General features: G+C 67.0%; 53 protein-coding genes and 1 pseudogene (2 of these 54 running past the window's edge). 30 read left to right on the forward strand and 24 right to left on the reverse strand.

What is annotated here, in order from left to right:
- The 7 genes and pseudogenes from KS03_RS04215 to KS03_RS04245 form a co-directional block, all read right to left on the reverse strand.
- Positions 1–336, reverse strand: the 5' portion of a protein-coding gene (locus KS03_RS04215; RefSeq protein WP_015878027.1) for a response regulator. Its footprint begins 309 nt before the window's first position; only the first 336 of its 645 coding nucleotides appear in the window; it begins with the start codon at positions 334–336; its stop codon lies beyond the left edge, outside the window.
- Positions 333–2,396 (reverse strand): ATP-binding protein, encoded by a 2,064-nt coding sequence (locus KS03_RS04220; protein ID WP_015878026.1) that lies wholly within the window; start codon positions 2,394–2,396, stop codon positions 333–335. Before KS03_RS04220 ends, KS03_RS04215 begins: the two co-directional genes overlap by 4 nt.
- Before the next feature lie 121 nt (positions 2,397–2,517).
- On the reverse strand, positions 2,518–3,357 hold the full coding sequence (locus tag KS03_RS04225) for a universal stress protein (protein WP_015878025.1): 840 nt from the start codon (positions 3,355–3,357) through the stop codon (positions 2,518–2,520).
- The gene (locus tag KS03_RS04230) at positions 3,354–3,914 is read right to left on the reverse strand and encodes a universal stress protein (protein ID WP_015878024.1); all 561 of its coding nucleotides are present in this window, start codon (positions 3,912–3,914) and stop codon (positions 3,354–3,356) included. The genes KS03_RS04225 and KS03_RS04230 overlap by 4 nt, the downstream gene beginning before the upstream one ends.
- A 63-nt stretch (positions 3,915–3,977) precedes the next feature.
- Positions 3,978–4,817 carry a universal stress protein gene (locus tag KS03_RS04235; RefSeq protein ID WP_017424209.1) on the reverse strand — a complete coding sequence of 280 codons (840 nt, stop codon included), beginning with the start codon at positions 4,815–4,817 and terminating at the stop codon, positions 3,978–3,980.
- A 136-nt stretch (positions 4,818–4,953) separates the two neighbouring features.
- On the reverse strand, positions 4,954–5,157 hold the full coding sequence (locus tag KS03_RS04240; protein WP_015878022.1) for a cold-shock protein: 204 nt from the start codon (positions 5,155–5,157) through the stop codon (positions 4,954–4,956).
- A gap of 265 nt (positions 5,158–5,422) precedes the next feature.
- Positions 5,423–5,638: pseudogene (locus KS03_RS04245) on the reverse strand (IS6 family transposase); the annotation flags it as partial.
- A gap of 381 nt (positions 5,639–6,019) precedes the next feature.
- Here KS03_RS04245 and KS03_RS04250 point away from each other — a divergent pair.
- The 4 genes from KS03_RS04250 (at position 6,020) to KS03_RS29540 (ending at position 10,361) form a co-directional block, all read left to right on the forward strand.
- Entirely contained in the window at positions 6,020–6,760 is a 741-nt protein-coding gene (locus KS03_RS04250) for a hypothetical protein (protein WP_127913889.1), read from the forward strand.
- Between the two features lie 529 nt (positions 6,761–7,289).
- Entirely contained in the window at positions 7,290–7,841 is a 552-nt protein-coding gene (locus KS03_RS32625; protein ID WP_230674516.1) for a hypothetical protein, read from the forward strand.
- Between the two features lie 677 nt (positions 7,842–8,518).
- On the forward strand, positions 8,519–9,454 hold the full coding sequence (locus KS03_RS04260) for a LysR substrate-binding domain-containing protein (protein WP_015878021.1): 936 nt from the start codon (positions 8,519–8,521) through the stop codon (positions 9,452–9,454).
- A gap of 667 nt (positions 9,455–10,121) precedes the next feature.
- Positions 10,122–10,361: a helix-turn-helix domain-containing protein gene (locus KS03_RS29540; RefSeq protein WP_232252134.1), complete on the forward strand. Its 240-nt coding sequence runs from the start codon at positions 10,122–10,124 to the stop codon at positions 10,359–10,361.
- Positions 10,362–10,397: 36 nt separating this feature from the next.
- Here KS03_RS29540 and KS03_RS04265 read toward each other — a convergent pair whose 3' ends face one another.
- On the reverse strand, positions 10,398–10,823 hold the full coding sequence (locus tag KS03_RS04265; protein WP_026051552.1) for an acyl-CoA thioesterase: 426 nt from the start codon (positions 10,821–10,823) through the stop codon (positions 10,398–10,400).
- A 203-nt stretch (positions 10,824–11,026) separates the two neighbouring features.
- Between KS03_RS04265 and KS03_RS04270 the strand changes: the two genes are divergently transcribed.
- The 7 genes from KS03_RS04270 to KS03_RS04300 are packed head-to-tail and all read left to right on the forward strand — an operon-like array spanning position 11,027 to position 16,217.
- Positions 11,027–12,127, forward strand: coding sequence for a 3-deoxy-7-phosphoheptulonate synthase (locus tag KS03_RS04270; protein WP_015878019.1), 1,101 nt, complete (start codon positions 11,027–11,029; stop codon positions 12,125–12,127).
- An 11-nt stretch (positions 12,128–12,138) separates the two neighbouring features.
- Positions 12,139–13,398 (forward strand): Rieske 2Fe-2S domain-containing protein, encoded by a 1,260-nt coding sequence (locus KS03_RS04275; RefSeq protein ID WP_015878018.1) that lies wholly within the window; start codon positions 12,139–12,141, stop codon positions 13,396–13,398.
- On the forward strand, positions 13,399–13,932 hold the full coding sequence (locus KS03_RS04280) for an aromatic-ring-hydroxylating dioxygenase subunit beta (RefSeq protein WP_015878017.1): 534 nt from the start codon (positions 13,399–13,401) through the stop codon (positions 13,930–13,932).
- Positions 13,933–13,941: 9 nt separating this feature from the next.
- The gene (locus KS03_RS04285; protein ID WP_015878016.1) at positions 13,942–14,304 is read left to right on the forward strand and encodes a non-heme iron oxygenase ferredoxin subunit; all 363 of its coding nucleotides are present in this window, start codon (positions 13,942–13,944) and stop codon (positions 14,302–14,304) included.
- A complete protein-coding gene (locus KS03_RS04290; protein ID WP_015878015.1) occupies positions 14,301–14,588 on the forward strand; it encodes a DUF1330 domain-containing protein in 288 nt (95 codons plus the stop codon). The genes KS03_RS04285 and KS03_RS04290 overlap by 4 nt, the downstream gene beginning before the upstream one ends.
- A gap of 40 nt (positions 14,589–14,628) precedes the next feature.
- A complete protein-coding gene (locus KS03_RS04295) occupies positions 14,629–14,946 on the forward strand; it encodes a DUF1330 domain-containing protein (protein ID WP_015878014.1) in 318 nt (105 codons plus the stop codon).
- Complete coding sequence (locus KS03_RS04300) at positions 14,943–16,217, forward strand: FAD-dependent monooxygenase (protein WP_015878013.1); 1,275 nt, start codon at positions 14,943–14,945, stop codon at positions 16,215–16,217. Before KS03_RS04295 ends, KS03_RS04300 begins: the two co-directional genes overlap by 4 nt.
- A 432-nt stretch (positions 16,218–16,649) precedes the next feature.
- On the opposite strand, the gene KS03_RS04305 is transcribed toward KS03_RS04300, so the two are convergent.
- The 13 genes from KS03_RS04305 to KS03_RS04365 form a co-directional block, all read right to left on the reverse strand.
- The gene (locus tag KS03_RS04305; RefSeq protein WP_015878012.1) at positions 16,650–17,846 is read right to left on the reverse strand and encodes an arabinose transporter; all 1,197 of its coding nucleotides are present in this window, start codon (positions 17,844–17,846) and stop codon (positions 16,650–16,652) included.
- Positions 17,847–17,869: 23 nt separating this feature from the next.
- Positions 17,870–19,408, reverse strand: coding sequence for a DHA2 family efflux MFS transporter permease subunit (locus KS03_RS04310; protein ID WP_015878011.1), 1,539 nt, complete (start codon positions 19,406–19,408; stop codon positions 17,870–17,872).
- Between the two features lie 2 nt (positions 19,409–19,410).
- Entirely contained in the window at positions 19,411–20,646 is a 1,236-nt protein-coding gene (locus KS03_RS04315) for an HlyD/EmrA/EmrK family protein (protein WP_015878010.1), read from the reverse strand.
- A complete protein-coding gene (locus tag KS03_RS04320) occupies positions 20,643–22,091 on the reverse strand; it encodes an efflux transporter outer membrane subunit (protein WP_015878009.1) in 1,449 nt (482 codons plus the stop codon). The genes KS03_RS04315 and KS03_RS04320 overlap by 4 nt, the downstream gene beginning before the upstream one ends.
- 158 nt (positions 22,092–22,249) lie before the next feature.
- Complete coding sequence (locus KS03_RS04325) at positions 22,250–22,726, reverse strand: shikimate kinase (protein ID WP_045678788.1); 477 nt, start codon at positions 22,724–22,726, stop codon at positions 22,250–22,252.
- 35 nt (positions 22,727–22,761) lie between these two features.
- Positions 22,762–23,442: a hypothetical protein gene (locus KS03_RS04330; RefSeq protein ID WP_017433221.1), complete on the reverse strand. Its 681-nt coding sequence runs from the start codon at positions 23,440–23,442 to the stop codon at positions 22,762–22,764.
- Entirely contained in the window at positions 23,439–24,575 is a 1,137-nt protein-coding gene (pheA, locus tag KS03_RS04335) for a prephenate dehydratase (RefSeq protein ID WP_015878007.1), read from the reverse strand. Before pheA ends, KS03_RS04330 begins: the two co-directional genes overlap by 4 nt.
- A 41-nt stretch (positions 24,576–24,616) precedes the next feature.
- Entirely contained in the window at positions 24,617–25,606 is a 990-nt protein-coding gene (locus KS03_RS04340) for an NAD(P)H-dependent flavin oxidoreductase (RefSeq protein WP_015878006.1), read from the reverse strand.
- 23 nt (positions 25,607–25,629) lie between these two features.
- On the reverse strand, positions 25,630–26,034 hold the full coding sequence (locus tag KS03_RS04345; protein WP_015878005.1) for a thioesterase family protein: 405 nt from the start codon (positions 26,032–26,034) through the stop codon (positions 25,630–25,632).
- Positions 26,035–26,070: 36 nt separating this feature from the next.
- Positions 26,071–27,222: an acyl-CoA dehydrogenase family protein gene (locus KS03_RS04350; RefSeq protein ID WP_015878004.1), complete on the reverse strand. Its 1,152-nt coding sequence runs from the start codon at positions 27,220–27,222 to the stop codon at positions 26,071–26,073.
- 316 nt (positions 27,223–27,538) lie between these two features.
- The gene (locus KS03_RS04355; protein WP_015878003.1) at positions 27,539–29,728 is read right to left on the reverse strand and encodes a phosphocholine-specific phospholipase C; all 2,190 of its coding nucleotides are present in this window, start codon (positions 29,726–29,728) and stop codon (positions 27,539–27,541) included.
- Between the two features lie 80 nt (positions 29,729–29,808).
- Positions 29,809–30,198, reverse strand: coding sequence for a hypothetical protein (locus KS03_RS04360; protein ID WP_035980915.1), 390 nt, complete (start codon positions 30,196–30,198; stop codon positions 29,809–29,811).
- 617 nt (positions 30,199–30,815) lie between these two features.
- A complete protein-coding gene (locus tag KS03_RS04365) occupies positions 30,816–31,406 on the reverse strand; it encodes a dimethylsulfoniopropionate lyase (protein ID WP_015878002.1) in 591 nt (196 codons plus the stop codon).
- Between the two features lie 636 nt (positions 31,407–32,042).
- On the opposite strand from KS03_RS04365, the gene KS03_RS04370 reads away from it, so the two are divergent.
- From KS03_RS04370 to KS03_RS04425, 12 genes are all read left to right on the forward strand, one after another.
- Positions 32,043–33,956 (forward strand): methyl-accepting chemotaxis protein, encoded by a 1,914-nt coding sequence (locus tag KS03_RS04370; protein ID WP_015878001.1) that lies wholly within the window; start codon positions 32,043–32,045, stop codon positions 33,954–33,956.
- A gap of 16 nt (positions 33,957–33,972) precedes the next feature.
- Entirely contained in the window at positions 33,973–35,532 is a 1,560-nt protein-coding gene (locus KS03_RS04375) for a chemotaxis protein CheW (protein ID WP_015878000.1), read from the forward strand.
- Positions 35,529–36,578, forward strand: a complete 1,050-nt coding sequence (cheB, locus tag KS03_RS04380) for a chemotaxis-specific protein-glutamate methyltransferase CheB (protein ID WP_015877999.1) — start codon at positions 35,529–35,531, stop codon at positions 36,576–36,578. The genes KS03_RS04375 and cheB overlap by 4 nt, the downstream gene beginning before the upstream one ends.
- A 13-nt stretch (positions 36,579–36,591) precedes the next feature.
- The gene (locus KS03_RS04385) at positions 36,592–37,200 is read left to right on the forward strand and encodes a HEAT repeat domain-containing protein (RefSeq protein ID WP_015877998.1); all 609 of its coding nucleotides are present in this window, start codon (positions 36,592–36,594) and stop codon (positions 37,198–37,200) included.
- Complete coding sequence (locus KS03_RS04390) at positions 37,193–38,041, forward strand: CheR family methyltransferase (RefSeq protein ID WP_015877997.1); 849 nt, start codon at positions 37,193–37,195, stop codon at positions 38,039–38,041. Before KS03_RS04385 ends, KS03_RS04390 begins: the two co-directional genes overlap by 8 nt.
- Positions 38,038–38,409: a response regulator gene (locus tag KS03_RS04395; RefSeq protein ID WP_015877996.1), complete on the forward strand. Its 372-nt coding sequence runs from the start codon at positions 38,038–38,040 to the stop codon at positions 38,407–38,409. The genes KS03_RS04390 and KS03_RS04395 overlap by 4 nt, the downstream gene beginning before the upstream one ends.
- Entirely contained in the window at positions 38,406–41,033 is a 2,628-nt protein-coding gene (locus tag KS03_RS04400) for a chemotaxis protein CheA (protein ID WP_015877995.1), read from the forward strand. The genes KS03_RS04395 and KS03_RS04400 overlap by 4 nt, the downstream gene beginning before the upstream one ends.
- Positions 41,033–41,269, forward strand: a complete 237-nt coding sequence (locus KS03_RS04405; RefSeq protein WP_015877994.1) for a hypothetical protein — start codon at positions 41,033–41,035, stop codon at positions 41,267–41,269. The genes KS03_RS04400 and KS03_RS04405 overlap by 1 nt, the downstream gene beginning before the upstream one ends.
- Before the next feature lie 26 nt (positions 41,270–41,295).
- Positions 41,296–41,673: a response regulator gene (locus KS03_RS04410; protein WP_015877993.1), complete on the forward strand. Its 378-nt coding sequence runs from the start codon at positions 41,296–41,298 to the stop codon at positions 41,671–41,673.
- A 17-nt stretch (positions 41,674–41,690) separates the two neighbouring features.
- Complete coding sequence (locus tag KS03_RS33040) at positions 41,691–42,839, forward strand: methyl-accepting chemotaxis protein (RefSeq protein WP_015877992.1); 1,149 nt, start codon at positions 41,691–41,693, stop codon at positions 42,837–42,839.
- A gap of 581 nt (positions 42,840–43,420) precedes the next feature.
- Positions 43,421–44,575 carry a flagellin gene (locus KS03_RS04420; protein ID WP_015877991.1) on the forward strand — a complete coding sequence of 385 codons (1,155 nt, stop codon included), beginning with the start codon at positions 43,421–43,423 and terminating at the stop codon, positions 44,573–44,575.
- Between the two features lie 905 nt (positions 44,576–45,480).
- Positions 45,481–47,439: a S53 family peptidase gene (locus tag KS03_RS04425; RefSeq protein ID WP_015877990.1), complete on the forward strand. Its 1,959-nt coding sequence runs from the start codon at positions 45,481–45,483 to the stop codon at positions 47,437–47,439.
- A gap of 319 nt (positions 47,440–47,758) precedes the next feature.
- Here KS03_RS04425 and KS03_RS04430 read toward each other — a convergent pair whose 3' ends face one another.
- Together KS03_RS04430 and KS03_RS04435 are read right to left on the reverse strand one after the other, a co-directional pair.
- Positions 47,759–48,586, reverse strand: coding sequence for a hypothetical protein (locus tag KS03_RS04430; protein ID WP_015877989.1), 828 nt, complete (start codon positions 48,584–48,586; stop codon positions 47,759–47,761).
- A 123-nt stretch (positions 48,587–48,709) separates the two neighbouring features.
- Entirely contained in the window at positions 48,710–49,297 is a 588-nt protein-coding gene (locus KS03_RS04435) for a tetratricopeptide repeat protein (protein ID WP_015877988.1), read from the reverse strand.
- A 357-nt stretch (positions 49,298–49,654) separates the two neighbouring features.
- Here KS03_RS04435 and KS03_RS04440 point away from each other — a divergent pair, with 357 nt between their 5' ends.
- Positions 49,655–50,527 (forward strand): response regulator, encoded by an 873-nt coding sequence (locus tag KS03_RS04440; RefSeq protein ID WP_015877987.1) that lies wholly within the window; start codon positions 49,655–49,657, stop codon positions 50,525–50,527.
- Positions 50,528–51,090: 563 nt separating this feature from the next.
- Here the strand turns inward: KS03_RS04440 and KS03_RS04445 are convergent.
- Entirely contained in the window at positions 51,091–51,726 is a 636-nt protein-coding gene (locus tag KS03_RS04445; RefSeq protein WP_015877986.1) for a glutathione S-transferase family protein, read from the reverse strand.
- 164 nt (positions 51,727–51,890) lie between these two features.
- On the opposite strand from KS03_RS04445, the gene KS03_RS04450 reads away from it, so the two are divergent.
- The 6 genes from KS03_RS04450 to ilvD all read left to right on the forward strand — a co-directional run.
- Complete coding sequence (locus KS03_RS04450) at positions 51,891–52,172, forward strand: acyl carrier protein (protein ID WP_157384085.1); 282 nt, start codon at positions 51,891–51,893, stop codon at positions 52,170–52,172.
- A gap of 46 nt (positions 52,173–52,218) precedes the next feature.
- Complete coding sequence (locus KS03_RS04455; protein WP_015877985.1) at positions 52,219–52,734, forward strand: gamma-glutamylcyclotransferase family protein; 516 nt, start codon at positions 52,219–52,221, stop codon at positions 52,732–52,734.
- A gap of 497 nt (positions 52,735–53,231) precedes the next feature.
- A complete protein-coding gene (locus KS03_RS04460) occupies positions 53,232–54,524 on the forward strand; it encodes an MFS transporter (RefSeq protein ID WP_015877984.1) in 1,293 nt (430 codons plus the stop codon).
- Between the two features lie 40 nt (positions 54,525–54,564).
- The gene (locus KS03_RS04465) at positions 54,565–55,089 is read left to right on the forward strand and encodes a flavin reductase (protein ID WP_015877983.1); all 525 of its coding nucleotides are present in this window, start codon (positions 54,565–54,567) and stop codon (positions 55,087–55,089) included.
- 26 nt (positions 55,090–55,115) lie between these two features.
- A complete protein-coding gene (locus KS03_RS04470) occupies positions 55,116–56,186 on the forward strand; it encodes a DUF6421 family protein (RefSeq protein WP_230674462.1) in 1,071 nt (356 codons plus the stop codon).
- A gap of 45 nt (positions 56,187–56,231) precedes the next feature.
- On the forward strand, positions 56,232–57,671 hold the 5' portion of the coding sequence (gene ilvD / locus KS03_RS04475; RefSeq protein WP_015877981.1) for a dihydroxy-acid dehydratase. It continues 402 nt past the right edge of the window; only the first 1,440 of its 1,842 coding nucleotides appear in the window; the start codon lies at positions 56,232–56,234; its stop codon lies beyond the right edge, outside the window.

A 57,671-nucleotide genomic window follows, 5' to 3' on the forward strand; every position in this document is an offset into this window, starting at 1 on the left:
ATCGACCAGTTCGGTGCTGGCGCTTTCCTTGGTCATGTATCCCGACGCGCCGGCGCGGAACACCCGCACCGCGTATTGCTGCTCGGCATGCATGGTCAGCACCAGGATGCGCAGCGCCGGCGCTTCCTGCCTGATCTTGCCGATCAGCTCGACGCCGCCGCCCGGCATGGAGAGGTCGAGCACCAGCAGCTGCGCGCCGGTGCCGCGCACCAGCGCGAGCGTGGCGGGGCCGTCCGCCGCCTCGCCCGCCACCTGGAAGCCGCTGGTGTTCTGCAGGATGTAGCGCAAGCCGTCGCGCACCATGGCGTGGTCGTCCGCGAGAAGCACCTCGATCATGAGCCTGGCGCTCCCTGCTGCACCACGGCCAGCGGCAGCGTGACGGTGATCGAAAAGCCCTGACCCGGCGGGCCGGCGATCGTCAGCCGGCCGCCGAGCGCGTGGGCGCGCTCGCGCACGCCGATCAGCCCGAAGGCCTTGCCTGCGCGCGGCCGCTCGTGCGGCACGCCGCGTCCGTTGTCGGCGACGCGCAGCACGCAGGCGTCCCCGACCGCCTTCAGGCAGATATCGACGCGGCTCGCCTGCGCGTGCTTGGCGACATTGACCAGGGCCTCCTGCACGATACGGAACAGCGCGGTTGCGCCAGCGCCGGTGAGCGTGCGCTCGCCGAGGGCGACATGCCGGACCACCTCGATGCCGTGGCGCTTCGCGAAGTCGCTGGCCAGCCATTCGATGGCGGGCACCACGCCGAGATCGTCGAGCATCAGGGGCCGCAAATTCGCGGCGACGCGGCGCACCGACGCCACCGCCGAATCGGTCAGCCGCCGCATGCCATGGAGCTTGTTGACGGCCGTCTCGATCAGCCCGGGGTCCCGGGCGCCATCGAGCACCCGGTCGAGTGCCTGCGCGGCCGCCGAGGCTTCCATCTCGAGCACGGCGAGCTGCTGGCCGAGGTCGTCGTGCAGTTCGCGGGCGAGGCGGGTCTTTTCCTCTTCGCCGGCCTGCTGCAGGTGCGCGGACCATGCGCGCAGTTCGTCACGCGCGTGTTCCAGCGCGTTGTCGCTGCGCACGCGCTCGGTGACGTCGCGCAGCACGATGGTGCAGATCCGGCCGGCGCCGTCGCCCAGCTGCGAAATCGAGGCCTCGAGCGGGAATTCCTCGCCGTTGGCGCGCAGGCCGTAGAGCCGCTGCTGTCGCCCCATCTGCCGCGGCGAGGCAGCGGCGAGGCCGAACCTTGCGATGTGCCGTTCGTGGGCCGCGCGGCAACGTTCGGGAAGGAAGCGGGCGAGCGGGCCGCCGATGGCGTCGGCCGCCGGGACACCGAAGATCCGCTCGGCGGCCGGATTGAAGATCAGCACGGTTTGCGATTCGTCGATCGTGATGATCGCCTCGGACGAGGCGCGGATGATGCCCATCAGGCGGGTCTCGCCCAACGGCTCGGGCAGCCGCGGGCCGGGCGCGGGGCCGTGATTCGGCAGGCGCAACAGCAGGACGCCGGCGAGCGCCGTGCAGCCCGAGCCGGCAAGCAGGACGAGCGCCGCGAAGGCATCGGCGCGCCGCGCGCCGCGCCGGCCTTCCGCGGAAAAGTCGAGCGTCAGCGCGGTACCGGCGACGCTCGCCGACAGGGTGCGCCGAAGCCTCGGGAAGTCGCCGCCGCCGGGCCGGCCGGCCGCGCGGACCGGCGCTGCGGGGCCGGCGGACACGCGCAGCGCGACGGCGGGCAGATCGCCGTTCGCCATCGCCATGAAGCGGGACAGGTCGATCGCCACCGACAGGAAGCCCGCGACCGGGCGGCCGGCCGGCACGATCGCGCCGTCGGGCCGGCTCATGTCGCGATAGACGGGCAGGTACAACTCGAGCTGGTTGCCTTGGCCATTCGCTGCCGCGGCGCTGTCGGCCGCGAACCATGGCGCCGCGAGCGCGATCTGGTCGCTGGCGATCGCCTGCTGCAGGCTGGCGCGCAGGCGCTGGCCGGACCACGCGGGGCGTCGCGCGGCCGCGGCCGGGGCAGCCTGCAGCGCCAGCCGGGCAAACACGGTGGCGGCGTCGAGATAGCGCAACTGGCGGATCGGCGAATGCGCGCGCTCGAGATCGGAGAAGTCCAGCTCCTCCGATTGCCAGGGCCGCGGCAACATGGCGTGCGCCGTCGTCCATTGCCGCACACCGAGCAGCATTGCCGTGGCCGCCTGTATCTGCTGGCGCAGCGAGGTGCGGATCGCGTCGGTGCGTTGCTCGAAGGCGCTCGACTGGGCCGCGAGCACGAGCCGGTGGATCTGGGTGGCGGCCTCGAACGACACCGCCAGGCCGGCGAGCAGCAGCAGCGAGACGGCCGCGCGTTTTCGTGCGTCGCAGCCGCGCGGGTATCGGGACAGGAAAGACGAGAGCCGGTAGGGGGTCATGGGGCGATCGGGCCGGCCGCAGGCGGCGTCGAGGTCGGGCGGAAGGCGCGGCGGGCGGCACGGCCCTGCGCAGCATGGGCCGGCCTCGCCGCGGACCACCGGATGGCTGCCGATGTCACGATCAGTGCGACATCAGCACCGGCACCGTCATCGTCTGGAGCAGGCTGCGCGTGACGCCTCCCAGCAGCAGCTCCGTCACCCGGGCATGCCCATACGCGCCCATCACGAGCAGATCGGCGTGCAGGTCGCTGATGCGGTTGAGCAGCGTGCCGCCCGTGCCCCAGCCCGGATCGGCTCGCGTGGTGGCGAAGGCGGCGCGGATGCCGTGGCGCTCGAGGAAGCCGGCGATCGACACGTTGTCGGCGGGCATCTCGGCGGGCCAGACGTGGCGTGCCCGGTGCACGGTCTCGACGGTCACGAAGCGGGCGCGTTTCAGCAGCGGAAGGGCGTCGCTCACCGCGCGCGCCGCCTCGCGGCTTTGGTCCCAGGCAACCAGCACGTTCTCGCCGCAGGGACCGGGGCGGCCCGCGTGCGGCAGGATCAGCACCGGCCGGCCGCAGCGCATCAGCAGGTCGGTGCAGAAGTGCCGCGCGGGCTCTGTCTCGGGGGCGTTGGGGTCGTGCTGGCCGAGCACCACCAGGTCCGCGTGGCGAGCATGCAGCACCGCGGCATCGACCGGCCGCGTCAGCGGCGCGAGCCACTCGCCTCGGCATCCGGCGCGCGCCAGGGCGTTGTCGAAGACCTCGCGGGCATGCTGTCGGCGGTGGTTCAGCCGCCGCTCGGCGTCGGCCGCTTCCTGCGCTTCGTACGATTCGAACAAGGGCAGGGGTTTGCCGGGCGGCGGCAGATACAGTCCGCTCAAGTGCGCGTCGTGGCGCTGCGCCAGTTCGACGGCGCATGCCAGACGTACCTCGCAGGGCGCGCTGTCGTCGAGGTGAACCAGCACGGTCTTGTATTTCATGAGGAAGCCTTTGCGGTATCGGGGAGGTCGGCGGCCGGCGGCGCGGCGCGGTGGGACGAGCCAGCCGCTTCAGCCGGGTCGGCCGGCGCCTCGCCGGGTTGGGCGAGGCTCGTGTGGGTCGGGATCAGCAGCACGGGGCAGGTCGCGAGCCGCAGCGTGCGTTCCGCCACGCTGCCGAGCATCAGGTGCCGCCAGCCGCGCCGCCCGTGGGTGCCCATCACCAGCAGGTCGGCCGGCCAGGCGCGGGCCGCGCGCGCGATGGTGTCGGCGACGTCCTCGCCGATCGATCCGGCTTCGACCACGCGCTGCGTGCCCTTCACGTCGCGGGACGCCATCCGCCCCGCGGCATCGGTGCAAAGCTGCCGCCCCTGCTCGCGTGCCGCGTCGAGGAAGTTCGAGAGGTAGGCGCCTGATAGATCGAGCGCGGCCACTGGAAAATCGATCACGTACAGCGTATCGAGCGTCGCCGCGTGTTCCGCCGCAATCGCGAGCGCGGCGTCGAGCGCGTGCCAAGCGGTCCGACTGCCGTCGAGCGCGACGAGTATGCGTGAAAACATGCTGCTCTCCCGAGTGCCGCCCGTCAGCCGGGCAAGGAAGCGGCGCTGGCCTGCGCGCGCCGCTCAATGCGATATCAGCACCGGCAGCGTCATGGACGCGAAAACGGTGCGCGTGGTGCCGCCGAGCACGAGTTCGCGCCACCGCGCATGACCATAGGCGCCCATCACCAGCAGGTCGGCGCCGACCTCGCTCGCCTGCGACAGCAAGACGTCGCCGATCGACGCCGGGCGCTCGCACGCGAGTTCCCGCGCCTCCACGCGTGCGCCGTGGCGTGCCAGGGCGCAGGCGATGTCGGCACCGGGCATCAGCGAGGCGGCCGGCTCGTCGGCGGGGCCGTTGACGGTGACGAGCAGGGTCTGCTGCGCGCGCTCGAGAAAGGGCAGCGCGTCGTGCGCGGCACGGGTCGCTTCGCGGCCGCCGTCCCAGGCAACCAGCACGCGCTTGCCGAGGGTCGTGAACTCGCCACGAAAGGGAATCAGCAGGACCGGGCGGCCGGCGGACATCACCACGGTTTCCGGAAAGCGGCTGTCGACGAAGGTTTCGGGATCTTGCGGGTCATCCTGGCCCGCGATCACGAGATCGGCGTAATGGGCGTGGTTCACCACGCTGCGGTTGGCGGAGTCGGTGGCGTCGATCCATGCGCCCTCCACGTGGGCGCGGTTCAACTCGGCGTGGAAAAGGCGCTTGAGCGCGTCGCGCCGTTCCTTTCGTTCGTGCGCGCGCTCGATGTAATACTCCGCGGAGCCCGCCATCACGGTGAACGTGTCGGGGTCCGGCGTGTATACCGCGTAGAGCGCAACCACCCAGGCATCGAACTGGCTTGCCAGACGCAGCGCGATATCCAGCCGTGCATGGGCTCGGGCGCTGCTGTCCAGATGGACCAGAATGGTCTGATAGCTCATTGCGACGGCTCCCCGAGCGGCGTGGACGGCGGTTCATGCGGCCCAGTCTAGGAGGCGGCGGCGCTCCGCGATTGACTCAGGTCAATCGCCGGCTGCGCCAAGCCCTTACCCGGGCTCACCAAGGGGGCGGGCCTGCTCAAATCGGCTGCACGTCGGCCGCCTGTTTGCCCTTCGGGCCGGTACGCACCTCGTATCGCACACGTTGGCTGTCCTGCAGCGATTTGAAGCCGCTCACCTGGATTTCGGAAAAATGGACAAACACGTCCTCGCTTCCGTCGTCGGGCGTGATGAACCCAAAGCCTTTCGCGTCGTTGAACCACTTGACCGTGCCGGTATACATCGCTGCCTCGTCGAGTCGGGAAGGGACGAGCCCATGCTCGCTTGCGGACGCGCTTGCGCAACTGACTTGAATCAAGACCGAATAATTGTCCCGCCGTCGGAGCCGCTTTCATGGGAGGCCGGCATCGGAATGCTGCCCTGGCCCGGCGGCGCACCGGCCGTCCAGATCATCGGGGGCCAGCCGGCACCGACGCGCAGCCGGCGTCGGACGGATTTGGGGCAAGGCCGGTGAGCAAGCATCAAGCCTCGAAGCGGGCTGCCGCCTGCTCGTCGAGATGCCAGGTGCCGCCCGGCTTGCGCCGGGCAGCCTTGAGGCGACAGGCAAAGGCCGCACCGAACCCGTCGCGCCAGCGGCGAATCGTTGCCCAGCTGACCACGACGCCGCGCTCGAACAGCGGTTCCTCGATCTCGCGCGGGCGCACGGCATGGTTGATGACGGCCGCCGTGAATCGATGTCCACGATCGGGCGAGGTCGTCTTCATTCCCTGATCCTGGGCCAACGTGACAAGGCCCGCGCAGATGCCGATGCCGCCGTTCCGGCCCGCAACGGTCGCCCGAGCGGGACGACCGAGTGCCCGTTCACGGCTGCGGACAGCAAGCCACGCCCGGACCGCAGGGCTCAGTCGGCCATCCCGCCCCCTACTGTCCGCCACAGCGTCTTGCTGCATCGCCGCCTTCGCACTCAGCATCCTTTGCTTCATCCGCGCGTGCCGTGATGTGCCGTTAGCGCACTGGAATCGCGTTACGATCAACCCAGCGGGACGGCGGCCCTGCAAACCTTCACAGCCGCGACGTGACTTACACCGGCTGGTCCATCCTTGCCGTCGGCAGCGACGTGCCGGTATGCCCGCTGCAGCACTGGCTTGGAAGATTTTCCAGTACGCCCCAAACTGCTCGGCGAAGTTGGCGTGTCAAACCGTGAGTACATGAGGACTTCAATGCGATCAGTTGCCGTAGAGGCTCGAAAGCTCCGGCGGGGTATCTGGATCACCACGTTGTTGATCCTGGGGCTACATGTCGGTGGTTATGGCGCCGGCTGGTACTCCTACCAGCAGATTCTCGCGAAGGGCTTTCTCCCCTGGCCGCCGGGCGGCGCCGCGGAATCTGGCCTTTACGCGCGCGGTGCGATGGCAGCCGATTATTCGCTGGTCAAAGCGCCCGCCGTTATGGACTGGCCAATCATCGTCGGATATACCGTGGTCCTGGCCTTGCTGCTTTGGGGTATGTGGCGCTCAGCTTTCGCGCCGTTCCGTTGGGCCCTGGGAGGCACCGCAACGTTTTTTGGCGCCGTGGTTTTCATCAGTTGGGCTATCTATCCGGTCAGCACTTATCTGACCATCAGCGGTTCGAATCATGTGATCGTACCGGGCACGCCCCAGGCCCACTCTGGCCAGCCGGTCGAACTCTGTTCGCTACAAAATATCTCGATAAAGTCATCTCGCCCTGGCAAGTCCACCTACTACCTCGTCGAGGGCAGCGCGTTCCCCGCCGAACCGACCGCGCGGGCGCAGGCAAACGAGCTGGTCATTTTCAACAGCGAGATCCTGGCCCGGGCCTTTGCCAACGAACTTGACGAAGCGCGTCGGGAAAATTGCCGCAATTAGAAGCTTCTTGACCAGTCCGCCCACGCGCCGACCGACGCGTCCGGTTATTCAGCCGTCGTCTGTACCGTGCCCTCGACAAGGCGCTGTCACGTTAGCCGGCGGCTGAAATGCCGAACGGACTGACGCATTTATCTCCCCCCCGGCGGCCCGCGGGCGCCACGCCGCCGGCGTTCTCGAGCCTGCCAGTTTGTAGGCGGCCATGCTCGGCCTCGGCAACCGAGCAATGTTCTCCCGGCCCTGCACGGTCACCTGTGGCAGCGGGCCAAGCGACTTGCCCCAGCCGAAGCATGGTTCCGGCGAGCAACGGATTCGTCATATTCATGCGGATGGTCGGTGGCACGTCGGGGTGAGAGCAGGCCCGCTGCCCGGATGCTCCACGGCGGACCGGACGAGTATTGAAAGAAAATCGAAAGAAAATGCGCACCGTAACGGCGTAGACGGTTTAATAAAATCAAAATGAATCTTTCTCCATTAATGCCCGGCGGAAGCGATTATTAATTTTCAGGCCGCTGCCGGAGGATGAATCTCCATGGAAGCGCTTGACATGCTGTCATTTCTTAATCAATCGGAATCAACGAAGGATTTATATGATAGAAAAAAACTATATAACTGCGCCCCGTTTGCATGTCGCATTTTCTCAAGAAATCTCTCTATAATTCAGCAAACCAAAACACGTCATCGAGGGCCAAAAGTTGATCGTCCCCAGCACCGTGAAATCGAGGCGGGCAGCGCAGGCGCGCTGCCGATTGCGCGCAACGTGCCGCCGCGCCTTCCTCCGGCGCGCGTTGATGACACCGTCTTCAGCGGCGGAATCGGCCCGTTCCTCGACCACTATTTGAGGAGCCGGCGCGACGAGATCGGCACGCTGTTGCAGGCGCAAGCGCTGCACGCCAAGCAGCCAGTGCCGAGTCCGGCCGCTCGCGGCACCTCGAATGCGCGCAACGGTTTGCTGTCGATCCGGTACCGGAAAATCCGCGAGCCCATCCGGCGCAGCCTCGAATCGCCCGGCCTGATGCCGGATCGGAGCTGCAAGGAAATCGGCATGTCTCGCTCGAAACGACCGATCGCCGGAGATGCTTGAGAGACGCCTTTGCCGACTGCCGACGTGGTCCGCTATCGCGCGGCATCCGGCCGTCCATCGCGCGTCGTTGCGGCGGAGCTGGCGAGCCGCCGGCACGGCGGCCTCGGGATTCGGCTCGCTCTGCTCGACCCGGTTGCCGCTGTCGGCGGCTCGCGATGGGCAGGCGACTCGTGCCGGTTGGGATTAAACGCCATCGGCAGCGGCATGGCGCAATCTGCCGAGCGAATTAAAAAAGCCAGCTTATCCAGTGGGATTCCCGGACGGCCGGGTAGGCCGCTTGCCGGTGCCGGCCGGCAACGATGGCGCGCCGGGAAGTGCCGACGGCACGTGCGCGCGCGAGCGGGAGGGAAATCGGCGCCGGCTGAACGCAGGAGAGCCGCTGACTCGCAACGGCGGGCTGGTGCTCGCCGTCGCCCGGCGCCTGCGGCCGATGGGGGGAGCCGCGTCGAAAGCGAGGCTGGGATCGAACCACGTGCAATGCGCCGTCCGGCACCGGAAATACGGAGTGCAAACCGGCCGTTTCCCCTTTATTGATGCCAGCGCACGATGACGGACTCCCATGCCGCCCGATCGCCGGGCTGGCGTTCCCGTCCATCGTCGGGCGCTGCATGGCTATCACGCTGACTGCGTGGTACGCGTCAATCGCAAGTCCAAGCGGTATCCCGGAGCGACACCAATTGAACAAGACGAATGCCCCTGATCTCAATCTTCTGATTGTGCTAGACGCCTTGCTGTCCGAGAACAGTGTCGCGCGGGCAGCGAAGGCGCTCGGCCTAAGCTCCTCGGCGTTGAGCCGGTCCCTGGCCCGTCTGAGGGCGACTACGGGAGATCAACTGCTCGTCAGGGCCGGACGCGATCTGGTGCCGACGCCTCGTGCGCTCGAACTGCGTGCGCAGGTTCGCGCGCTGGTGGACGGGGCCCACGCCGTGCTGTGTCCGTGCAACAGCGCGGACCTCGGCGAGCTCGAGCGCACGTTCTCGATTCGTGCCAACGAAGGGTTCGTCGATACCTTCGGGGCCGAACTGATAGCGCTGGTCACGGCAACCGCGCCGAACGTCCGGCTGCGTTTCGCGCCGAAGCCGGATAAGAACGTCGAGGCCTTGCGCACGGGGGCGGTCGATCTCGAAGTCGGCGTGGTGGGCCATACCGGCCCCGAACTGCGCGTACAGGCGCTATTCCGCGACCGCTTCATCGGCGTCGTGCGGGCGGATCACCCGCTTGCGGGGGAGCACGTGACGCCACACCGATATGCCTCTTTCGGCCATATCAGCGTGTCGCGGCGGGGGCAGGTCAGCGGTCCCATCGACAACCTGCTCGAGACCCTAAGACTGCAACGAACCGTTGCGGCGGTCGTGTCCAGCTTTCCCGCCGCATTGTCGCTGGCGCGCGATTCGAATTTGATCGCCAATGTTCCGGAGCGGCAGACCAGGAAATCGCGGGGGGGGATGCTCAGCTTCACGTTGCCGGTGTTGACCACCACGCTGACGATTTCACAGATCTGGCATCCGCGCTTCGATAACGACCCCGCGCATCGCTGGCTGCGCAGTTGCCTGCGACTTGTTTGTGCAAATCAGGAATCGTCGTTGTACGATGTTGGCGCGGCTGAACCATGACGGTGCACACGCCGCGGCACGCGCGTCAACTGCACGAATAAATTGAGCGTGACGCATCTTCCGGGGGGGAGGGCAACTCGGTATGCTCGGCCTTATCCGCCTGATGCTTTCGATGTAGTTAGTGAACCTGATCAAGCGGAAAACGCTCGCATGCGCGATGCCGGAGGGCGCGTCGCCCGGTCAGCCGTGGATTTCGATACGACCGTGACGGAGCGGGCGATCGCCTGCCCGGCGGATGCCGAGCTGCCCGAGCAGTTGTCCAAGAGGAAAACCGGGTGGGGCATTTCACGCGATTGTAGTGCGACGCCAACTACAATCGGCGGACGGTTCCACGCAAGCTGCGTATCGACGGGCCGTTCAATGCAGCCCGACCCGAGCGCGGGAATGTTTCGCCAGCCACCGCATGCAGCCGCCGCCGAAAATCAATTGTCCAGTGCGGTATCGGCGGCGTGTTTGATATGAATAATACGATGAGGCTTTGATCTCGATGGGTTGGGATGGAGCGTCTTTGAATCGCCTAAATCGGGATTCCAATAAATAAAACGGGCTTGCGCTTTCGCGCCAGGCCCTGTCGTTGAGCTTTCGAGGGCTGCACAGGATGATTCACGTCTTGCAGGAATGGCGTGCGCCGAGTCGGCCAGCTTGGTTTATTGTTCTGGAGGTTTGGATGAATCAATTGGCATCGAACATGGCCCCCCCCGTTGCAGAGGTTTTGAGCACGAGAGAGTGTGAGGTATTGAGATGGGCGGCGGAAGGAAAGACCGCCTATGAGATCGGCATAATCCTCGGGTTGACCGAACGCACGATCAATTTTCACATTTCCCGTTCGATCATCAAGCTGAACGCCTCGAACCGGACAAATGCGGTCGTGAAGGCCGTGCTGATGGGCTTGATCGTATTCGCATAGGAGGGATCCGGGGCGCCCGCCCCGGCAATCCGCTTGTCAGATGGCGCCCTGGAACGCCAGAACCCGCGCCTTGAATTCTTCGGGAACCTGCATCGTCGCATTGCGCGCGTAGTCGAACATCACATGGGTCGACAGCGCGCGGGCAACGATCGCGTCGTCTCCGGCCGAGCCGTTGTCCCGCGTCATCAGGTGTTCGAGCTCGAAGCTTTTCGATCCGAACCGGGTGATGCTGCTGCGCACCGTAATGGTATCCCCGTAATGAGCGGGCTTCAGATACTCGCACGACGTCTTGACCATGACGTGCGGTAACTTCTCCGAATAAGGCAATTCCAGCAAATCATGCATGAACGTCAGATAGGCATGCTGCAGGTAGTCGTAATAAACCGGGCTGCTGACGTGCCCGAGTCCGTCGGTTTCCCGGTATTTAACCGTAATTACCGTCGAGTAGCATTTCTTGGTCATCGGGATCTCCATGTGCGAGGCGCCGGCGGCGCATTTTCTCCAGGTGAAAATATATTGAATTAATAATTCCGGCTACTGTAAAAACTGGCAGATCGGCGGGCCGGGGCGGCGGCTGATATAAATGACAGTATCAAATCTGATTTAGGGAAGTTTTAATTGGCTCCCGTGAGTTTCGTATTGTCGGATCCAACTCGGAGAGTCAAGTGGAGCAGCCTCATCTGAAAGGCTCGGCGCCGGTCATCGGGGCGGTGCAGCTGCGCGGCGAGTTGCATGCCGACGCCGCCGTTACCAGCGTGGTACGCGGTACCCGGCGCGCGCTCGCCGGCATCCTCGCGGGCAGGGACGATCGCCTCGCGCTGATCGTCGGGCCATGCTCGATTCACGACACTGTCGCCGCGCTGGAATTCGCGCGTCGGCTCGCGCCGTTGCGGGCGCGTTACGCCGATAGGCTCGAGATCGTGATGCGCACGTACTTCGAAAAGCCGCGCACCACGGTGGGCTGGAAGGGATTGATCAACGATCCGCTGCTCGACGGCAGCTATCGCGTCGACGACGGGCTGCGTCTTGCGCGCCGCCTGCTGCTCGACATCAACCTGCTGGGCATGCCGGTCGCGACCGAGTTTCTCGATCCGCTCACGGTGCCTTACCTCGACGATCTGGTGTCCTGGGGCGCGATTGGCGCACGCACGACCGAGTCGCAGATACACCGGCAGATCGCATCCGGTCTCGAGGCGCCGATCGGCTTCAAGAACGGTACCGACGGCAACGTGAAGATCGCGATCGATGCGGTTCGCACCGCGCGGGCGGCGCATCGCTATCTACGGCCGCGCGACGAAGGCGGCCTCGAGCTCGCGTCCACGCCGGGCAATCCGAATACGCACATCGTGCTGCGCGGAGGGCGCACGCCGAACTATGACGACCTCAGCGTGACGGCTGCCTGTGCGGCGCTGCGCGACGCGCAATTGCCGCCGCACCTCGTGATCGATGCGAGCCACGGCAACAGCGGCAAGCAGACCCGTGCGCAGATCGGCGTATGCGAGAACCTGGCAGGGCAGCTGCGCAACGGGCAGCGCGCGATTGCCGGCGTGATGATCGAGTCGTTCCTCGTCGAGGGACGCCAGGACATCGTACCCGGCGCCGCGCCGACCTTCGGGCAGAGCGTGACCGACGCCTGTCTCGGTTGGGAGGACACGGCGGCGCTGATCGAGCTGTTTGCCGCCGCGATTGCGTCGCGGCGGCACTCCCGAGTCGGCTTTCCGCTACCCGGCGTTCCGGCCGGCGCCGTGCAAGCCATTTCTTACTGAAAGGAGCTTTCTTGAACTCACCCATCGATATCGCACACGCGCTCGACTGGAAGGGGGACGGCGCGAGCCGGACACCGTTCGAGGCCTATACGAGCGATGCGCTTTACCAGCGCGAACTGGAGCGCTTGTTCTATTCGAAACACTGGTGCTACATCGGCCTGGAGGCGGAGGTGGCGTCTCCCGGCGATTTCCAGCGCACCGAGGTCGGCGAGCGGTCGGTCGTGATGACGCGCACCGAGGACGGCGAGGTGGTCGTGTTCGAGAACGCCTGCGCGCATCGCGGCATGCAGTTCTGCCGCGAGCGCGCGGGCAAAGCGAAGGACTTCCACTGCCCGTATCACCAGTGGAACTACGACCTGAAGGGCAATCTGATCGGCGTGCCGTTTCGCCGTGGGGTACGGCAGAGCGGCAAGATCAACGGCGGCATGCCGCCGGATTTCGATCCCAGGCATCACGCGTTGCGCCGGCTGCGGGTGTCGACGCGTGGCGGTGCGGTGTTCGCGTCGTTCGACCAGGACGTCGAGTCCTTCGAGGATTTCCTCGGCCCCGACATCCTGCGCTATTACGACCGCCTGTTCCACGGGCCGAAGCTGACCGTGCTCGGCTACACGCGCCAGCGAGTGCCGAGCAACTGGAAGCTGATGGTGGAGAACATCAAGGACCCGTATCACGCGGGACTGCTGCACACCTGGTTCGTCAACTTCGGGCTGTGGCGCGCGGACAACCCGGCCCAGCTCGTCACCGACGCGCATCACCGCCACGGCGCGATGATCTCGATCCGCAGCGGCGGGGGCGGAGGCGAGGTCACGCACAACGTGACGAGCTTCAAGGAGCGCATGACGCTGAACGACGACCGCTTCCTCGACGTCGTGCACGAGCCGTGGTGGGGGGAGCCGACCGTCGTGATGCTGACCCTGATGCCGAGCGTGATTATCCAGCAGCAGGTGAATGCGCTGTCGACGCGGCGCATCCGCCCGGTCAGCCCGGGCGTGTTCGATTACGTATGGACGCATTTCGGCTTCGAGACCGACGACGATGACATGACGCGCCGGCGGCTGCGCCAGGCAAACCTGTTCGGTCCTGCCGGCTTCGTCTCCGCGGACGACGGCGAGGTGATCGAATGCGTGCAGCAGAGCTTCGAGCAGATCCGGCACGGCAACGTGTACAACGAGCTCGGCGGCCGCCAGGTCGACGAGCGCACCGACCATATGGTCAGCGAAACGCTCGTGCGCGGCATGTACCAGTACTGGCGCCACGTGATGGAGGCATGAATGACGATTTCATCCGTATTGGCCGACGCGCGGGTCGCGAGGCGCGGCACCGCAGCGGTGGCGGCGAGCTTCGCCGACTTCTACGGCATCGTGGAGCTGAACGTGCGCTACGCGTCCGTCCTGGACAGCGGCGACTGGGATGCCTGGCCGGAATTTTTCGAGGACGATTGCACCTATCAGGTGCTGCCGCGCGAGAACCATGAGCGTGACTTTCCGCTCGCGCTGCTCGCATTCGAGAGCAAGGGGATGCTGAAAGATCGCGTCTACGGCATCAAGGAGACCTTGTTCTACGACCCGTACTACCAGCGCCACCTGATCGGCATGCCGCTCATCACGCATCTCGACGAATCGGTCATCGAGACCGAGACGAACTACGCGGTGCTGCGCACCAAGTGCGAGCAGATGAGCGACGTGTACAACACCGGCCGCTATCTGGACCGGATACGGCGCACCCCGCACGGGCTGCGCTTCGAGTCGCGCATCTGCGTGTACGACAGCGAGATGGTGCCGAATTCGATCATCTATCCGATCTGAGGAGGCAGCGTGACGACGGAATGGACCTATGCGGCCGAGACGGCCGCGGTGCGTGAGCAGGGGCTGACGGGCGTGATCGTCGGCGGGCGCGATATCGCGTTGTTCGCGATCGACGACGAGATCTTCGCGACCGACAACCAGTGCACGCATGGGGAGGCGCGCCTGAGCGACGGTTTTCTGCTCGACGATGAAGTCGAGTGCCCCCTGCATCAGGGGCGTTTCAGCGTGCGCACCGGGGCCGCGCTGTGCGCGCCGGTCACCGCTTGCGTGAAGACGTTCCCGGTGAGGATCGAGTCGGGCCGGGTGTTCGTCCGCTTCGACGCCGGGCTCGACAATGACGGCCCCGGCGCATCGACGGGAGAGCACGCATGAGTGCCTATGTGGTGGTGGATGTCGACGTCTACGACGAGGCACGATTTGCCGAGTACCGAAAGCTTGGCGTGCCGACGATCGCGGCGCACGGCGGCCGCGTGCTCGCGCGCAGCGACGAGGTGGTCGTGCTAGAGGGGCAGTGGGCGCCGCGGCGCGTGGTCGTGCTGGAATTCGACGACCTCGACGCGGCGCGCCGCTGGCACGGCTCGGAGGCGTATCAGCGCGCAAGGCAGCTGCGGCTCGAGGCAGCCGATACCCACAGTATCGCGCTCGCGAGCCTGTGAGGCCGAGCCTCGGCCCTGCCGGACCCAGTGGAGAGAAGACATGACGGCATATATCGTGTTTGACATCGACGTTCACGACGCAAGCGGCTACGAGCAGTACCGGGAGATCGGCGCGCCGACCGTCGCGCAGTTCGGCGGGCGCTTCCTGGTGCGAGGCGGCGAGGCCGCGACGCTGGAGGGCGGCTGGTCGCCCCGCCGCATCGTGGTGCTCGAATTCGATTCGATCGACCGCGCGAAGGCGTGGTACGAGTCCGATGCTTATCGTCGTGCGCGGGACATTCGCGAGCGCACCGCCCGCACCACGGGCATCATCGTGCAGGGCGCGGCGCAGGTGGCCGCGGCGGGAGAGCGGGGATGAGCAGGACCACTTCGGCGACACGCGTCGCGATCGTCGGCGCGGGTATCGGCGGGTGCGCGCTTGGCGCGATGCTGCAACGGATCGGCTATGCCGTGTGCCTGTTCGAGCAGGCGCCGGCCTTTGCGCGAGTGGGGGCCGGCATTCATCTGAGCCCGAACCTGATGCGGGTGTTGCGGCTGCTCGGCGTGCATCGCCAGGCACTGTGGGCGGCCCAGGAGCCCGACGCGTTCGTCAATCGGCAGGCGGCCGACGGCGCATTGCTGTATCGGCTGCCGCTCGGCGAGAGCGCGATTCGCCGCTTTGGCGCCACGTTCCTGACGCTCAAACGCGGCGACCTGCATGCCGCGCTGCTGTCGGCGGTCGCCCCCGGGACGATCGCCTGGGGCAAGCGTCTCGCCGGGCTCGACACGGCGGGCGAGGCGATCAGGCTGACGTTCGAGGACGGGTCGAGCGACCTCGCCGATCTGGTGATCGGCGCCGACGGCCTGCGCTCGCGCGTGCGTGAGGCGCTGCGCGGTTTCGAGGCGCCCGAGTTCTCCGGACAGGTGGCGTTTCGCGGCGCCTATCCACGCGCGCTGCTCGGCGAGCTGGCGGTCGAGGATCTCACCAAGTGGTGGGGCGACCGGAAGTTCGTGCTGTCGTACTGGCTCGATCGCGCGCGGCGCGAGTTCTATTTCGCCGCCATGACGCCGCAGGCCGAGTGGCCCACGCAAGCCTCGTCAATGGCGGGCGACGTCGACGAGATGCAGGCGATCTTCGCCGATTTTCATCCGGCGGTGCGCCATATGCTGGCGCGCGCGCCACGCGAGTCGGTGATGAAATGGGCGTTGTTCGAACGTTCGCCGCAGTTCGAGTTCGGCAACGAGCGCGTCGTGCTGATCGGCGACGCCTGTCATCCGATGCGCCCGTTCATGTCGCAGGGCGCGGCCATGGCGCTCGAGGACGCGACGGTCCTGCTGCGCTCGCTCATCGGCGCGTCGAGCGCGGCGAGCGCGTTCGCGACCTATGCGCAGTGCCGTGTCGCCCGACTCGGCGACGTGCATCGCGTTTCCGCCGCCAATACCTTCATGCGGGGGCCGACCGAGCCGGACTGGGTGTTCGGCTACGATGCGCTGACCGCGCACGCGTCGGCCGCGCTGCCCTCGTTACCCGTTGAACTGGACTGGCTGGTCGGCCCGTCGCCGCTCGCCGCGCGCAGGCAGGCCGCAGCGCGGCGCGCGGTGGCGTCGCATCCCTCGCCGCCGAGCCCGCACGCGCCGGTCACATACTAGACCGGCGCCACACGGGGGCTCGACGCGGCGTTGATGCCGGTATCGGTAAGGAGGTGGCATCGCGCCGGCAGCGTCGAGTCGCCCGGCCCGTTCGGGTGTCGATGCCCGACTGGCGGCTTGCGCGTCTTCGCGCCGCTCGGCATGTCGGGCACCGATGATGGCGCGCCCGGGCCTGCCGGCGGGCGCCTCGCCGAGCAGCGCTGCGGCGAGGCCGGCCGAGCCGGCGTTCGCGCAGTCGAACATCGAGATGCCGGCGTCGAGCGCCGGAGTGCCGCGACCGGGAACCTCGACCGGGAAGGCGGTTGCGCCGAGGGTTCGGCTTGCCGCGATCGGTACGCCTTGCCGAGCCGGGCAGGACTGCCCGACTGCGCCACCAGGGTGCCGGCCACGGACACATGGACGGCCGGTCCGGCAGCGGGCGCCCGGCGCAACTCACCTCGGCGACCGATCGGCATGCATCAGCCACGCTGTCAGCAGGACCCCGGCGAACGCGGCGCCGGCGCCGATGGCGAAGGCGGACGGGTAATCGGTGCGCGCGACGACCCAGCCCGCGAGCGGGCCGGTGCACGCATAGGCGACGTCCTGGAACGCCGTGAAGCCACCGAGGGCGGTGCCGCGCGCCTGCGCCGGCACGTGCCGCAGGGTGGCGACGCCGAGCGCGGGAAACACCAGCGAGGAGCCGAGGCCGGACACGGCGGCGCCGACGAGCGCGAGGCCGGATACCGGGGCGGCCCAGAGCAGAAGCTGGCCGATCGCCTCGACCAAGAGCGCAGCGAGCGCGACGGGATAACCGCCGAACCGATCGGGCAGATGGCCGAACAGGACACGGACCAGCACGAAGGCGCCGCCGAAGCAGCTGAGGGCGAGGCCCGCGCCGTCCCAGCGACGCGCTTGGAACAGCAGGGTCACGAACGCGCCGATCGCCGCGAAGCCTACCCCCTGCAGCGCGAGGCTGCAGCCGGGCGGCGCGATGAGGCGCAGCACGCGAGCCAGCGGCACCCGCCGGCCCTGCTGCGTCGCGACGCCAGGTAGCGTCGCGACGACCGCGAGTGCCAAGCAGGGCAGTGCGATCGTGGCAGCGGCCACGACCGTCAGCCCGCCGGCACGCGCGAGCGCCATGCCGCATGGCGCGCCGATCGCGATCGCGCCGTAAAGGGCCATGCCGGTCCATGAAAGCACGCGGCCCGCGCGGTTCGCGCCGAGCGTGCCGATGCCCCACGCGAGCGCGCCGGTGGCGAGCTGGCTTTCGCCGAATCCGGACAGCAGCCGCGCCGCAACCAGCAGCGCGAGGCGCGTGCCCGGGCCGGCCGGCGCTGCGGCGCTCGCGACATAGACGCCGCCTGCGATGGCGCACGACACGAGCCCCGCGCACATCGTCGGCTTTGCGCCATGGTGATCGGCGCGGCGGCCCGCGATGCTTCGCGTGAGGACGGTGGCGAGGAACTGCGCGCCGACTGCCGCGCCCACGACGAGTGTGCCGAAGCCGAGCGTGTCGTGGACGTACAGCGGCACGACGGGTAGCAGCAGGCCGAAGGTCAGTGCGCCGAGAAAGACGCCAAAGCAGATCAACCGGGCCGTGCGCGCCGCGGCGGCGTGAGGCGTGGCGAGATCCTGGAGGTCGGTGCTCATCGGAAGGTACCGGGTGATCGGCGTCACGGACGCCGGTAGCGGATGGACCAGACGGTCAACAGGGTCGCGCCGAACAACAGCAGGCAAGCGAACGAGAAATCGTTGAGCGCCAGCATGTGGGCTTGCGTGTCGAGCGAGCGGCTGACCGAGGCGAGCGCGCCGGCGGGCGACATGCCGGCATGTTCCAGCCGGGCGAGCCAGTCGCCGGCGGCCGGATCGTAGGGCGTGATGCGATCGACGAGGTAGGTGTGGTGAATGCGCGAGCGCCGTTCGAAATAGGTCGGCGCGAGCGAGGTGGCGACGCTCGTGCCGATCCGGCGCAGCGCGTTCTGCAGGCCGGAGGCTGCCGGCAGTCTTTCTCGCGGCAGCCCGGCGATCGACAGCGACACGAGCGGCGTGATGAAAAAGGCCGTTGCCGCGCCCATCAGCAGCGAGTTGGCCGCGATGTCGCCGAGCGTCACGTCGGTATTGAAGCCCATGCGCCAGAATGATGCCGCGCCCCAGCCGACCAGCGCCACGGTCGCGAGGTGGCGCGGGTCGCTGCGCCCCTGGATGCGTCCGATCAGCGGCGCGATCACGATGCCCGCGATGCCGAGCGGGGCGGTCGCGATGCCGGCCCAGGTCGCCGTGTAGCCCTGCTCGGTCTGCAGCCAGAGCGGCACGAGAACGAGCGCGCCGTAGTAGACGCCGAAGCCGACCGTCACGGCGATCGTTCCGGTGGTGAATCCGCGATCCGCGAACAGCCGCAGATCGACGATCGGATGCGCATCGGTGAGTTCCCAGAGCACCAGCGCGACGAACGACACGACGCAGATCACGGCGAGCACCCGAATCTCGAGCGCCGCAAACCAGTCGAGGTTCTCGCCGCGGTCGAGCATCAGCTGCAGCGAGCCGAATGCGGCGGCGAGCAGCAGCAGCCCGACGACATCGACGGGAAGGTGGCGGGTCGGGTTGTCGCGCTGACCGAGGAAGCGGGTCAGGACGAGCAGGACCAGCACGCCGGTCGGCACGTTGACGTAGAAGATGTAAGGCCAGCTGAGATTGTCGGTGATCCAGCCGCCGATGATGGGGCCGAGCACGGGCGCGACGAACGTGGTGGTCTGCCAGACCGACAATGCAACGTTGCGGCGCGTGGCCGGAAACACGGCGATCAGCAGTGCTTGCGAGAGTGCGGTGATCGGCCCCGACGCCGCGCCCTGCAGCGCGCGGAACAGCAGCAGCGATTCGAAATTCGGTGCGAGGCCGCACAGGATCGAGGTCAGCACGAACAGCATGACCGACACCCGGAACAGCCGCACCTGGCCGAAGCGCTGGGCGAGCCAGCCGGTCAGCGGCAGCGTGATGGCGAGCGGCGTCGCGAACGAGGTCAGCATCCAGGTGCCCATGTCGGGCGCGACGCCCAGATCGCCGGCGATGGTCGGTACCGCGACGTTGGCGATGGTCAGATCGAGCGTCTGCATGAAGTTGGCGACGCTGATCGCGATCGCGACGAGCACGAGAGCCGGGCCTTGCATCGGCCCCAGCGGCAGTTTCGGCGCCGCCCCCCGAGTGACGTGCGCCATCGTCAGGCTCCCGGCGCGCGCGCGGCGGCCGCACCGTCGTTCGCGCGAATCGTGTCGATGACGAGCGCATCGCCGGACGAGGCATCGTCGTCGAAGATCGAGGTCGCGTCGACCGGGCGCCGAGCAGCGGCCGAGGTGGTCTGCATGGAGGCCGACGCGGTGCCGGGCGCGCCGTCGCCGAGCGCGACCGATGCGTTCATCGACAGCCCGATGCGCAGCGGATGCGCGCGCAGTTCGCCGGGGTCGAGCGCGATTCGCACCGGTACGCGTTGCACCACCTTGATCCAGTTGCCGGTCGCGTTCTGCGCGGGCACCGAGGCAAACGCCGAACCCGTGCCGGCCTCGACGCCTTCGATGCGGCCGTGGAACACGACGCTCGCGCCATACAGGTCGGAGCGCAGCGTCACGGCCTGCCCGGCGTGCATGCCGCGCAACTGCGATTCCTTGAAATTGGCCTCGACCCACACATGCTCGAGCGGCACCAGCGCCATGGCCGGCGTGCCGGGCGCGACGTGCTGCCCGACCTGCACGGCACGGCGTGTCACGAGACCCGCCAGCGGCGCGCGAATCTCGGTGCGGCGCAGCGCGAGGGCCGCACTGCGCACGCGCGCGGCTGCGGCGCGCACCAGCGGATTCGAGTCGATCGAGGTGCCGTCGATGCGGGCGCGCGATGCGTCGTATGCGGCCTGTTGCGCGTCGAGCGCGGCGGACGCGCTGTCCATGGCGTCGCGCGCGTGGCGGAGGTCCTCGCGCGATACGCCGCCGTCCTGCGCCAGGCCGAGCCGTCGCTGCAGGTCGTCGGACGCCTTCGACAGTTCGGCCTTGCGCAGCAGGATCTGTGCTGCCTCGCGGGCGGTGTCGGCCCGCGCGGTGCGGTACTCGCGCACCGCGCGGGCGAGCTGTGCGACGGCGTCGTCGAGCGCGAGCCTCGCATCGGTCGGATCGATGCGGAACAGCGGATCGCCGGCACGCACCCATTCGGCGTTCTGCACCATGATCGCGTCGACCGTGCCGGCGACCTGCGGCGATACCTGTACCACGTCCCCCGTCACGTAGGCGTCGTCGGTCGTCTCGGTGTCGCGCGAGGCGATCCACCAGTAGCCGCCGGCCAGCGCGGCCAGGGCGAGCGCGATGAAGAACCAGCGGAAGTAGCGGCGGCGCCTGTCGGGCAGCGCGGGTTCGGCGGGCGGGGGTGCGGCCGCGCCCGCGGCAGCCTGCGGATTGTCGGTGCGGTTCATGGCTGGGCTCCTGGGTTGGTTGCGCCACCGAGCGCGGCGATCAGCCGGACGTGTTCGACGGCAAGTGAGGTGTCGGCGCGAGCGACCGATCGGCGGTCTTCGAGCAGCCGCGTTTCAGCCAGCAGCACGTCCAGGTAGCCGGAAATGCCTTTTTGGTATCGCCGTGTTTCGATCTCGTAGGTCGACTGCGCGCGCGCCAGTGCCTCGACAGTCAGGTCGCGCTGCCGGGCCAGCGAGTCGAGCTGGACGAGCGAGTCGCTGACTTGCGCGAGTGCATGGACCACGGTGTCGTCGTAGTCGGCGACGGCGGCGTTGTAGGCGTCGGTCTGCGCGCGCAGGCCGGCACGCAGCCGGCCGCCTTCGAAGATCGGCAGCGTGATGGCGGGGCCTGCGCCGAACGCTCCGCTGCTGCCGTGAAGCAGCGCGCGAAAGCCAAAGCTCTGCACGCCGGCAAACGCCAGCAGGTTGATGTCCGGGTAGAACGACGCGCGGGCGGCATCGATGCCGGCCGACTCGGCCTCGACCCGGTAGCGGGCCGCCAGGATGTCGGGCCGGCGGCCGACGAGCGCGGCCGGCAGCGTCGCGGGCAAGGGCGCCAGCGCGCGCAGCACGCCCGGCGCTGGGGTGAGCGTATCCGCATAGCCGGGCCCGCGTCCGACGAGCGCGGCGAGCCGGTGGCGCAGCAGGGCGACGGCCGCGTGCTGCCGCTCGACCTCGGCCGCGGCGAGCGGCAGCGGCTCGCCGGCACGCGCGACCGCTGCCGGCATGTCGAGTCCCGCGGCGGCGCGCTGGCGGGTGAGGCGCAGCAGATAGTCCTGCTGCCGCAGCGTATCCTGCGCAATCTCCAGCAGTTGCAGCTCGAGCGCGAGCTGCAGATAGGTTTCGACCAGCGCGGCCTGCAACGACACGGTGGCCGCGCGTTCGAGCGCCTGCTGCTGGTCGGCGCGCAGTGTGGCGGCGCGGGTCAGGGCGCGCAGGCGCCCGGCAACGTCGAGATCGAACGACGCATTCAGCAGCGCTTGCGCGTTGACTTGCCAGTGGCCGGCGGCGGGCGGCGGCACGTTGTAGCTGCGCGGCAGCCGCTGCGGCAGTGCGCTGGCCGAGGCGCCGAGCCGCGGCAGCGAAGCCGCCGCGCTGACGTCGGCTTGCGCGAGCGCTTCGTCCACGCGGGCGCGCTGCGCCTTCAACGACGGCGCGTCGGCCAGCGCGTCGGCCAGCACGCGGTCGAGCTGCGGGTCGCCGAACGCGCGCCACCAGTGCGCGTCCACGTCGGCCCGGCCCCTGGCCGAGCGCAGCGCGAGGCCCGGATCGAACTGCGCCAGCGGGGTGATCGCCTGCCGCGCCGGCTGCTGGCCGAACGGCGCGCAACCGGCCATGACGGCCGCCGCGACGGTCGCTGAAACAACCGGACCCCATATTCGAATCGAAGCAAGGAACTTGGACATGATCGGTTTCCACGAGTCCGATTGGCGAATGCAACCTATCTAAAAATATATCTTTAGATATTCTTGAACAAGCAGCAACTGGCAGAAATGCCAGTGCCGGGGTTTCGGACGGGGCGGGGCGAAGCCGGGCGCGGCGCGGGGAAGCGCACGCGCGGCCGTCAGGAATGGGCAGGCTCGGTGAGGGCGGCCGCGACGATTTCTTCGATCGATGCGTCGCGCGTGTCGAGCAGGCGGTGCGCGCAGGCCCGATACAGCGGATCGCGGGTCCGCTGCAACTCGCTCAGCATGGCGCGCGGATCGGGCACGTTCAGGAGCGGGCGCGCCGAATGGCGGCGGGTGCGCCGATACAGCGCGTCGATGTCGCTGATCAGATAGATCACGTGGCAGCGCGCCTTGAGGCGCGCGCGGGTGTCGTCGCGCAGCACCGCGCCGCCGCCGGTGGCGAGTACCAGCGTGTCGCGCCGCGACAGGGCGTCGATCACGTCGGCTTCGCGGGCGCGGAACGTCGGCATCGGAAACAGCGTGGAAAGCGGGGCGCCGAAGCGCTGCTCGAGCTCCCGGTCCGAATCCGCGAACGGCCGGCCGAGTGCCGCCGCCAGCGCCGCGCCGACGGTCGTCTTGCCCGCGCCGGGCATGCCGATCAAGGCGATTCTCGGATGGCGCCCTGCCCTCACAGCCGGCTCCGCAGCGAATCGGTCCGGCGCGTCGCCGCCGTGATGCGGCGCAGGCGCACCGTCTTGGCGAGGCGATCCAGGACCTCGGTGATCCTGCCGGGCGAGCCCGGCGCGGCGCCCGCTGGCGTGAAATGATCGTCCAGCGCGATGCCGCCGAACTGCAGGTCGTTCGCCAGCAGGGCGTCGGTCAGCCTGGCGACGCTCGTGCCGATGCCGGCCCATGCCTTGCCGAAATCGGCCAGCACACGGCGCGATGTCACGGGCGGCGCGAGGCACTCCTGCCAGGGCACCAGTATGCCGCCCACGGGCGCCGCGCCGCGCGCGGTTTCCAGCAGCCGCCAGCGCTGCGCGATGGCGCCGTCCTGCCTGCACCAGCGGCCGTCGGTGGCCGCGCAGCTGGCGACGACCGACGCGGTCGGCAGCCCTAGCCTGCCGAGCCGGCGAAGCAGCGCGGCCCGGGCGTCGTCGCCGGCCTCCGGCGTCGCGTCGTGCTGCACCCGCACCAGCAGCTCGAGTTCGTCCTCGTAGTCGGCGCGCAAGGCACGCAGCCAGGCGCCGCTGTCGCGGCGCAGTGACGGCGTTGCGACACCGAGCAGCACCAGCAGGCGATCGTCATGGCCTTCGCAGATGGCCCGTACCCGCCGCGCGACGGCGGCCCGGGTGGCGACTGCGCTCATGCCGCGCCCGGCTCGGCGGCGGCGCGGCAGCCGGCGAGCGGCGCGCGCGGGTAGGAGCCGAAGATTCGCAGGTCGGCGGCGATCGTGCCGATATCGTGCAGGGCGGCGCCGACGTGCGTGTCGTTCTGGTGGCCGTCAATGTCGATGAAGAAGCGGTATGCCCACCCCGCGGTGCGGCCGGGACGCGAATCGAGCCACAGCACCGAGATCCGGTGCCGAGCCAACGCGTCGAACACGCGCGCGAGCGCGCCGATCCTATCGTTGAGCTGCAGCATCAGGCTGGTGCGGTCGTGGCCTGTCGGCTCGGCCGGTGGCCCGCCGAGCACGACGAAGCGAGTGCGATTGCCGGGCTCGTCCTGGATCGCGTTCGCCACGATCCGTAAGCCGTATCGGTCGGCCGCCGGTTCGCCGGCGATGGCGGCGCAATCCGTCATGCTGGCCGCCTCGCGGGCCGCCGCCGCGTTGCTCGCGACCGGGACACGGCGCAACTGCGGGGCGTGCGCGTCGAGCCACGCGCGACACTGCGCCAGCGCTTGCTGGTGACCGAGCACGCAATCGACGCCGTCGAGCGTGCCGGATGCGCTCAGCAGACAGTGGGCGACCGGCAGCACGACCTCGCCGACGATCGGAGCGCTTGCCTCGGCCAGCAGGTCCAGCGTGCGACTGACGGTGCCTTCGGTCGAATTCTCGATCGGCACCACCGCATGTTCGACCTTGGCTGCCGCCAGTGCCGCGAAGGTCGCCTCGAGCGTGTCGCATGCGAGGGGGCGGATCGGATCGCCGAAGTAGCGCTGCATGGCGGTTTCGGTGAAGGTGCCGGACGGGCCCAGGAACGCAATCGACGGCGCTTGCTGCACCTCGCGGCTGACGCGGAACAGCGTTTGCCAGATCGCCGCGACGTGGCGCTCCCGCAGCAAGCCGAGCGGCCGAGTGCACAGCCCCGCGACGATTTCCGTTTCCCTCGCCGGCTGGCGGATGGTCCGGCCGTCACACGCCTTGACGCGGCCGATCTCGGCGGCGTGCTGCATCCGGCGCGCGATCAGCGCGAGCAGTTCGTGGTCGATTGCATCGATCTGCGCGCGCTGCAGGGCGACCGGGTCGTGAGCGGGCGAGGCGGTGTCGGAAAGAGGCATGACGGGACCGTGAAGGTAGCGAAGGGAAGGGCGGTGTGCGCTCAGCGCGCGAGGGCCGGCCGGCCGATGCGCTCGGACGCTTCATGAACGCGTTCGAGCGCGACGGCATACTCGGCCGCGAGTTGGGCGACGATCTGCTCGACGCTCAGCACCGCGTCCATCGAACCGACACCCTGGCCGGCGCCCCAGATATCGCGCCACTGCCTGGCGCCGGACTCGGGCGAGAAATCGAGGCGTGCGTGCTCGGCGCGGGGCAGGTTGCGGACGTCCAGGCCCGCGGCCTCGATGCTTTGGCGCAGATAGTTGCCATGTACGCCGGTGAAGGCGTCGGTGTAGACGATATCGGCGGCGGTGGCCGCGACGATCGTGTCCTTGTAGCGCGGCGCGACGTTGGCTTCGTGGGACGCCAGGAAGCGCGTGCCCATATAGGCGCAGTCGGCGCCCAGGGCAAGCGCCGCGGCGATCGCCGCGCCCGTGGCGATCGCACCTGACAGCGCGACGAAGCCGTCGTGAAAGCGTCGAACCTCCGAGACCAGCGCGAACGGAGACAGGGTGCCGGCATGGCCGCCCGCGCCGGCCGCGACCAGGATCAGGCCGTCGACGCCGGCTTCGAGCGCTTTCTCGGCGTGTCGTACGGTAGTGACGTCATGCAGCACGACGCCGCCGTAGGCGTGCACGGCATCGACGATCTCGCGCGACGGCGCCCGCAGGCTCGTGATCAGGATCGGCGTGCGCCGCTCGATGCAGATCCGCAGGTCGGCCTCGAGCCGCGTATTGCTCTGGTGGCAGATGTGATTGACGGCATACGGCCCCACGCACGCGTCCGGATGGGCGGCGCGATGGGCGGCCAGCGCCTCGTCGATTCGATCGATCCAGTCGCCGAGCTGCGCGCTCGGTCGAGCATTGAGGGCGGGAAAGGCGCCGACGATCCCGCTCTTGCATTGGGCCAGCACCATCTCGGGGTAGCTGGCGATCAACATGGGTGACGCGATGAGCGGCAGGCGCAGACCCTGCAGCGGCAGCGAGCGCATCGGCGTGCCTCCTCCCGCGGCGCTCATGGTGCGACCGGCGCGCTGTCACGGCGTTCGGCAAGCCGCTCGTGAAAACTGTCGCGGCCGACCGCGCAGCGTGTATGGGTGCCTTCGCCGACTACGCCAGCCGCATCGCTAACCGATACCTTGTAGGTCATCATGCGACCATCCACCGAGATCAGCTCGGCGTCGACCGTGACCTCCCAGTCGGGCGGCGTGGGCGCGAGATGCTTGATCTCGAAGTGATAGCCGACCGTCATCAGGTCGGCGCCGAGCAGGTGGTCCGTTGCCTGCATGCAGGTCTGCTCGATGAAGATGATCATGATCGGGCTGGCCAGCGCGTGCGCTTCGCCGCCCCACTGATCGGCAAGCGAGATCGTATCGACGCGATGCGTGGCGCGGGCACAAAGGCCGGGCTGGATGGACACGGCAGACTCCTTCGGGACGAGAGAGAAAATGAGCGCTCAGGCGGCTTGCTTGTGCGCGGCGCTGGCGCGGCGCTGCAACTGGCTGAAGATGTTGCGTGCGTGCATTTCTTCGGTGCCGCCCGCGGTTCCCATCGCGAGCGCGTCGGCAACGAAAGTCGAGAGCGGGCCGCGGCGATAGCCGTCGCTGCCGTAGATCGCAAGCAGGTGCAACGCGGCCTGGATCAGGTCGCGGGCACCGCCCAGTTTCGCCACCGAGCAGCTCGCAAGCGCAGACGGGGTGCCGGCTCGCAACTGGTCGAGCGCGGCGAGTGCCATCCAGCGCGAGCGTTCCGAACCGACGTGGATGTCGACGAGCCGCCGCTGGACGTGCTGATGCGTGTCGAGCGTCACGCCGAGCGCGCCGCGTTCGCGAACGTAGGCGAGCGCGTCGTCGAGGAACGGCCCGACCACGTCCGCGCACAGCAGGCCGAACAGCGCCCGGTTCATCGAAGCGATGTCCATCAGGACAGGCAGCCCGTCCTTCGGGCTGCAAAGCAAGTCGTCGGTTCCGAGCGCGACGCCGTTGAAGTTCATGTCGCCGATCGGCAGATCGGCGACACCGAGGGTGTCCTGAGGATCGCTGCGTGTCACGCCGCTGCGTTGCGGATCGAGAAGAACCAGCGCCGTGCCGGGGCGACCGTCCTGCGTGGTGCTCGCGGCGACGAGGACGAGTGCCGCGTCGGGGGCGTGGCTGATGTTGTACTTGTGGCCGTCCAGCCGCAGCGCCTGGCCGTCCGGCGTGACGCGAGTCTGCAGGGCGCGGATTTCGGTGCCGGTGCCTTTCTCCGAGATCGCCGTGGCGGCCACCGCGCCGGCCATCAGCGCCGGCAGCAGGCGCTCGCGCTGAGCCGGTGTGCCGTGGCGCAGCAGGGCGCGGATCACGGTGGCCTGATTCGCGAGCGCCATCGCAAAACCGATCGATCTCGTCGTTGCAACGATCGCCTCGAACGCGGCGATGAACCCATTCGACGCGGTGTCCGGGCCGGCGTCGCGGTCGGCGCCCAGCGTGCGCCACAAACCTGCCTCGGATAGCGCCCGCCAGCTTGCCCAGTCGAATCCGCGACGCGGTGACGACGCGACGTGACGCAGCGCGATGGCGCGATAGGTCGCGGCAGCAGCGTGTTGATCGGGCGTGAATTCGAAGTTCATGGCGTCCCTGATGCGATGCGGATGGGGTGTGTCCAATCTATCCAAAACATCGGGACGGAGAAACTGTCAGTTTTCGCAATCGTCGCGGTGGGGGCGCCACGCCAAGGCATTCGCGGCCGGCACGAGCCGACTGCGTGGGGCCGCACTGCGCCGCGCGGGTGCAGAGGGTGTCGAGAGATGAGGAAGTGGAGCGCGGAGTGCCGCGCCGCGCGGCACATGGCGCCGGATTCGGCCGGCAAACAGCCCGGGCCCGCGTGCGGGGCCGGCAGGCGCGAGTCGCCGGCCTCCCAGCCCCCTTGCGGCGGGACGCGGCCGCTCAGACCGTCGGCATGTCCGGCAGGGCCGGGTCCTGCAGCGCGATCGCCGTGGGCGAGGTGACGATCGAGCTCGACAGCTCGGTCACCACCTGCGTGGCGGCCGGATCGCTGAAGCTGCTCCTGCCGTTCTCCACGTGGCCGGCGGCGCGCCAGGCGAAGGCCGCGCCGTCGGACACCGTCAGGTCGTACCATTGGTGGCTGTGCCTGAGCGTCCAGACTTCCTCGACGAATCCTTCCGACGGGATCGAGAAGCGGCGCGTCTGCGCCCCGTAGGCGTTATCCGTGACGGACAGCTTCACGGCCTTGCCGCCCTTGTTGCTGATCTTCAGCATGACGTTGCCGTTGGCGGCGTCGTAGCCCACCACCACCGTCGGCCTGGCCGACCTGTGCCGGGTCTTCTGGTCCTGCGGGATGGCACCCACGAAATGGCGCACGAAACCGTTCGGGCCATAGACCAGGAAGTTGTAGACGCCACCCGTGCCGGCCAGATTGAAGGTGTCGGCGATCGACTTGCCGGCTTCCACCGTGTAGCGCCATGGGCCGTCGCTGCGGTTGGTCGAGTACACGTAGAAGCACGCGCCCACCTTGCCCGTGTTCGAGAAGTGGATCTGGAATTCGTTTTCCTTGATCGCTTCGCGGCCGTTGGCGTGCAGTTCGTAGGGCAGGGCGCGCGCGGCACGCACGCCGGCTTCCTGCTCCTTGATCGAGGCGGGGCTCGGCACCGCGGGCACCGCCGCCTTCGGGTTCTGGCAGGACGCGTCGGATTTCGCCTGGTAGTTGCTGGTATCGGGCAGTACCGGGAAGGCCGCGTCCGGCGTGCCGAAGTCGAAGCAGCTCAGCAGGTCGCCCGAGACGGCGCGGCGCCACGGGCTGATGTTGGGCTCCATCACGCCGAAGCGCTGCTCCATGAAGCGGATCACCGAGGTGTGGTCGAAGACCTGCGAGTTCACGTAGCCGCCCTTGGTCCATGGCGAGATCACGATCATCGGCACGCGCGGACCCATGCCGTAGGGCAGGTTGTCGGCCGTGTAGCTGCCGCCGCGCCGCGGGTTCACCACGTTGTGGATCTCGGCGCTGACGTCCACGGTCGACAGGCCCTGGCCGCGATGGGTGGGCGGTTGCGGCGGGGCGAGGTGGTCGAAGAAGCCGTCGTTCTCGTCGTACATCAGAAAGAAGACGGTTTTGCTCCACACCGCCGGGTTCGAGGTCAGCGCGTCGAGGATCTGGGCAATATAGGTCGCGCCATAGGCGGGCGTATAGCGCGGGTGCTCGGAGTAGATCGCCGGCGGGCACAGCCAGCAGACCTGCGGCAGCTGGTTGGCCAGCACGTCGTTCTTGAGGTCGGCCAGGGTGCGCACGGCGTTGCCGCGCGTTTGCAGCGCCGAGCCGGCCGGCGCGTTGATGAAGTTGGCGAAGTTCGGCAGCATGTTGGTGCCGTAGTTGCCGTTCACCGGGTCGTTGCCGTTTACGCCCTGCTGGTAGAGCTGCCACGAGATGCCGGCCGCCTGCAGCCGCTCCGGGTAGGTGGTCCAGGTCAGCAGATCCCACTTCGGCGGCAGGTCGTCGTCGATGGCGTCGTTGTTGTCCAGCAGCGGGCCGCCCTGCTTGCCGGTCGGGTCCACCATGCCGGTCATCAGATAGGTGCGGTTCGGGTGGGTCGGCCCCGGCATCGAGCAGAAGTAGTGATCGCAGATCGTGAACGCATCGGCCAGCGCGTAATGGAACGGGATGTCCTCGCGCACGTGGTAGCCCATCGTCAGGTCGGACTTGTTGGCCGGCCAGGCGTCCATGCGGCCGTTGTTGATCGCGTGGTGGGTCGGGTACCAGCTGTGGTCCAGGTCGCCCAGGCATTCGCTGACCTTGTTGACGTCGTAGCGGAACGGCAGCACCGGCGTGGCCGGATCGGCCTTGGATGGCTGGAACCAGACCGGCCGGCCGCTGGCCAGCGGGATCGGGAAGCGGTCGTTGTAGCCGCGCACGCCGCGCAGGTGGCCGAAGTAATGGTCGAACGAGCGGTTTTCCTGCATCAGCACCACGATGTGCTGCACGTCCCGGATCGAGCCCGTGCCCGACGCCGCCGGAATGGCGAGCGCCTTGCGGATGGCATCGGGGAACACCGTCAGGGCTGCTGCCGCGCCGGCCGTCGAGGCGGCGGTCTGCAGGAAGCGTCGTCGATTGTAGGTAGACATGGTCGGGCCTCTCGTGAGAGATACGGTGAAACGTGGGTGGGCGGCTTTCTATTGGCGGACTGCCGAGGACTGCTTGCCGGTCAGTTGCTGGAATCCGCCGCGGGCTCGGGCGGGTAGTGGACGACCGGGGGGGACTGCTCGAATGCCAGCGGCGAGGGCTCGCCGTCGGTGGGGCGGATCGTTGGCGCCAGCGCACGCGCGGCGCGCGGCGGATCGACGGTCTCGGTCACGCCCGCCGACATCGCGACGGCCGGCGAGGGCGGGTCGATCGGGGACGTGTCGTGCGGCGCCTGGGCGGTGGCTGTGGCAAGGGGAGCGCCGGAATCGAGCGTCGTGCCGAAGCGGCTGGCGCCAGCCGCGTGATCGGCCGGGCGCAGCGAGAGCGCCGCGAAATCCTGCCGGGACGATACGGCGCCGACCGGATTCGCCTTGTCACAGCCGGCCAGCACCGGCATCACGGCCAGCGCCACCAGAAACCTCGATGCTTTCATTTTTCCGACCTGTCACTCGGTTCGAATTCAAGATGGCGATATCTTGATTCAAGTTCGATGTCATATTTATGAAGGGAATTTCGCTATAGATTATTGGATTCGAGACGGATTTTTCGCGATGTGGTTTGGCATGTGATCGAAACGCTGTTGAAAGCAGGGGAATCCGATGGAAATGCTTGATGGTAAAGGGTTTTGGAGGATCTGGCAGGGGCGGCCATGCGGAGCCTGGATTCGATTTTCATTTCGATAAAAGTAAAATTTATCGAATTGTTTTAATAATTAATGGTAATTTGTTCCGTGCTTTTGGCGGAGCGTCGCAGACGCGAGACACGGATCCGGCATGCTCATTTTCCAATTGGATGCCGAGCAGCGGCCGCTGAAGACGAAGCCGTCATGCGAGAAGCGCGGTGCTGTTCACGCGGGCGGCGCCCCTCGCGCTGTCGAGGCCGTCCGGACGCGCGCCGAAGCAGGCGGCCCTAGCTCGGCCGCCGCCGTCGCGCCGAGCAAGCCGGCAGTTGCGCCTGCTGCCGTCGATCCTGATGCTCGGCAGCGCCGGACGGCTGCGACGGCAAGCGGCACGGCATGCCGTGCCGCGACTAGGTCAGCAGGCTCCAGATGGCAAGGAACGGCGTCTTGCCCGAGCGCATCGCATGGACGTGATGCGGCTCGTTGTGAATGCCTCCGCCAATGCCTGGATCGAACCACTCCCCGCCTTGCTGACGAAATTCTCCGGGCGTGAGTAGCACATACGCCTCCTCCGGCGGATGGTGGTGGTCGGGATAGCGGGTATGCGGCGCCATGAGCGAAAAACCGAGTTGAATGTCATAGCGGCTTTCGGCGCCGCCGGGGCCGCAAACCATTCCGTGAACGTGATCCTCGATATACCGCGGGCTGCCGTGCGAACCGGAGGTGCGGCGCGACCATCCCAGTTGCGGCTCCAGGGACTTGATGGCGCGTGCGACCGCGCCCATTTCGGCGCTCTGCGCGGTCACCGTGGCGAGCGCAAGGTCGAGCCAATCGCATGCGGGATATCGCGCGCGATGTCGGACTTGGTCGTCTGACGGCACGCGCAGCCGCTCGAAGACCCGTGCCGCGACATCTCTGCCGGCGCTCGGCAGCGAGGTGGAGCGGAACAGGTGCCGAGCGATCTCGATAAAGGTGGAGATGTCGTCTGATCGATGCGCCATGCAGGCCCTCCAAATGGGTTTGCCCAGGATCAACACCAGCCTAGCGCGGATCGCGATCAAGCAACCAGGTCTCCCGTCCTCGGAAGCGCCGCGCGGCTGGCAGAAAATTTCTGCGTGAATCGATAACAATTTTATTATATGCGCATTATTAAAATCCCGCGTCATCTGAATAATGTGGTTGAGAAATTCAAGCAATCGAATCTTGAACTATTGATGAAAAAGAAATTGAAAAATCATGAATCGGTACACGCCGTCACTCTCGGTAATTCCGAGATTCCCAACCCTGGGTTGCCAATATATTGGTAATAACAATCAAAGGGAGGGAATGCGGAGGGCCGCCAGAGGCCGGCGTCATGGGCTTCTGACAGGCATGGGGCATCAATTGTCCGCGAATCCCAATGCTGAAACCCGGTGCGCGGCGCGATTCAAAATTTCCTTAAAGATTGCTGCCTATCTGTCGTTATTAGAGACGGAGAGTGAACTTCATGTTCGCTTGGTATGAGGAATTCTTTGCGTGACGAATTCAGGCCGCTTGCCTGAGCCCCGCCGCTCTTCTTTTCCCACTTCATGCCTGTCGTGGCTGCGGCCGCGTCGGTCTTCGTCGTACCGGTTCTTCCCGACTAATAAGGACATGCAATGGCACTCGTGAGGCACTCCCAGAAAACAGCTGACGGCGCATCCGACGGCCCTCGCGCGGTGGGCTCCACCCGCGACGCCGAGGCCCAGCGCAAGCGCGCGCGTACTCTGGCCAAGCAGCAGCAGGCGGCCGAACGGATCGCAGCCGCCACGACGCAATTGGCGTCCGGCATCAACGAGGCCGCCTCGGCGGCCGAGGAGCTCAAGCGCGCGGCCGACCAGATCGCCACCGGCGCCGAGGAGGCCAGTGGCGCGGCTCAGGAATCGCTTACCGCGTTCAAGCTGATGGAGGACGCGATCGCGCGCCAACGGCAAAGCGCGGATACGAGCCAGGCGCGGGTGGAAACCACGCAGATCCTGATCGCGCGCACCACTGCCGATGTTGGCGGCCTGGTCACCAACGTCGGCTTCGTCGCGCAACGGCAGGCCGCTTCGGTGCAGCGGGTGCAGGAACTGGAGCAGCAGGCCGCCAACATCGGCGACATCGTCAAGGCGGTCGTGCGCATCGCCGATCAGACCAACCTGCTCGCGCTCAACGCCGCGATCGAGGCGGCGCGCGCCGGCAAGCACGGCAAGGGCTTTGCGGTAGTGGCCGACGAAGTGCGCACGCTGGCCGAGACCTCCGAGAAGAGCGCCAAGCAGATCCAGGATCTGGTCGGACAAATCCAGCAGGAAGTGAAGATCGTTGCCGAAGGCATCAATGCTTCGGCGCGCAGCATTGAAACGGAGGTGGCGAAAGGCGCCGCGATTACGGAACAGCTCGAGCAGATCCGCAAGGACACCATCGAGATCATGACCGGCGCCACGGAGATCGCCAATGGCGCGCAGCAGTCCGCCGCCGCCACGCAGCAGGCGCTCAAGGGCTCGGAAAGCATCGCCGCGGCAGCCGAAGAACAATCGGCGGCCGCCGAGGAGTCGGCCAAGACGGTGAGCGAGCAGGCGCGGGCGCTGAACGAATGCGAGCAGACCACGCAGGCGTTGTCGGAATTGGCCGAAGATCTGAAGAGTTCCACCGACGTGGCCAAGAGCGCGGAGGAAGTGGCCTCGGCTGCCGAGGAACTGTCTTCCGCGGTGCAGGAAATCAACCGCTCCAGCGCTCAGATCCTCGTCGCGATCGACCAGATCCGCAAAGGCGCGCAGGTCCAGGCCCGCGCCATCGAGGACTCCGTGGCGGCCGTGGTGCAGATCGAGTCCGGCCTGCAGATCGCGCAGACACGCGCCCAGGCCAATGGCGAGCGCGTGAGCGCCATCAAGGCGCTGCTGACGGTCAACAAGGACGCGGTCGACGCGCTGATCGCCGGCATCGGCCAGTCGGTGGACGCCGCACGCGTGAGCATTCGCCAGATCGGGGAACTGGAACTGGTCTCGCGGCGTATCGACAAGATCGTCGACGCGATCACCACGGTCTCGATCCAGACCAATATGCTGGCGGTCAACGGCTCGATCGAAGCCGCCCGTGCCGGCGAGTTCGGCAAGGGCTTCGTCGTGGTCGCGACCGACATCCGCAACCTTGCGCACGACTCGGCCGAGAACGCGGATCGCATCAAGGACCTGGTCAAGGCAGTCCAGGACCAAATCGGCGTGGTCGGTCGCGACCTCAGCGATATCGCCGCCATCACCTCGAACGAAACCGAAAAGGCCAAGGCCAGCACCGCCAATCTGATCTCGATCGAAACCGACATCGCCGCCGTGGAGACCGGTGCCGCCGAGGTCTTGGGCGCCGCCAATGACATTGCCAGCGCCATTGCCCAGGTTCGCACCGGCATGAATCAGATTTCGACCGCCGCGCAGGAGGCGGAAAAGGCCGCCGCCGAATCCGCGTCCGCGGCGCAGCAACAGTCGCAAGGCACCGAAGAGCTGGCTGCCGCCATCGAGGAAATCTCCTCGCTGGCCGACGAACTGCAAAGCGCCTGAGCGCTGGCGAGATCCCATGAGCGATCAACTCTCCTCACAAGCATCGCCGCCGGCCGGCGACGCGGTGGACGCGGAACAGGACCACGTATCCAGCGGCCGGCTGTTCGTCACCTTCATGGTCGGCAGCGAGGTGTTTGCCGTGGATATGGCGCCGGTACAGGAAATCATCCGGGTACCGGAGATGGTCCGCGTGCCGCTTGCGCCGCCCGCGCTGGACGGCCTGGCGAACCTGCGCGGCCGCGTGTTGCCGATCATCAGCCTGGCACGGATCTTCGGCTTCCCGGAACGCCCGAGCGACGACAGCTCGCGCGCGGTGGTGATCGACCTGGGGCACCCGCTGGGGTTCGTGGTCGATCGCGTCGCCAGCGTGGTCGAGGTGCAGCCCGAGGCCATCGAAGACATCGGCACGATCAACTGCACCATCGACAGCGCCATGCTGTCCGGGCTGCTCAAGAACGTGGCCGGCCACCCGATGGTGATGGTGCTCGATTTCGCCTACCTGATCTCCAGCCAGTTCAGCGCCGTCGGCGCGCTGGTCAATCAGGCGAGCGGCTCCCGCTACATCGAAGAGGTGCGTACCGAGGAGGACGACGCCAGCAGCGATCAGCTGCAACTGGTGAGTTTCGAGGTGGCCGGACAGGAGTACGCGGTCAGCATCGATCAGGTGCAGGAGATCGTGCAGGTGCCCGAGCACCTGGTGCAGGTGCCGCACGCTCAGCCGCACGTGCTGGGTGTGATGACGCTGCGCCAGCGGCTGTTGCCGCTGGTGTCGCTGCGCAGCCTGTTCAACCTGCCCATGCAGGGGCTCGACGAGCGCAGCCGCATCGTGGTGATGAACAGCGGGCAGCTATCCGTCGGCGTGGTGATGGACAGCGTCAAGGAGGTGCTGCGCGTCCACAAGCACGACGTGGATCCGGTCCCGGCGCTGCTCGCACGCGGCAGCGACATGGCCGATATCACCCAGATCTGCCGGCTCGATCAAGGCAAGCGCCTGGTGTCGGTCATGGAGGCCGGCAAGCTGTTCGACCACTCCAAGGTGAAGGACGCCCTTCGGATCGACACGTCCGAGCAGGCGGCGGGGGCCGGTGAAGTGCTGGACGACGAGCTCGACGACGAAGAGCAGATGGTGGTGTTCCACCTGGACGCCGAGGAATTCGGCGTGCCGATCGCCAGCGTGCAGGAAATCGTGCGCGTGCCTGCCGACCTGACCCGCGTGCCGCGGACGCCCGCCTTCGTCGAGGGCGTGATCAACCTGCGCGGCGCGGTGCTGCCGGTGATCGACCAGCGGCGGCGCCTGGGCCTGGCGCGCGTGGCGCGCGACGACCGGCAACGGATCATGGTGTTCCTGCTTGGCGGCATGCGCACCGGCTTTATCGTCGACGCGGTCACCGAAGTGCTGAAGCTGCCCCGGCAGGCCATCGAGCCGGCGCCGCAGCTGGGCCATCGGCAAGCCCAGCTGATTACCCGCGTGGCCAACCTGGAGCGGCAACGCCGCCTGATCCTGCTGATCGAGCCGGATCGCCTGCTGGAGCACAACGACCTGAGCGCGCTGGAACAACTGGGCGAGGCGGTGTGACGAAGCTTCTCATCGTCGATGACTCGGCGCTGATGCGGCGCAAGCTATCCAGTCTGTTCGAGCAGGCCGGGGGATTCGACATCCGCCTGGCGCGCAATGGCAGGGAAGCCGTGGAGGAAAACCGCGTTTTCCAGCCGGACGTGATGACGCTCGACATCAACATGCCGGAGATGGACGGGCTGACCGCGCTCTCGTTGGTGATGGCCGAGCGTCCGACGCCGGTGGTCATGGTGTCCTCGTTGACGGTGAAAAGCGCGTTGGCCACCTTCGAGGCGCTGGCGCTGGGCGCCGTGGACTACGTGGCCAAGCCCGACGGCACCATTTCGCTGCATCTGGCGCGGATCGAGGCCGAGCTATTGGCCAAGGTCCGGCACGCCGCGCAGGCAAGGCTGCGCCCGGCGCCGCCGGTGCGTGCGGCGCCGGTGCGCGAGCGGGCCCCGCTGCGCTTGGCGCCGGCTGCCGTGCCGAGCCATGAAACCGGCCTGGTGCTGATCGGCGTGTCAACCGGCGGGCCGCGCGCGCTGGAGGATATCCTGCCGCAGCTTCCCGCCAGTTTCCCGTGGCCGGTGCTGATCGCCCAGCATATGCCGGCGGCCTTCACCAGCCTGTTTGCACAACGGCTGGACCGGCTCTGTGCGTTGCAGGTTCAGGAGGTGACCGAACCGATGGCGCTGGCGCCCGGCAAAATCTATGTGGCTCGCGGCGGCGGCGATGTGGTGGTCAGCAAGCGCCGCGATCAACGCGTGGCGCTGCCGCAGCCCGAGCACGCCGAGCACTTGTGGCATCCCTCGGTGGAATTGCTGGGGCGCTCGGCGCTGCAACACTACCCGGCGCAAGAATTGATCGGGGTGATGCTGACCGGCATGGGGCACGACGGGGCCCAGGCGTTCGCCGAGATCCATCGGCGCGGCGGACGCACGATCGCCGAGTCGGCGGAATCGGCGGTCGTTTTCGGCATGCCCGAGCGGCTCATCAACCAAGGCGCGGCCGACCGGGTGCTGCCGGCCGATCGGATCGCAAAGCAACTCGTCGATTGGCTTTCCTGAGTGGACCCATGCCATGCCCCTGATTCCGTCCCGCACCGCCGCGCCTGTCCATGTCGAGACCGACCGCGAACTTCTCCTGGCGAGCCTGGGCTCGGCCTCGCCGGCGCAGCGGCGCGACGCGGCGCGCGCCTTGGCCGCCCATCCCGACACCGCGGCCGTGCTGGTGGCGCAATTGCAACGCGAGAGCAGCGCGAGCGTGCGGGAAACCATCATGCTGAGCCTGGTGCATCTGCGCGATCAGGTTGCGCTGGACGGGCTGGTGGCCTGCCTGCGCAGCGAAGACGCGGCGTTGCGCAACGCCGCCATCGCCGCGATGCAGCAGTTGCCGGAGGAAGTGGCGCCGCTGATGAGCCGGTTGCTGGCCGATCCGGATTCGGACGTCCGCATCTTCGCCGTCAACGTCCTCGAATCGCTGCGCCATCCGAGCGTCGAGGCCTGGCTATTGGAGGTGATCGAGCAGGACCCGCATGTCAACGTTTGCGCCGCGGCCGTCGACCTGCTCGGCGAAGTGGGCAGCGCGCGCGCGCGTGCGCCGCTGCAGCGGCTGCAGCAGCGCTTTCCGGACGAGCCGTTCATCCGCTTCGCAGCGAGCATCGCATTACAAGGCCTGGAAGATGCGTGACACGCCCACGTCGCTGAGCGATGCGGATTTCTGCAAATTCCGCGAATTCTTCTATCGCAAGACCGGCATCCGCTTCGACGACAGCAAGCGCTATTTCGTCGACAAGCGCCTGCTCGAACGCATTCACGAGACCGATAGCGGCGATTTCCGCAGCTACTTCGTCGCCCTGCGCTTCGAGAGCTCGGGGCAGGAACTGCAGACGCTGACCAACCTGATGACGGTCAACGAAACCTATTTCTTCCGCGAGGAATACCAGTTTCGCTGCCTGGTCCGCTCGTTGCTGGAGGAGGTCGTGAGCCGCAAGACCGACCGCAAGCCGATCCGGATCTGGTCTCTGCCGTCCTCCTCCGGTGAGGAGCCTTATTCCATTGCGCTGTATCTGCTCGAGTACTGGAGCGGCATCAATGAATGGGACGTCGAGATCATCGCCTCGGACATCGACACGGCAATCCTGCAACAGGCGCAGCGCGGCCTGTTCAGCGCGCGCTCGATCCAGCATCTGCCGCCGAGCGTGCTGCAGCGCTACTTCAAGAGGCAGGCCGACAGCTTCGAACTCTGCGAAGACATACGCAATTCGGTCAGCTTCACCCGGGTCAACCTGATGGACGCCGCCGACGTGCGTGGCTATCGGGACTTCGACGTGATGTTCTGCCGCAACCTGCTCATTTATTTCGACGACCTGTCGCGGCGGCAGGCGGCGGAGACCTTCTACGACGCGTTGGTTCCCGGCGGCTTCATCTGCTTGGGCCACTCCGAATCGATGAGCCGGATTTCTCCGCTGTTTCGCGTGCGCAAGTTCCCCGAAGCCATTGTCTACCAGAAGCCATTGGAGGATCGATGAAGCGCGTCCTGATCATCGACGACGCATCAACCGTGCGTTTCTATCACCGCAGCATCCTGGAAAGCGCGGGCCATGCGGTGGAGGAGGCCATCAACGGCATCGAGGCGCTCGAAAAGGCCCTGTGCGCGCCGTATGACCTTTACCTGGTCGACGTCAACATGCCCAAGCTCGACGGCTACGGTTTCCTGCGTGAGCTGCGCAACCAGCCGATCGTGCAGGCACCGGCGCTGATGGTCTCCACCGAGGCGGACCCGATCGACGAGCACAAGGCCTATGCCGCCGGCGCCAATTTCTATCTGGTCAAACCGGCCAAGGCCGAAGAATTGCTGGCCTATGTCGGCCTGTTGCTCGGGGAGAATGCAGCGTGACGCCTTTGCTTGCCCAGTTCATCGCCGAATCGCGCGACATTCTGCAGTCGATCGGCCGGCACCTGATCGACATGGAGCTGGCGCCCGACGATGGCGCGCTGATGAACGAGTTGTTCCGCCTGCTGCATACGCTCAAGGGCAATAGCGGCCTGTTCGAGCTACCGGGCATGACCCGGCTCTTGCACACGGCCGAAGACCTGATGGACGCGGTACGCAACGGCCGTGTCGCCTATTCGCGCGAGCTGGCCGACACCCTGCTCGAAGCGATGGACGAGATCGCCGCGCAGCTCGACGCCCTCGAGCAGGGCGCCGAATCCATCGCCGAATCCGCGTCCACCGGGCAACTGGGTGCCGCGCTGCAGGCGTTGAGCGGCGGCCGGGCCGCGGCGGCGCAGCCGCCTGCGCTGGCCGTGCCGGCGGGTGCCGCGGCATTCCCGGCGATCGCGGACGCGCGCGTGCAAGGCGAGCTGGCGCAGCTGCCCGAGGCGCTGCGCATGCGGCTGTTCCGCGAGGCCTGCGCGGGCGCGAGGTTGCGATGGATCGTCTACCAGCCCGAGCCGGACTGCTTCTTCAGGGGCGAGGATCCGCTGCACCTGGTCCGGCAGATCCCCGACACCCGTTGGATGCGCGTGCGGGCGCCGGCGCCGTGGACGCAGCCGGCCGAGCTCGACATCTACCGCTGCCAGATCGTGTTCCATGCACTGAGCGGTGCCGACGGCGATGAACTGGACCACCTGTTCCGCTATGTGGCTGAACAAGTCGTGTGCCATCCGCTGCCGGCGGCGGCGCTGGTGTGGCCGCCGGGCCAGGCCGGAAGCTGGCCCGACGACCGCGATTTTCCGCGCCGGGCGCGGGCATTGCTGGACGGCGGCGACACGGACGGGTTGCGGCAGTACGTGCATGCGCAACTGGCACGCTACCCGGAGCAGGACCCCGTCGCCTCGACGCTGCGCTGGCTGGATCTGGCGCTGGACTGCGCGGCGCACGACACGGCGCTGCTGCGGCATGTCTTGCAGCAGGCCGACGGCGAGACCCAGGCCGAAACCGCGATCGCCGCGACCCCGCTGTCGCCGACCCAGCGCACCGCGTTGCGCAATTTGATCGAGGCGCAGCGTGACATCCTGCGCCGGGTCGAGCCGCTTGCGCAGGGCGCCTTGCAGGCGATCGGCGCCACCTTGTCGGCCTGTTGCGCGGCCAGCGGCGAGGCGGGGCTGCGGGCCTCGCTGGGCGACGCACTGGCCAGCAGTGTGGCCGGTCAATCGGCGCAGCCGCTGCTCGGCTGGCTGCAGCACCATGCCGACCGTTTGCTGCCGGCCGCGGCGGCTCTGCCGTCGTCCACGCCGGCCTCCTGCCCGAGCCAGCCCGGCACGCAGGGCCTGCCGCAACCCCCGGCCGTCGATTCGCCGGATCCGGGCGGCGCCGCCAAGCGCGGCGAGGACGGTGCCGGCGGCGCGCGTGTGCTGAAGGTGGACCAGGCCCGCATCGATCGCCTGATGGACCTGATCGGCGAGATCGTGGTCGCCAAGAACGGTTTGCCGTACCTCGCCAGCCGCGCCGACGAGCACTATGGCGTTCGCGAGCTCGGCCGCGAAATCAAGGCGCAATACGCCGTGATCAATCGCATCGCCGAGGAGCTGCAGGACGCGATCATGCAGGTTCGGATGTTGCCGCTTTCCTTCATCTTCCAACGCTTCCCGCGCCTGGTTCGCGACATCTCGCGCAAGCTCGGCAAGGAAGTCGAGCTGGTGATCGAAGGCGACGAGACGGAGGCGGACAAGAACATCGTCGAGGCGCTGGCCGACCCTTTGATCCATATTCTTCGCAACAGCCTGGACCACGGACTGGAAACCCCGCAGCAGCGCATCGCCGCGGGCAAGCCGGCGGTCGGGCGTTTGCTGATCCGCGCCCAGCACGAGGCCGACCGGGTGCTGATCGACGTCAGCGACGACGGGCGCGGCATCGATCCGCAGGCGGTCAAGCGCAAGGCCTACAGCAAGGGCTTGATCAGCGAGGCGGCGCTGGAGAGCCTCAGCGATGTCGAGGCGCAGCGGCTGGTCTTCACGCCGGGCTTTTCCACGGCGGAGGTCGTCTCCGACCTGTCGGGCCGTGGCGTCGGTATGGACGCGGTGCGATCGGCCGTGGAAAAGGTCAACGGCAGCATCGCGCTGGACAGTACCCCCGGCAGGGGCACGCGCCTGCGTCTGACGTTGCCGCTGTCGATGGCGGTGAGCAATGTGATGATCATCGAGACCGGCGGCCAGATCTTCGGCGTTCCGATGGACCAGGTGGTGGAAACCGTGCGCGTGCCGCAGTCGGTGATACGCACCATCAAGCAGCGGCGCACCGCCGTCCTGCGCGACAGGATCGTGCCGCTCGTGGCGCTCAACGATCTGCTGGCGCTGGACGCCGCGCCGCGCCCGAACGCCGACGATGAGCTGGCTACGCTGGTGGTGCGCCTGGAAGGCGAGCACGTCGGCATTCTGGTCGATGAATTCCGTGTCACCACCGACATTATCCTCAAGCCGATGAGCGGCGTTCTCGCCGGACTGGGCGGCTACGCCGGCTCGGCCCTGCTCGGCGACGGCTCCGTACTGATCGTGCTGAACCCCAAGGAGCTGCTCTGATGCCCATCGAGTACCACGAAGGCGCGGCCACGCTGGCCGGCGTGATCAGCGTGGAAGACGCCGAGCCGCTGCTGGCGTGGCTGCAGGCCAACCCCGGCGCCGCGCTCGACTGCGCCGACTGTGAACACCTGCACGCGGCGGCGCTGCAGGCGCTCATGGCCACGCAAGCGGGTATCTCGGCCTGGCCCAGCAATCCGCAATTGCGGCAATGGCTGCACGCCGCGCTCGATCCATGACCCCAAACCAAGGAAATTCCCTCTCCATGTCGAAATCCATTCTTCTCGTCGACGATTCGGTCACCATGCTGATGAGCTTGCGCGGCAGCCTGGAAATGGCCGGCGGCCTCAGCGTGGAAACCGCCAGCGACGGCGTGCAGGCGCTCAAGCGCCTGCGTAGCGGGCCGCGTCCGGACCTGATCATCACCGACATCAACATGCCCAACATGGACGGACTGGAACTGATACGCCAGGCCCGCCAGCTGCCCGGCCTGCGCTTCACGCCATTGCTGGTGCTCACCACCGAGAGCCAGCAGGCTCGCCGCGATGAAGCCAAGGCGCTGGGCGCCACCGGCTGGCTGGTCAAGCCGGTGGCCACCGCCGCGCTGCTGCAGGTCATCAAGCAGGTGCTGCCCGGCGTATAACCGGAAAGGACGGTCCTATGCCAAATCACTCCCTCCGCTTCGATTCGTCCCGCCGCTTTCGCCGGCACCTGCTGCTCGGCCTCGCGCTGCAATTGCCTTGGCAGTTCCTGGGCATGCGCTTGCTGGGCTCGTCTGTCGGCGGTGGCGCCATCGCGCCGGCAGCGGCCGCCACCGCCGTCGCCGCAGTCGGCCTTGCGCTGCTGGCGGCCTGGCTGTTTCTGCTGTCCGCCGCCGGCTGGCACCCGCTGAAAACGGCGGCTTCGGCCGAGCCACGGCAGGTGCCGCACCCTACCCGGCAGGGCGTTGCCGACGCCAGCGCGCAACTCGACGCGGCGATGTACGACCGACTGCAAGACGTGATTCAGGAAACCGAAGAGTCGGCGCTGAACATCCTGAAAAAAGTCGATACCCTGCGCAATCACTCCAGCGAATTGCTGGACTACCTGCGCGGCTCGGCACACAGCAATGTCAACCTGCAGGATGACATCGTCGCCAGCACCCGACTCATCGAGGAGACCGGGGAGTTCCTGCTGGCGCTGCCGCAGATGCTGAGCAACGAATACGCCAACGTGCGTCGGCTGGTCGAGGAGATCGCGGCGCTTGGTCAGCTGGTCAACCTGGTGCGCGAGATCAGTATGCAGACCAATCTTCTCGCGCTCAACGCATCGATCGAGGCCGCGCACGCGGGCGAGGCGGGGCGCGGCTTCGCAGTCGTGGCCAGCGAGGTGCGCAGCCTTGCCAACCGATTGACCAGCGCGGCGCAGGTCATCCAGAAGAATATCGAGAATGCGCAGCGCCTGGCGATAGACAGCTTCACGCTCGAAAAGGAACTGAAGGAGAGCGCGTCGCTGCGCAATGCATGCCAGCTGGCGGGCACCGTCGTCGAGATGCAGACCAGCTACGCCGAGCTCAAGAAGTTTCACGACACCTTGACCGCCAACGCCACCGATTACAACCAGCAGTTGGCCACCGGCATCGGCGACCTGCTCGGCGACATCCAGTATCAGGACGTGGTGCGGCAGCGCCTGGAGCGGGTCCAATTGGCGCTGCGCCGCCGCGAGGCCGGCACCGACGATCCGGCCGCACTGGTCGTCGAGTACCTGAGCCAGGATTCCCATCATGCACGCCATCGCCAGCCGGACACGCAGCGCATCGAGCTGTTCTGACCGGCGCCCGGCCCTGGCTGGGGCCGCCCGGGGCGTGACCCGGCCGGAACTGACTCCGGTCGGGATGATCGATGCGGCCTCCGGCATCTGGCCGGCAGCAAGGCCGCCCGGGCCAGGCAGGCGGCCGGCTACGGTGCCGGCGCGGCGGGCGAAGGCCCGCAGGGGCAAAGGTGGGTGCCTGCGCCGCTGAACGTGGCGGAAGCGGGCCGCTGCGAGATGTCCCGCCGCCCGGCTCGTCCCGTGCTGCCGGCGTTCGCGCCGCCGCGCGCGAGGCCCGGGCCGGGTGCCTGCCGGGCCGCGCAGCGCGCGCCGAGCCCGCTCGACAGGCCCCCCTCAAGTTTTGGCGAGCCGCGCCGTAAATTGGGTTACAGACACCGCACCAGCATCGCGGCTCCGGCCCCGGCCGGCATGGGCTTGAAACATGTCGATCGGGATCTGCAAAGGGTTTGCGCAGTAGGTTTTATCGGCGGTTGCTGTTTTATTGCATGGGTCGAGTGATGAGTGAAATTTCTGTTGTTGACGGGATTTCGGAATAAACACTCCACGATATTTTTTTTCGATTTGTACATTGGGAAGGCAACATGCTCGGAATCAATACCAACGTCAACTCGCTGGTCGCTCAGCAAAACCTGAACGGCTCGCAGAGCGCCCTGTCGCAAGCCATCACGCGCCTGTCGTCGGGCAACCGCATCAACAGCGCCGCTGACGATGCCGCCGGCCTGGCGATCGCCACGCGCATGCAAACGCAGATCAACGGCCTGAACCAGGGCGTGCAGAACACCAACGACGCCGTCTCGCTGATCCAGACGACGTCGAGCCAGCTCTCGTCGCTGACGAGCAGCCTGCAGCGTATCAGCACGCTGGCGACGCAAGCGGCCACCGGCACGCTGTCGTCGAGCGACCAGGCCGCGGCCGAGAAGGAAGTGGCCCAGCAGATCCAGGAAGTGAACCGGATTGCTGCGCAAACGAATTTCAACGGCAAGAACCTGCTCGACGGTTCGGCCGGGATCGTCACGTTCCAGATCGGCGCGAACGTCGGCCAGACGGTCAGCCTGGACCTGAGCCAAAGCCTGTCGGCGGCGAAGATCGGCGGCGGCCTGGTGCAATCGGGCACCAACGTCGGCACGATCCAGAACCTGAGCCTCGACGCGAACGGCGCGGCCACCACGGCGGCACAACCGGCCATCACCTCGGTCAACGTGCTGTCGGACGGCAAGGGCGGCTTCACGTTCACGGATCAGAACGGCCAGACACTGAGCACGACGGCAGTCGGCGCGATCTTCACGACGGGCACGGCAGCCGGCACGGGTACGGCGGTCACGAACCTGACGCTCGCCACCGGCGCCACCAGCGGCATGACGACGGCCCAGGCCAGCGCGGCGGCCAACATGATCTCGCAGATCAACTCGGTGAACGCACCGCCGACCGTGTCGAACGTGAACATCAGCAACGCGACGAGCGCCAACCAGGCCATCGTCTCGGTCGCCAACGCGCTGTCCACCATCAACAACCTGCAGGCCACGCTCGGCGCGACCCAGAACCGTCTGCAAGGCATCGCGCAGACGCAGCAGGCCAACTCGACGAACCTGTCGTCGGCGCAATCGCAGATCCAGAGCGCGGACTTCGCGCAGGAAACGGCGGCGCTGAGCAAGGCGCAGGTGCTGCAACAGGCCGGTATCTCGGTGCTGGCGCAAGCCAACTCGCTGCCGCAGCAGGTTCTGAAGCTGCTGCAGTAAGCGACGGGCGGGCCGGGCAAGGCTGGCCGACGGCGGTAAGGCGTTGTCTCGGCCAGGATACGGACCGGCAATCGGCAACGATGCCGGTCCGTCGTGGTTTCATGGCGTGTTCCTTTCGGCGGGGGAACCCGCCGGTTCGCCCGGCTGCGCAAACGCGGAACGCATATCGATTAGGCCGAGGCGGGGCGGCAGGAATCATGGCCGGCCCCGCTTCGAGCCATGCGATCGGCGCGGATTGAAAACGGGCCCTCCATCGCGCCGACCGCGCGCGACCTGTTTCAAAGCCATCTCTCATCACCGAAGCGCAGGACATCGACGCGTTGGCCGACACGGTCCGCGCGGCCGGAACCGGGCGCTGCGATCGGGCCTGCCGGACGTCAAGCACGCCCTGGCCTGTTCAGCCATCAGCCGCGCCACGGCCTCTTGCGCGCCGGCATCTGTCGAAAACGGTTCGTAGCGCGACGGCATGACAGCCCGCCGCGACGCTCCCGGCCGTCGCCACGCCCCCTGTCACTGTCGCCGGACGAGCGACACGCTGCGGCGTAGCCGCTTCAATGCCGCCCGGCTTTGCCAAGCCTTACGCCTGCGCTTCCACTTTTCCCACTGTATTAATGGCCGGGAAAAGGTCGGGACATGATTTTCATTATTCACGAATCGGATCGAAATACATTTGCTGAGAATTAATTGATTTTATTCGATTTATAATTGGTCATATTCGTATACCCCGATCGTCTGTATCGTTCCCGCTGACTCCGAGGCCGCGTTGATCGCTTGCTGTCCGTGAAGCGTGGCCAAGTCACACTCCCTCGATGCCCGCATTGAATCAACCCAGCCGGCCTCCTCGTGAGCCGGGGCGGTGCAGCGGGCAGGCGGGGCACTTTTACCAAGCAAGAGGCTCAAAAAATATGCAACAACGACCGCGGTACGATTTCTCATGTCGTCCGGATTTCCTGGCCTGTCTTCCTCTTGTCGTCGCCGCGACACTCTACGCACCATTGGCGCAGGCCGCGAGCGACTGGGTGCCGACGCATACCGCCGCGTTTCTGGTGCCGACAGCACCGGCGGCGAATCCGGCGAGCAGCCTTCTCATGCAGTCGCTGACGGCGTCGGCGGTGTCGGCACCGGCCTATAGGATGAAGATGAACGGTGCTCCCGCGCTTGCCGGTACGCGAATCGCGCCGCTCGAAATCAGCCAGCCGGTGCGCATCGCCGTGACGTTGAAGCTGCGCAATCAAACGCAGCTCGACCAACTCGTCAGTGCCGTCAGCACCCCTGGTAATCGCGATTACGGCCGGTTCATCACCCGGGCCGAATTTCAGCAGCGCTTCGCGCCGCTGGATACGGACGCGGCGGCGGTGGCGTCGTATCTGCGCTCGAACGGCTTTTCGGATATTCAAGTGGCGCCGGGCAACGGCATCGTGACCGCGGTGGGCAACGCCAGCACGGTTCAAGCGGCCTTCCATGCGCGCCTGAAACGTTTCAGCTACGACGGCCGAACCGTCTATGCAAACGATACCGGCGCATTTGTTCCAGCCAAGCTGGGCTCGGTGGTGGACGCGATCGTGGGCTTGCAGGATGTCGTGCGCCCGAAGCATCTGTCGTCGCGGATCGCCAGCGACGTTGCCGCTCAGGCGGCCGATCCGACGAGCCGCACCGAAACCGGCACGCCGGTCGTCCATGCCGTGACGGACTTTGCGAAGATCTACGGTGCGAGCCATTTGCCGCCTGCCACGGGTACGACGGTCGGCATCATCACCTGGGGCGACGTCAGTCAAACGATTGCCGATCTAAAGACGTTCACGGCGCAAGCCGGCTTGCCGACCGTGGATACGCTCGTCGTGCCCGGCGGCGAGGGGACGCTTGCCGACGACGGCAATCCGGCGGAGTGGAACCTGGATAGCCAAGCCATCGTCGGAACCTCGGGCGGCGTCAAGAAGCTGATCTTCTATTCGGCGATCAATGGCGACAGCGAGGACAGCCAACTGACGGAAGGCCGGCTGGTCGAGGCGATGTATAAGGCGGTGACCGATAATCAGGCGAAAATCATCAATGTGTCTTTGAGCCTGGACGAGACTGCCGAAAACGCCGCGGGCGTCCAAGCCGTGACCGACGAATTGTTCAAGCAAGCCGCCGTTCAGGGGCAAATCTTCTCGGTCGCTTCGGGCGATGGCGGCCCCTATCAAGCCGCTGTTTCTCCGCAGGGCAAATCAGGCGCGATCGGCACGTTCGACGGCACGACGGTCACGCCCACGGTCGACCTCACGCAGTACAGCGTGGCATGGCCCGCCAATTCACCGTATGTGGTGGCGGTGGGCGGAACGAAGCTCTCGACCATCGGCGCGACGCATTGGGCTGGCGAGACGGTGTGGAACGATGGCCTGTTCTACGCGGACCTCGACGGGCAGGGGCGGCCGGCCGACAACTATGTCCGCCTGCTCGCGACCGGGAGCGGCATCAGCAAGTTCGAGGACGCGCCGGCGTGGCAGACGCTCGCGCTGGGCTCGTCCTTCACCCGGCGCGCGCTGCCCGACGTCTCGTTCGCCGCTTCGCGTAGTTCCGGCGCCTGGATTATCGTGAACGGCAAGGCGGAGATGCATGCCGGGACCAGCCTTGCCTCGCCGATTTTCGTGGGGGGCTTCGCCCGTGTCGAAACGGCCCACGATAACGCGATCGGCTTGCCCACGCCGTGGCTCTATGCGAACGTATTGCGCCATCACTCGACGTTTCGCGACGTCACCGAGGGCAATAACGGCTATCAAGGGCATGGCTACACGGCGAAGGCGGGATGGGACAACGCAACCGGCTTTGGCAGCCTCGATTTCGGAAAGCTGAGCAAGGTGATCGAAGCGGACTCGGCCCACTAGCCGTTGCCCCGCCGGCCACGGCAGCGGGCATGCGGCCCCGGCGGTGACGGGACGCGTTCCCCGCTGAACTGCGACGAACCGAAAAACGCCCGAGGGGCGGTGACGCTCTGGGTGCAGCAGCTTGGCCGGCGCCTCTGCCGCGTTTGTGGCGCAGCGCTCACGCGCTGCGTGCCCGTCTTCCCGGTTCCGGCGGTGCCAGGGGCCGAAGCGGACGCAACCGGCCGGCGATCAGCCAATCCGCCGCGGCGACGTGGCCGGACGACGCTTGCGCGAGGGCACGAAGCTCTCGCGCGTCGCCGCGCCCAGCCGATTCAGGCGGTCAGTTGACCTGGAGCTGACCACCACGGCCAAGGCCGCCCTTGACGTCCTGCGCCTTGTAGCTGCGCAGCGCGACGACCATCTTGTTCCATGCGTCGATGAACGCGACGACCGTCGCCTTGCCTTCCGGCGTCGTCGAGAAACCGGCGAGCCCGCCGCCTACGCCGCCACCGAGGCCGCCCAGTGCCGCACCGTAGTTCGTCGCTGTCGAACTGCCTTCCGATGCGGCGATCTGCACCGCGGAGCGCACGTCAAACAGCGTCAGCGTTACCACCGATGCCTTCGTCTGCAGGTGGCCTGCCACCGCCGCCACCGCACTGTTGCCGATCAATCCACCGATCATGCTGCCGATTCCGCCGATCGCTGAATCGTTGATCACGATCTGTGGTTCCATGTAGTAGTCAGCCGCAACGCGCTGACCCTTCTGCTGCTTTGAGCCGGCACGGTACTCGCCCGATTCGCGCTGAAGTTGCGTGATGCGCGACAGACGCGCGTCGCTCTTCTGGTTGCCGATCGACGTGATCACGAAGCAGTTAGACTGCTGAACCGCCAAGCGCAGCAGCGGATCGATGCTCGTCACCTTTGTCGCACTGCCGAAGGGACCCCACCAGTCGGCATCGCGGCCATCGTCGACCGCGATCGTGCCGAGCGGCGAGGCACAGCGCTGCAGTTGCGAATCGGCGCCGGCGCTCGCCCCCCCTGCTGCGGCTCCGGTGACGCCGGCGTTCTGCCCGCCCGGCGTCACGATGCCGCCGCAACCCGAGACGCCCGCAACCAGCGCTGCAACCAGCGAACCTCGAATCAGATGTTGGGAAAAATTCGTCTTCATATCGTTGTCGATCGATTAGAGTCGTTGTTCGGCCTATGTGCTCGTGCGAACTTCCATAAGCCCCCCTTGGCGTGCCATGCGATGGTGGTCCCTCGCTGCCTTCCCCGTTGCGCCGACCCCCGGTCAGTAATACCAGTACGTCTGCTGCCAGACGCCGTAGTACGGATAGCCGGAGTGCCAGTAGCCGTAATAGACGTCACGCCACTGCGTGCGCCATTTCCAGTCTTCTTCGTCTTCCTTCTTGGCCTTGCGCGCGAGTTCGAGCAGATTCTTCGACTCCTTGTCGCCGCGGGCAACCGCGATCGACAGCCACTTCTCCGCTTCGCGCGAGTCGGAGCCCATTTCCTCGAGGCCGAACAGGTAGAAGCTCCCGAGCGCCTTCTGCGCATTCAGGTCGCCGCGCTCGGCTGCATCTCGCATCCACTTGAGCGCCTGATAGCTGTCCTGACGCACGCCGTCACCGCGAAAATAGCGCAGGCCGAGATCGTAGGCGGCCTTGGGCTGGGTCTTCGCGGTCTGCTTTAGCGCCGTGATGCGGGGGTCTTCCGGTTCCGCCGCATCGTCCGTTTTCTGGTAGGAAACCTGGTCCTTGGGGCGATCGGAACAGCCGCTGTCGTCGCAGATCCGCACCGTGTTGCTGGTGGCGGACGGATTCTGTGCACAAGCGGCCAACAGCAACACCATCCCCGATGCGAGTAAGCGGCGATACATTGATACCTTCCTCAAGTTACATTGGCATCGCGATGCGTCGAGCCATGCCAAGCAGTGCCCTCGTACCCGGTTGCGCGCGGCGCAGCCGAACCCATTTCACTTGTCAGCGCCGGTGCGCAGCCACGGCTCACCCGGTTCCCCTTGCGAGGCGCCCGGGCACGGTTCCAGCACGGCGGTTTTCGCTGTCCGTCTGCGGCCGACCTCGGCCTTCAAATATGACGCGCCATACAAGAATGACGCGGTTAGCAATAATAATGAAGAAAAATGACCTGTCAAGACCAACTTCATCTTGAAACTTGCACCACGCGTCATTTTTGATATGCTTTTTCCGCCCATCCTTTCCGAGACCCCATCGAGATGCCCACTTCCGAGCAGGCCAACGTCGATCTCGTGACCGCCAACAAGGTGCGCGATCTGCTGAGCCGGCATGGCATTCCGCCACGAAGCCAAAACACGACGATCGCGAACGTGCTGGGCCTGAGCGTTTCGGTCGTCACGCGCAAGATGAAAGGCCTGATCCCGTGGAATCTGTCGCAGTTGCAGGATATTGCGACGCACTTCGGCGTGCCGCCTGCGATCCTGCTCGATGACAAGGGCACCCAGCCGGCCGCGGCCGACATGATCGACGCGACCTTCGTGGTGGAATCGCGGCGTTTTCGCTGCCGCGCCGCGATCTCGACGAAGGCCAGCAGCCAGGTCGAAACGGATTTCGTCGCGTCGCAGTGGCAGGGGGCCTGGATCGTCACCGAGCGGGCCCACGCGCACCAGGGCCGCACCTATCCGGTCGAGCTGATCGAGCTGCGCTCGGCCCAGCCGACCGCCTATGCCGCGCGGATCGCCGTGGTCGACGATGCGCCGGATGTCGCCGAGACGGTGTGCGAGTATTTCATCGAGAAAGGGGTGAACGCGATTCCGTATTTCGACGGTGCGAGCTTCCGCAAGGCGCTGGCGAGCGAGGATTTCGACGCCTACATCCTCGACTGGATGCTCGGCGACCAGACGGCCGCCGAACTCGTGCGGAGCATCCGCTCGAGCGAGAACAGCGGCGCGCCGATCTTCCTGCTGACGGGCAAGATCTCGACCGGCGAGGCGAGCGAGGAGGAGATCGCGCACATCGTGTCGCACTACAACGCGCGCTGCGAAGAAAAACCGGTGCGCCTGCCGATCCTGTTTGCCGAAGTCGCACGCGAACTGAAGATCACGTCGCCGGCCGCGGCCGGCTCGAGCTGAGCCCGCCGCGAGTCCCGTCTCGCCCGCCGCCGCGATCGATCCCTCGGCGCCGAGCCTGCATGGCTCGCAAGCCTTGCGCTCGCCTCAATCCGGTGGGCACACGTCCGGCCCGTCGTGGGCGAGCTGGCAAGGCGCCCGCGCTCTGATTCGCGTTGCCGCGAGTCGGCTTTACGTCGGCATCAATAATCTAAATGTAATGTTTTCGATTGCTTCATGTCGTGTGCGAATCGCAAGAATAATATGTTCTCCGACTTAATCGAGTATCGAAAATATATTGGACGTCTCGGAATGGATGCTGCATTGTTCACGCATTCGTCGTGATCGCAGACACTGTGTCGTAGGTCTGGAGCAATGAGAGAGTGCGATACACGATTGCGGCCGCGATTCCTGTTCCTCGAGTCGCGGCGCTGGTCCGCGAGGCACCGCAATTCATGTCGGTGCGTCAGACCGGGGCATCCGACAAATAAAAGCAAAAGCGGCACACAGGACCGGAGAAGATGATGGAGACGGGATGGACGCGATTGGCGTTGAAGGCCGGGTGCGAACCCGCCCCGGCTTGGCTGCTATGCCCAGACGGACAGCTGCTCGACCGCCAATGCCGTGGCGACGGCGGGGCGGCTAAGCATGCGCTCGGTGTGGGCCGCCCAGTGCGCAAAACCACGCATGTCGAGCTGCAGCATGTTTCCCCATTTGAAAAAGATCAGCAGCATGGGATCGACGATCGAGTAGTGCTCGCCGAGCGCCCAGTCTCGCGCGCAGAGCCGTTCGTCGATCTGCGCATACGCGGCGAGGATGAGCGTGCGGCCTTTCTCGCGGATGCCGTCGTGGGCGGCCGTGTCGTCGCTGAAGCGCGACGGATGGAAATTGAGCGCGACCGTCCCGGGCAGCACTGACGCGAGCCAGTTCATCCATTCGACGGCGCGCGCGACGCCCATCGCCGTATCGGGCAGCAGCCGCGCCTGCGGAAAGCGCAGGGCAAGATAGAGCAGGATCGCGGACGACTCGGTCAGCACCTCGTCGCCGGTATGCAGCACGGGCACCTTACCCTTCGGATTGAGCCGGCGGAATTCGGCGCTCTGCGTCGCACCGTCCTTGATCGAGACGAGTGCGAGTTCGAACGGTTCGCCCAGCTCGCGCAGGATGACGTGGGGTGCAAATGAAAGATGTCCGGGGCAGTAGAACAGCGTATGAGTTTTCATATTGATTAAGTATCCTATTTAAATCGGATCGAGGTACTGTCCGGGTTCGTGGAGTCGACGCGTGGCATGGTGCATGACGCCAGATCGAAAGTCAAAAGCGGAAGGTGGTGCCCGCGGCGGGCTGCTCGCGGGCGGGGATGAACGAGTGTTTTTGGAGCGTGATCATGATGCCAATGACGAGTCTCGACGAATTGATCGACCAGGTGAAAACGTTTCTGGCCGGTATCGACCCAGGCGCAGCGGCGCGCGTGACCGCGCAGACCAACCTGCTCGACACCGACCTGCTCGATTCGATGTCGCTCGTGCATTTCGTCATCTTCATCGAGCAGACCCTGGGAATCGACATCCCGATCGGCGATTTCATGCTCGACTCGATCGCCTCGGTTGCGGCGATCTACGACCACTACGTGCTCGGGATGCCGAGCGCCGCGGGGGCATCGTGCTGAGGCGCGCGCAAGCGGCCACGCTCGCGCGGCTCGAGCGGGCGGCGCGATGAGGGCGGATGACTGGCTGCAGGGCGAGTACTTCACGTACTTCGCATACGGATCGTGCATGAACCTCGCAAGCCTGTCTGCGTCGCTGGGCTGCGACGCGGCACCGTATTTCGTGGGGGCGGCGCAGCTCGACGGCCATCGTCTCGCGTTCAACTACGCGTCGCTCAACGAGCCGGTCTGTTGCGCGAACATCGAACCGGCCCCCGGTGCGAGTGTCGAGGGCGCGCTGTACCGGTTGCCGATGCCGGTGCTCGACGCGCTGGAGCGCCGCGAGGGCGTGCATCTCGGCCGCTACCTGCGCTGCACAGTCGAGGTGCTGGCGCGAGACGGCGTGCGCATGCGTGCGCTGACGTTTCGCGGCGCGGTGACCCTCGATCGCGACGCGGCGCCGAGTGCGCGTTACCGTGACCTGCTGGTTGCGGGCATGGCGGATGCCGGCGTGTCGGCGGCGTATCGCGACCGTACGGTCGCGTACCTGGCCGGGCTGCCTGAACGTCCGTCCGAAAGGCAGTGACGGCCGCCGTGCGCGGCCGGGAGAGATCAAGGCATCGAATGCTCCACAAGAGCGCTCGGGCCAAAGCTGCGTTTCCGACTTGGAACGTCGGTGAACGTTTCAAAGGCGCCCTAAGCGGGCATGAGAGGAAAAGGCGAACCATGAGGAACAGTTTCGACTACCCGCGCGCCACGCGCGCGTGGCGACTGGCCGGCGAGACGGCTGCCTGGCATAACGACGTACAACGAGCCCCGGCAGGCACGGCATCCGTGCCGTCGGCGCGCGCCAGGCCGGCGCGCGCCTGAGCCGCGACACACGAGTCGGATTCGACACCCCGCCTGACGGACCCCGCGCACACGTGGGCGGGGCCGTGGCATGGCGCGCACGCGAACGCGCCGGCCGAGGGCGGGAGGCCCGCCGCCGTGCGCGACTGCGGACGCGGGAGTCGGGCCGGGCGTGCAGGCGCCGTGCGCCATGAAAAACAACCGATCGCAAGGAAAAAAACGATGGAGACACTCATGTCGGCCGTATCGCCCGCCCTGCGGGTCTCGGAGGAGGCCGCCTATCGCAAGGTCGCATGGCGGCTCATGCCCTTGCTGCTGTTCTGCTATCTGGTGTCGTACCTCGACCGCGTCAACGTCGGCTTCGCGAAGCTGCAGATGGCCGGCGATCTAGGCCTGTCGGACGCGGCCTACGGGCTCGGCGCCGGCATCTTCTTCCTCGGCTATTTCCTCTTCGAGGTGCCGAGCAACCTGATCCTGCACCGCGTCGGCGCGCGCGTGTGGATCGCGCGGATCATGGTGACCTGGGGTGCGGTGTCGGCGCTGACGATGTTCGTCACGACGCCGGCGGCCTTCTACGCGATGCGCTTGCTGCTCGGCGCCGCGGAGGCCGGCTTCTTTCCGGGCGTGATCCTCTACCTGACCTACTGGTATCCGGCCCGGCGGCGCGGGCGGATCACGACGCTGTTCATGACGGCCGTCGCGCTGTCGGGTGTCGTTGGCGGCCCGATCTCCGGCTACATCCTGAAGGCGTTCGACGGCATCCACGGCTGGCACGGCTGGCAGTGGCTGTATCTGCTCGAAGGGCTGCCGTCGATCGTCGCGGGCCTGCTCGTGTATGCGCGGCTCGACGATCGCATCGCGCATGCGAAGTGGCTCAGCGAAGACGAGCGCGCGCTGCTCGAACGCCACGTGAATGCCGAGGAAGCGGTCAAGTCGCAGCTGTCGCTCGGCGCGGTGTTCGTGAATCCGCGGGTGTGGCTGATGTGCGCGATCTACTTTTCGTTCGTGATCGGCCTGTACGGCGTCGGATTCTGGCTGCCGACGCTCATTCATGCGACGGGCGTGGCCGATCCACTGCGGATCGGTCTGCTGTCGACGGTGCCGTATGCGCTGGCAGTGGTCGCGATGACGGCTGTCGCGCGCAGCTCCGACCGGCATCGCGAACGCCGCTGGCATCTCGCGCTGCCCGGCGCGATGGGCACCATCGGCCTGGTGCTGGCGGTCGGCTGGGCGCATCAGACCGGGCTGGCCGTCGCGGCGCTGGCGCTCGCGACGGCGGGCATCCTGACCGCGATTCCGCTGTTCTGGAGCCTGCCGACCGCGTTCCTGGGCGGCACCGCGGCCGCGGCCGGGATCGCGGTGATCAATTCGATCGGCAATCTCGCCGGCTTCCTCGGCCCGTACCTGATGGGACTGCTCGCGCAATGGACCGCGTCGAACGATGCCGGTCTCTACCTGATGGCAGGCTGCATGACGCTGGGCGGCCTGCTCGCGCTGTCGCTGCCGAAGACGCTGGTCAACCGCTAGCGCGACGCGCGGCCTTTTCTCTCATGCACGGAGACAGGACATGATCCACAACGAACCCGCGCGGTTTCCCGATTCGCCGCTCGCGGCATCGCCGCAGCAGTTCCGAGACGCGATGTGCCGCGTGGCGTCGGCCGTTCACGTGCTCACCAGCGACGGGCCGGCCGGCCGCTGCGGCATGACGGCCACCGCCGTACTGTCGGTGTCCGACGCACCGCCGACGGTGCTCGTGTCGGTAAACCGCGGCAGCGTGTCGGCGCAGCGGCTGATCGCGAACGAGGTGTTCTGCGTGAACACGCTCGGCGCGGCCGACCGCTCGATCGCCGAGGTGTTCGCGGGCCGCACCGCGCACGAGCGCGACGCACGCTTCACGGCGGGCGAGTGGGGCGAGCTCGCGACGCGCGCACCGGTGCTGTCGAGCGCCCGCGTCGCGCTCGACTGCCGGCTCGTGGCAACGCTGAGCGCGGCGACGCACGAGCTGCTGGTGGGCGAAGTGGTGGCGCTGCGCTGCGCGGCGCCCGACGACGAGGCGCTCGTCTATCTGCAGCGCGAATTCCGCGCCGTATGACGGCGCGCGCCGACCGGACGATCGATATGAAACGCGAAATCGTACAAGCCACCAACCGCTGCCGCAGCGAGATCCTCGCCGGCGGTTTTCGTAGCGACGTCGCGCGCATCGCGCAATGTGCGCGCGCGCACCTCGGCGACTACGCCGACAACCCGCACGTGCGTGCGCTGCTCGTCACGCTGGAGAATCGCCGCCTTGCCTCGGGCGCGCTGCTCGACCTCACCTACTCGGTGGACCCGAGCTTCATCCTCGGGTTCTTCGACGTGCCGTACAACGCCGACGCGTTCCTCGAAGCCGCCGCGATCGCGCCGGTGCCGATTCCGCCGAGCGTGCTGGCGATCGCGCCGGACGGCAACGCGCTGCCGGTGCAGATCCGCATGTGCACGGACGGCTTTCGCAATCCGCTCGCGGTGGCGGTGTTCGGCGAGAACTTCATCGACGCCGAGCTGTGCGCGTATCACAAGGCGTACTACTTCATCGACAAGTTCGTCGAACGCTTCAAGCGCTACACGCGCCCGGCGATCGAGGCGCACTGGTCGCCTACCGCGTTCCCGGACCTGATCGCGGCGGACGACACGCTGCTGACGCAGGCCAGCGCGATCTGGGTCCATCTGCACGAGTATCACCATCGCACCGGCTTCCTGCCGATCCCGGAGCACCTCGAGGCGAAGAGCACGCGCAACGGCGCGGGCGCGGAAGAACTGCGCGTGGACATCCTGTCGATCCTCGCGCTGTTCCGGCTGGGCTCGGACGACCGCCTGCTGCGTGCGTCGATACAGTACATCCTGGCCGAGCGCCTGATCCGCTATCCCCTGCAGGCGCCGCCGCTCGACAACTACGACGCCCGCTCGTCGGTCGCGCTGTTTCATTACCTGTCCCGCCACGGCGTTATCGCGCAGCGTGGCGGCACGTTCTATTTCGAAGGCGGCTACGAGCGTCTGACCCAGGCGCTCAGGTCCATCGTGATCAAGCTGACGGCGCTGGAATACCAGCTCAGCGTTTCGTCCGAGCTCGACCGGAGAAAGGTCCTGTCGTTCGTGTTGCCGACGCTTGCCAAGAACGACAACAACTGGGGCGCAGCCGGACAGCCGCACTGACGGCAGCCCGCCCGTTTTTCCGAACCGAATCTATCGAGAGCCAAGATGCCCATCTATCGTTCACGCACTTCCACCCACGGCCGCAACATGGCCGGCGCGCGCAGCCTGTGGCGCGCCACCGGGATGACCGACGCCGATTTCGACAAGCCGATCATCGCGGTGGTCAATTCCTTCACGCAGTTCGTGCCCGGGCACGTGCACCTGAAGGATCTCGGCCAGCTGGTCGCCCGCGAGATCGAAGCGGCCGGCGCGGTCGCCAAGGAGTTCAACACGATCGCGATCGACGACGGCATCGCGATGGGCCACGACGGGATGCTGTACAGCCTGCCGTCGCGCGAGCTGATCGCCGACAGCGTCGAATACATGGTCAACGCGCACTGCGCGGACGCGATGGTCTGCATTTCGAATTGCGACAAGATCACGCCGGGGATGCTGATGGCCGCGATGCGCCTGAACATTCCGGTGATCTTCGTGTCGGGCGGGCCGATGGAGTCCGGCAAGCTGACGTTTCGCGGCAAGCGGCGCGCGTTCGATCTGATCGACGCGATGGTGGTGGCCGCCGACTCGCAGGTGACGGACGACGAGGTGCGCGCGGTCGAGAACGTCGCCTGCCCGACCTGCGGCTCGTGCTCCGGGATGTTTACCGCGAACTCGATGAACTGCCTTGCCGAAGCGCTCGGCCTCGCGCTGCCGGGAAACGGCTCGGTGCTGGCGACGCATGCCGAGCGCAGGCGCCTGTTCCTCGAGGCCGGGCGAGTGATCGTCGAGCTCGCGCGTCGCTACTACGAGCAGGACGATGCGAGCGTGCTGCCGCGTTCGATCGCGTCGCGCGAGGCATTCGAGAACGCGATGACCCTCGACATCGCGATGGGCGGATCGACCAACACGGTGCTGCACCTGCTGGCCGCCGCCCACGAGGGCGAAGTGCCGTTCACGATGGCCGACATCGACCGGCTGTCGCGCCGCGTGCCGGTGCTGTGCAAGGTCGCGCCGTCCGTGCAGGACGTGCACATGGAGGACGTGCACCGTGCCGGCGGCGTGATCGGGATCATGGGCGAGCTCGATCGCGCGGGGCTGCTGAACACGACGCTGCCGACCGTCCACGCGCCGAGCGTCGCCGACGTGCTCGCGCGCTGGGACGTGATGCGCAATCGCGTCGATTCGGTGTCGCGCTTCTATCGCGCGGCACCGGGCGGCGTGCGCTCGCACGTTGCGTTCAGCCAGGACAACCGCTACGACGAGCTCGATCTCGACCGCCGGACCGGCTGCATCCGCGATGCCGAACACGCGTTCTCGCGCGACGGCGGGCTCGCGGTGCTGTTCGGCAACATCGCGCGCGACGGCTGCATCGTGAAGACCGCGGGCGTCGACGGCGGCATGCTGAGGTTCACCGGCACCGCGCGCGTGTTCGAGGGGCAGGAGGAGGCCGTCGAAGGCATTCTCGGCGGCGCCGTCGGCCCGGGCGACATCGTGATCGTGCGCTAC

Origin of the sequence: Burkholderia glumae LMG 2196 = ATCC 33617, from assembly GCF_000960995.1 — a bacterium.
Lineage (GTDB): Bacteria > Pseudomonadota > Gammaproteobacteria > Burkholderiales > Burkholderiaceae > Burkholderia > Burkholderia glumae.

Bases quoted from the DNA above. Each gene is read 5' to 3' on its own strand.
- KS03_RS04220 (WP_015878026.1), bottom strand. From the start codon at position 2,396: ATGACCCCCTACCGGCTCTCGTCTTTCCTGTCCCGATACCCGCGCGGC.
- KS03_RS04225 (WP_015878025.1), bottom strand. From the start codon at position 3,357: ATGAAATACAAGACCGTGCTGGTTCACCTCGACGACAGCGCGCCCTGC.
- KS03_RS04230 (WP_015878024.1), bottom strand. From the start codon at position 3,914: ATGTTTTCACGCATACTCGTCGCGCTCGACGGCAGTCGGACCGCTTGG.
- KS03_RS04235 (WP_017424209.1), bottom strand. From the start codon at position 4,817: ATGAGCTATCAGACCATTCTGGTCCATCTGGACAGCAGCGCCCGAGCC.
- KS03_RS04240 (WP_015878022.1), bottom strand. From the start codon at position 5,157: ATGTATACCGGCACGGTCAAGTGGTTCAACGACGCGAAAGGCTTTGGG.
- KS03_RS32625 (WP_230674516.1), top strand. From the start codon at position 7,290: ATGGAAGCGCTTGACATGCTGTCATTTCTTAATCAATCGGAATCAACG.
- KS03_RS29540 (WP_232252134.1), top strand. From the start codon at position 10,122: ATGAATCAATTGGCATCGAACATGGCCCCCCCCGTTGCAGAGGTTTTG.
- KS03_RS04265 (WP_026051552.1), bottom strand. From the start codon at position 10,823: ATGACCAAGAAATGCTACTCGACGGTAATTACGGTTAAATACCGGGAA.
- KS03_RS04280 (WP_015878017.1), top strand. From the start codon at position 13,399: ATGACGATTTCATCCGTATTGGCCGACGCGCGGGTCGCGAGGCGCGGC.
- KS03_RS04290 (WP_015878015.1), top strand. From the start codon at position 14,301: ATGAGTGCCTATGTGGTGGTGGATGTCGACGTCTACGACGAGGCACGA.
- KS03_RS04295 (WP_015878014.1), top strand. From the start codon at position 14,629: ATGACGGCATATATCGTGTTTGACATCGACGTTCACGACGCAAGCGGC.
- KS03_RS04300 (WP_015878013.1), top strand. From the start codon at position 14,943: ATGAGCAGGACCACTTCGGCGACACGCGTCGCGATCGTCGGCGCGGGT.
- KS03_RS04305 (WP_015878012.1), bottom strand. From the start codon at position 17,846: ATGAGCACCGACCTCCAGGATCTCGCCACGCCTCACGCCGCCGCGGCG.
- KS03_RS04310 (WP_015878011.1), bottom strand. From the start codon at position 19,408: ATGGCGCACGTCACTCGGGGGGCGGCGCCGAAACTGCCGCTGGGGCCG.
- KS03_RS04315 (WP_015878010.1), bottom strand. From the start codon at position 20,646: ATGAACCGCACCGACAATCCGCAGGCTGCCGCGGGCGCGGCCGCACCC.
- KS03_RS04320 (WP_015878009.1), bottom strand. From the start codon at position 22,091: ATGTCCAAGTTCCTTGCTTCGATTCGAATATGGGGTCCGGTTGTTTCA.
- KS03_RS04325 (WP_045678788.1), bottom strand. From the start codon at position 22,726: ATGCCCGGCGCGGGCAAGACGACCGTCGGCGCGGCGCTGGCGGCGGCA.
- KS03_RS04330 (WP_017433221.1), bottom strand. From the start codon at position 23,442: ATGAGCGCAGTCGCCACCCGGGCCGCCGTCGCGCGGCGGGTACGGGCC.
- pheA (WP_015878007.1), bottom strand. From the start codon at position 24,575: ATGCCTCTTTCCGACACCGCCTCGCCCGCTCACGACCCGGTCGCCCTG.
- KS03_RS04340 (WP_015878006.1), bottom strand. From the start codon at position 25,606: ATGCGCTCGCTGCCGCTGCAGGGTCTGCGCCTGCCGCTCATCGCGTCA.
- KS03_RS04350 (WP_015878004.1), bottom strand. From the start codon at position 27,222: ATGAACTTCGAATTCACGCCCGATCAACACGCTGCTGCCGCGACCTAT.
- KS03_RS04355 (WP_015878003.1), bottom strand. From the start codon at position 29,728: ATGTCTACCTACAATCGACGACGCTTCCTGCAGACCGCCGCCTCGACG.
- KS03_RS04365 (WP_015878002.1), bottom strand. From the start codon at position 31,406: ATGGCGCATCGATCAGACGACATCTCCACCTTTATCGAGATCGCTCGG.
- KS03_RS04370 (WP_015878001.1), top strand. From the start codon at position 32,043: ATGGCACTCGTGAGGCACTCCCAGAAAACAGCTGACGGCGCATCCGAC.
- KS03_RS04375 (WP_015878000.1), top strand. From the start codon at position 33,973: ATGAGCGATCAACTCTCCTCACAAGCATCGCCGCCGGCCGGCGACGCG.
- KS03_RS04385 (WP_015877998.1), top strand. From the start codon at position 36,592: ATGCCCCTGATTCCGTCCCGCACCGCCGCGCCTGTCCATGTCGAGACC.
- KS03_RS04390 (WP_015877997.1), top strand. From the start codon at position 37,193: ATGCGTGACACGCCCACGTCGCTGAGCGATGCGGATTTCTGCAAATTC.
- KS03_RS04395 (WP_015877996.1), top strand. From the start codon at position 38,038: ATGAAGCGCGTCCTGATCATCGACGACGCATCAACCGTGCGTTTCTAT.
- KS03_RS04405 (WP_015877994.1), top strand. From the start codon at position 41,033: ATGCCCATCGAGTACCACGAAGGCGCGGCCACGCTGGCCGGCGTGATC.
- KS03_RS04410 (WP_015877993.1), top strand. From the start codon at position 41,296: ATGTCGAAATCCATTCTTCTCGTCGACGATTCGGTCACCATGCTGATG.
- KS03_RS33040 (WP_015877992.1), top strand. From the start codon at position 41,691: ATGCCAAATCACTCCCTCCGCTTCGATTCGTCCCGCCGCTTTCGCCGG.
- KS03_RS04420 (WP_015877991.1), top strand. From the start codon at position 43,421: ATGCTCGGAATCAATACCAACGTCAACTCGCTGGTCGCTCAGCAAAAC.
- KS03_RS04425 (WP_015877990.1), top strand. From the start codon at position 45,481: ATGCAACAACGACCGCGGTACGATTTCTCATGTCGTCCGGATTTCCTG.
- KS03_RS04430 (WP_015877989.1), bottom strand. From the start codon at position 48,586: ATGAAGACGAATTTTTCCCAACATCTGATTCGAGGTTCGCTGGTTGCA.
- KS03_RS04435 (WP_015877988.1), bottom strand. From the start codon at position 49,297: ATGTATCGCCGCTTACTCGCATCGGGGATGGTGTTGCTGTTGGCCGCT.
- KS03_RS04440 (WP_015877987.1), top strand. From the start codon at position 49,655: ATGCCCACTTCCGAGCAGGCCAACGTCGATCTCGTGACCGCCAACAAG.
- KS03_RS04445 (WP_015877986.1), bottom strand. From the start codon at position 51,726: ATGAAAACTCATACGCTGTTCTACTGCCCCGGACATCTTTCATTTGCA.
- KS03_RS04450 (WP_157384085.1), top strand. From the start codon at position 51,891: ATGATGCCAATGACGAGTCTCGACGAATTGATCGACCAGGTGAAAACG.
- KS03_RS04455 (WP_015877985.1), top strand. From the start codon at position 52,219: ATGAGGGCGGATGACTGGCTGCAGGGCGAGTACTTCACGTACTTCGCA.
- KS03_RS04460 (WP_015877984.1), top strand. From the start codon at position 53,232: ATGTCGGCCGTATCGCCCGCCCTGCGGGTCTCGGAGGAGGCCGCCTAT.
- KS03_RS04465 (WP_015877983.1), top strand. From the start codon at position 54,565: ATGATCCACAACGAACCCGCGCGGTTTCCCGATTCGCCGCTCGCGGCA.
- KS03_RS04470 (WP_230674462.1), top strand. From the start codon at position 55,116: ATGAAACGCGAAATCGTACAAGCCACCAACCGCTGCCGCAGCGAGATC.